We start from the raw sequence: 55627 nt of genomic DNA, 5'->3' as shown, positions 1-55627 counted from the left end.
ACCTTCGACGACGGACCCGACCCGCGCAGCACCCCGTACGTCCTCGACGCGCTGGACGAACTCGGCGCCCGCGCCACCTTCTTCCTGCTCGGCGCGATGCTGGACCGCGCCCCCGCGCTCGGCCGCGAACTGGTGCTGCGCGGCCACGAGGTCGCCGTGCACGGCTGGCACCACCGGCCGCAGTGGTACCCGAACCCGGCCCGCGACCTGCGCGAACTGCGCCGCGCCACCGAAGCGGTCACCGACCTGTGCGGTGCCCGCCCGATCTGGTACCGCCCGCCGTACGGCGTGCTGACCGCCGGCCCGGCCCTGGCCGCCCGCCGCCTCGGCCTGCGCAGCGTGCTGTGGACGGCCTGGGGTCGCGACTGGACGGCCGAGGCCACCGGCGCCTCCGTGTACGCCACCGCCCGCCCCGGTCTCAGCGGCGGAGCGACCCTCCTGCTGCACGACTCCGACTGCACCTCCGCCCGCGACTCCTGGCGCGCCACCCTCGCCGCCCTCCCGCTGATCGCCGCCCACTGCCGTGACCGCGCCCTCACCCTCGGCCCGCTGCGCGACCACGCCGTCCCGCCCCTTGCCTCCCGCCAGGGCTAGTCGGGACGATCGGCGAGCCGCGCCCACCACCGGTGCGACCGGCCTGACCCGGCGCGATCGTCCCCGATCTCCGGCTACCCCAGCCCCACCCGCTCCAGCGCCGCCCCGAACCCCTTGCGCCACCCGTCCGCCGAGGCCCCGGCCGACGGCTGCGGCTCCGGCCTGCCCAGCGCCGCGAGCGCGTTGCGGACCACCTCGGCCGGACGGGCGGTGGCGACATCGGCGTGGCCGAGCTCCAGTTCGTGCTGGAGGTTGTCCCGCCCGTGGCCCTGCACCACGTCGAGCAGCAGCAGCCGCCGCCCGAGCGCCCGGGCCTCGCTGCAGGTGTCGCCGGAGCTGGTGACCACCAGGTCCGAGGCCGCCATCAGCGCGGGGACCCGGTCGGTGTAGCCGAAGGGGTGCAGCCGGGGCCGGCTGCGGGCGGCCGCCCGCAGCCGGCGTTCCAGCTCCTGGTTGCGCCCGGCCACCGCGAGCACGTACGGCCCGGCGGCGGCGAGCGAGGCGGCGGTGCGGGCGATCGGCCCGAGCCCCCAGGAACCGGACATCAGCAGCACGCACCGGGCCTGCGGCGGCACTCCCAGTTCGGCCCGCGCCCCGGCCCGGTCGGGCGGCCGGTAGAACGACTGCCGCAGCGGCGCGGGCAGCACGGCGATGTCGGCGTCCGGCCGGTAGCGGCGCACCGCGCAGGCGGCGACCTCGGAGGTGACCAGGAAGAGGTCGGTGCCCTCCTGCACCCAGAGCCGGTGCGGCGTGACGTCCGTGCAGAACACGAAGTGCCGGAAGTCCCGGTGCGGCAGCCGGTTGACGGCCGAGGTGGCGGTGGCGAACACCGAGACCACCAGCTGCGGCCGTTGCGCCGCGATCAGCTCCCGCAGCGCCGGGACCAACCGGGCGCGGGCCGCCGCGTCGGCGAGCAGGGCGAGCCGCGCGCCCGGGCGCAGCGCCGAGAAGTGGAAGGCGTCGTAGACCCCGGGCAGGTCGAGCAGACGCCGGAAGACGGCCTCCCCGGTCGCGCCGGAGCGTTGCCCGAGCAGGGCCATCGCGTCCACCGTGCGGGTGGTCCAGCCGCGTTCCCGCAGGGTGTCCGCGCAGGCCTGGGCCATCACGTCGTGGCCCTGGCCGAGCGAGCCGGAGACCAGCAGGGCGTGCGGCATCGGGCGGCCCCGGTCAGCTGGCGGCGGACGCGGCGGCGGAGGTGCGGTACCAGTCGGCGTACCGGCGCACGCCGTCGGCGAAGTTGGTCCGCGGCGACCAGCCGAGCAGCCGCTTGGCCTGCGCGGAGGAGATCCGCCGCCCGGTGTAGTCGGCCTTGCGGCCGTCGATGTGCTCGATGGTGACCGGTCCCAGCAACCGGTCGACGGTGTCGGCGATGTCGCGCACCGAGACGGCGGTCGAGCCCTCCAGGGCGAAGGTCTGGTCCTCGGCGGCGGGGGAGAGGGCCCGGACGTGGGCGTCGGCGAGGTCCTCGACGTAGACGAAGTTGCGGCTCTGCCGGCCGTCCCCGGCGATGGTGATCGGCCGTCCGGTCAGCGCCGCCTGGACGAACCGGGCGACGACCAGTTCGTCACGCATCCTCGGGCCGTACGGGATGCCGAAGCGCAGGATGGTGAAGTGCTGCTCGTACAGCTCGCGGTAGCTGTGCACCAGCATCTCGGCGGCGAGCTTGGTGGCCACGTACAGGTGCCCGCTGTGCTCCAGCTCGATCGGCACGTGTTCGTCCAACTCCTCTTCCTCGCCGTCGAGTTGCCCGTCGGCGAGGGCGGCGCCGTAGACCCACACGGTGCTCGCCAGGACGGTGCGGCTCAGGCCGCTGCGCCGGGCGGCCTCCAGGACGGCCTCGGTGCCGTCGATGTTGACGCGCACGGCCCGGACCGGGTCGGCGTAGACCTGCTCGACGTCGGCCATCGCGGCGAGGTGGTAGACCACCTGGCTGCCGGCCAGCGCGGAGGTCAGGGCCGACAGGTCGAGGACGTCGATCCGGGCGTGCTCGGCCTCGGGGTTGAGGTACTTGTCGGTGGTGTCCACGGCGAGGACCTCGTGGCCGGCCGCGATGAGGTGGTCCACGACGTGTGAGCCGATGAACCCGCAGCCACCGGTGACGGCTATCCGCACGGTCTTGCTCCCTTCGCTCCGGCTACCCGGCCATCCGCCGGTGCACCGCCGAGACGGCCTCGATCACCAGCTCCGCCTCGTCCCCGCTCATGTCGGAGTGCACCGGCAGGCAGACCTGCCGCGCGCAGACGTCCTCGGCCACCGGCAGCGGCCCGCCCCGGTAGGGGGCGAGCACCGGCTGCAGGTGCAGCGGAAGGTCGTACACCTCGCCGGACAGCCGCACGCCGTACTCCTCGGCCACCGCGCGCTTGAACGCGGCGCGGTCGACGCCGGGCGCCAGCAGCGCCACGTACTTGTAGTAGTTGCCGCGGCAGTCGGGCGGTTCGAGCACCGGCTCCAGCCCGTCCACGCCGGCCAGCGCCGCGTCGTAGCGGCGGGCGACGGCGCGGCGGGTCTCGATGAACTCCTTGAGCCGGCGCAGGTGCACCGCGCCGACGGCGGCGTGCAACTCGCTCATCCGCCAGGAGTAGCCGAGCAGCACGTGGTGGTTGGTGGTGAAGGAGCCCTTGCCCTGGTCGCGGTAGATCCTGGCCTCGTCGCGCAGCTCCGGCGACTCGGTGAGGATCATGCCGCCCTCGCCGCTGGTGGTGACCTTGGTCGGGTAGAAGGAGAAGGCCCCGGCCAGGCCGAAGGTCCCGGCGGCGCGGCCGCCCAGGCTGCTGCCGTGGGCGTGTGCGGCGTCCTCGATCAGCGGGATCCCGTGCTGGTCGCAGAGCGCGCGCAGGGCGTCCACCTGCGGGGTGACCAGCCCGCCGATGTGGACGAGGACGACGGCCGCGGTGTCCGGGGTGAGGGCGGCGGCCAGGGTCTCGGGGGAGAGCGCGAGGGTGGCCGGGTCGACGTCCGCGAAGACCGGGCGACCGCCCGCGTGGACCACCGCGCCGGCCGTCGCGTAGAAGGTGACGGCGGGGACGACCACGTCGCGGCCCCGGACGTCGACCGTGCGCAGGATCACCTCCAGCGCCGCGGTTCCGCTGCTCATCGCGACGGCGTGCGAGGCGCCGTGCTCGGCGGCGAAGGCCTGCTCGAAGCGCTCGGTCCACGGGCCGAGGGTGAGCGCACCGGTGGTGAGCATCTCGGTCACGGCGTCGGCGACGGCCGCGCGGTCGTTCTCGTCGAACACGATGCGGGCGGCTGGAACGCCCATGGGGCACCTCCGGCGGCGGGCTGGGGTCAGCACCGATCGGGATGGATCGGCCCGAACCGTACGGAAACGGTCGGGCCAGGCACATCACGCTACTTCGCCCGGGCGGCCCCGGCCCGTCGTCGCCGCCCGCCCGGGTGACCCCCGCCTGCTCCCACCTGCTCCCGCCGCGGGCCACCGCCCTGCTCCCCGGCTGCCTCCGGGCGGGCCTGCGGATACTCCCGGCGCGAGGCGCGCGCTCCTCCGTACGGGGGAGGGCCGTACTGCGTCCGCAGTACGGAAACGGCCTGCGCAGGGACGACGACGGAGCGAGGGGTCGCGATCAAGGATTGGTCATGCTGCGGGCGGACCAGGTCCGCCCTCGTGAACCCGTCCCCCGGAACCCGAACTCGAACCCGAATCCGAAGGAGTCCGCTCTCCCGTGGCCACGTTCCTCTACCGCCTGGGCCGATGGGCCTTCGTCCGCCGCCGGCTGGTGACCCTCCTGTGGGTCGCCGTGCTGGCGGTCTGCGGAGTCCTCGCGGCCAAGGCGCCCGCCGCACCCGACGACGGCTTCGCGATGCCCGGCACGGAAGCGCAGAAGGCCTTCGACCTGATGAACGAGCGCTTCCCCGGCGGCCACGCCGACGGAGCCTCGGCCCGCCTGGTGTTCGTCGCGCCCTCGGGCCAGAAGATCACCGCGCAGCCCAACCAGCAGGCCGTGGAGAAGACGGTCGCCGAGCTCACCCACGCCGAGCAGGTCACCGGCGCGGTCGACCCGTTCAAGATGCAGGGCGCCGTCTCCAGGGACGGCACCACGGCGTACGCGACGGTCAGCTACTCCGCCAAGGCGGGCGAGCTGTCCAAGGGCGCCACCGACGCCCTCCAGCAGGCCGCCCAGCACGGCCGGGACGCCGGGCTCAAGGTCGAGGTCGGCGGCAACGCGCTGATGGCCAAGCCCGACGCGGGCGGCAGCAGTGAGGCGATCGGCATGGCGCTGTCCGCCGTCGTCCTGATGATCACCTTCGGCTCGCTGGTCGCCGCCGGCCTGCCGCTGCTCACCGCCGTGGTCGGCGTCGGCCTCGGGATGTCCCTGATCACCGCGCTCGGCAGCACGCTGGGCCTCTCCTCGACCACCGGCACGCTGGCGATGATGCTCGGCCTCGCGGTCGGCATCGACTACGCGGTCTTCATCGTCTCCCGCTACCGGGCCGAACTCTCCGAGGGCCGTACGCCGCAGGAGGCGGCCGGCCGGGCCGTCGGCACCGCCGGCTCCGCGGTGGTCTTCGCCGGTCTCACCGTGGTGATCGCCCTCGCCGGGCTCTCCGTGGTCGGCATCCCGCTCCTCGCCAAGATGGGCATGGCGGCCGCCGGCACCGTCGTCGTCGCCGTGCTGGTCGCGCTCACCCTGGTGCCCGCGCTGCTCGGCTTCCTCGGCCGCAAGGTGCTGCCCCGCAAGGTCCGCAAGGCCGAGAAGGCCGGGGGCGGTGCCCAGCCGGCCGGGGCGAAGGAGAACGGCGGCGCCCGCTGGGCCCGCTTCGTGCTGCGCCGCCCACTCGCGGTGCTGGTGCTCGGCGTGATCGGCCTCGGCGTGCTCGCGGCCCCCGCGCTCGACCTGCGGCTCGGTCTGCCCGGCGACGAGGCCAAGCCCACCTCCACCACCCAGCGCCGCGCCTACGACCTGCTGTCCGAGGGCTTCGGTCCCGGCTTCAACGGCCCGCTGACGGTCCTGGTGGACGTCAAGGGCACCGCGGACCCGAAGGCCGCCGCGGGTGAGGTCGCCAAGACCGTCTCCGGCCTGCCCGGCGTGGTCACGGTGACGCCGCCGATGTTCAACAAGACGGGGGACACCGCCCTGCTGAACGCCATCCCGGCCACCGGCCCGGCCGAGGCCGCCACCAAGGACCTGGTCCACACCATCCGGGGCCACGCGGCCGGCCTGAAGGCCTCCACCGGGGCGACGGTCCTGGTCAGCGGTACGACGGCGATGAACATCGACGTCTCGCAGAAGCTCACCGACGCGCTGCTGCCCTACCTCGCCGTGGTCGTCGGCCTGGCCGTCCTGCTGCTGCTGGTGGTCTTCCGCTCCGTCCTTGTCCCGCTCAAGGCCGCGCTCGGCTTCCTGCTCTCGGTGGCCGCCGCGCTCGGCGCCGTGGTCGCGGTCTTCCAGTGGGGCTGGCTGGCCGACCTGATCGGCGTGGAGCAGACCGGCCCGGTGATGAGCATGATGCCGATCTTCATGATCGGTGTGGTCTTCGGCCTGGCCATGGACTACGAGGTGTTCCTGGTCACCCGGATCCGCGAGGCCTTCGTGCACGGGGAGCAGCCCGGTGAGGCCATCGTCACCGGCTTCCGGCACAACGCCCGGGTGGTCACCGCCGCCGCCTTCATCATGATCTCCGTCTTCGCGGGCTTCATCGGGATGAGCGAGCCGATGATCAAGATGATGGGCCTGGGGCTCGCCGCGGCCGTCGCCTTCGACGCCTTCGTGGTCCGGATGACCATCGTCCCGGCCGTCCTCGCCCTGCTCGGCCGCCGCGCCTGGTGGCTGCCGCGCTGGCTCGACCGCCTGGTGCCGGACGTCGACGTCGAGGGCAGCAAGCTGCACACCGTCGCCCCCGAACCGGCCCCGGTCCGCGAGTCGGTCACCGTCTAGGTCCGGCGGAACCGGGCATCGCCCGGCGCCGTCCGGCACGGTCCGGACCAGGCCCCGCCCCGCGACGGGGCCTGGTCCGGCGGCGGTCGGCCCGGACACCGGTTCGAGCCCCAACCGTTACCGTTGCTGTCTGAGGCCGCCGCCGGCACGGCGGCCCCCACCGGCGCACCGCGCCCCACCCGGGGCACGGCGCGGCACGACCTGGTGGCACCCGGCGAGGGTGCGGCCAGGGCACCCCGACCCGGAGAGCACGACCATGAGCGACACCTGGCAGCGGCTGCGCCGCGACCACCCCCGGCTGCTCGACGCCGTCGGCGGCACGGCCATGATCGCGATCACCGCCCTCGGCGCCACGGTCGACCAGACCAGCGGGCGCTTCATCCCGGTCGGCCCGGCCACCAGCGCCCTGGCACTGATCGCCGCCGCCGCCGTGTTCTTCCACCGCCGCCACCCGCGCGCGGTGGTCGTCGTCACGCTGCTCTGCACCATGCTGCTGACTCCGACCAGCCCCCGGCTCACCCCGATGCTGGCCACCCCGCTGCTGCTCGCGCTCTACTTCCTCGCCGTCCACACCGACCGCTCCACGGCCCTGCGCGTCTCGATCGTCACCGCCGTCCTGCTCCTCGGGATATCGCTGACAATCGGCCCCGGCGGCCCGATCGGCGAGAGGATCAACGTCCTCGCCTGGGCCCTGCTGCCCGGCGCCCTCGGTGACTCCATCCGCAACCGCCGGGCCCAGCTCGCCGAGATCGAGCAGCGCGCCGAACGGGCCGAGCGCACCCGCGAGGAGGAGGCCCGCCGCCGGGTCGCCGACGAGCGGATCCGGATCGCCCGCGACCTGCACGACGTCGTCGCCCACCACATCGCCCTCGCCAACGCCCAGGCCGGCATCGCCGTCCACCTCATGGACACCCACCCCGTCCAGGCCCGCGAGGTGCTCAGCCACATCACCGACGCCACCGGCTCCGCCCTCCAGGAGCTGCGTGCCACCGTCGGCCTGCTGCGCCGCGCCGAGGAGCCGGCCCCGCTGGAACCCACCCCCGGCCTCGACCGGCTGCCCGACCTGATCAACACCTTCGAGCGGGCCGGCCTGGCGGTGCGGCTCACCGTCGAGGGCGAGTCCCGACCGCTGTCGCCCGGCGTCGACCTCACCGCGTTCCGGATCCTCCAGGAATCGCTGACCAACGTCGCCAAGCACGCGCACGGCGCCGGCGCCGAGATCACCCTCTGCTACGGCGGCAGCCGGGTTGCCGTCAGCGTCGCCAACGGCCGCCCGCCCGCCAACGGCCGCCCGCGCGCCGCCCTGCTGCCCCAGCCCGCCCCGGGCGAGAGCGGCTTCGGCCTGATCGGCATGCGCGAGCGGGCGGGCGCGGTCGGCGGCCGGCTCACCGCCGACCGGCAGCCCGACGGCGGTTTCCTGGTCCTCGCCGAGCTGCCGCTGCGCACCGGCGCCCGCGACGACGGCGCCGCACGGGCGGAGGACGCCGTCCGGCCCGTCGACGCCGCGCGGCCCGAGGAGCCGGACCGCCCCGGCAAGCCGGCCCGACCCGCCCCCGCCGTCCGACGGGACTGCTCGGTGCTGCCCGACCGCTTCACCCGCCCCGACCGCGCCGTCCGACAAGATCGCGCCATCCGAGAGGACAACGACCGCACTTGACTTCCTCCCCCTCCTGAAGGGAGGGGTTCCCCTCAGCCTCGCGGCTGAGCCGCTGCGCGTGTGCGCTGCGGTGGGACGACTTCCTGCTTCATCGACGACCGCCCGCCGGGAGTGCTCCGTTGAGGTCTTACACCGTCTCCACAGGCCGACACCGCCAGTCCGGCGGCCAGGATGTTGCGTGCCGCGTTCACGTCCCGGTCGTGGACCGCTCCGCAGTCACACGCCCACTCGCGGACGTTCAGGGGCATCTTCGCGGCGATAGTGCCGCACGCGCTGCACAGCTTGGAGCTGGGGAACCACCGGTCAACGGTGATCAGCTCGCGGCCGTACCACGCGCATTTGTATTCCAGCATGGTCCGCAGCTCGGTCCAGCTCGCGTCCGAGATGGCTCGGGCGAGCTTCTTGTTCTTGAGCAGGTTGCGGACGGTCAGGTCCTCGATCACGACCGTTTGGTTTTCGCGGACGAGTCGGGTGGTGAGCTTGTGCAGGAAGTCCCTGCGCCGGTCGGCGATCCTCGCGTGGACACGGGCGACCTTGCGCCGGGCCTTCTCCCGGTTGTTCGAGCCCTTGGCCTTGCGGGCGAGTTCCCGCTGCGCTCTGGCCAGGCGTTTCCGGTCGCGGCGTTCGTGCTTAGGGTTGGTGATCTTCTCTCCGGTGGAGAGCGTCACCAGGCTGGTGATTCCGGCGTCGATGCCCACGGCCGTGTCCAGTACGGGAAGCGGCTTCACCATTGGGTCGTTGCACAGCATCGAGACGAACCAGCGCCCCGCCGCGTCCCGGCTCACCGTCACTGTGGACGGCGAGTGCCCTTCCGGGAGCGGACGCGACCACACGATGTCCAGCGGCTCAGCCATCTTGGCCAGCGTCAGCTTGCCGTCGCGGTAGCGGAATGCACTGGTGGTGTATTCGGCGCTGTCGCAGGACTTCTTCTTCGACTTGAAGCGGGGATACCCGGCCCGCTTCTGCCAGAAGTTGGAGAACGCCCCCTGCAGATGTCGGAGTGCCTGCTGCAATGGAACACAGGACACCTCGCAGAGGAACGCCAGCTCCTCGGTCTTCTTCCACGCCGTCAGCATCGCCGACGTGGCGTTGTAGGTCACCCGCTCCCGGCGCACAGTCCACGCCTCGGACCGGGCGGCCAGCGCCTTGTTGTAGACGAGCCGCACACACCCGAACGTGCGCGACAGTTCGGCCGCCTGCGCATCAGTCGGATAGAAGCGGAACTTGAAAGCCCGCCTCACCTGAGTGACAGTCACGACACACACGGTAACACCCGTCCGGGTGACCACCCGCTGGTGATCGCCTTGCGAGACGCCCTACCGACCTGGCGGCGGTCCGGCTCTACCTGCCCCGCTATGCGGGAGCTTCGTTTCTCCCCTGCGAGCGGGAGGTACCCCCACCCCCGCCTGAAGCCGGGGGTATCCATGAAGGAGTCCAGATGACCATCCGCGTGCTGCTCGCCGACGACCAGGCCCTGCTGCGCGGCGCCTTCCGGGTGCTGATCGACGCGGAGGAGGACATGGAGGTGGTCGGCGAGGCCGCCGACGGCCGGGAGGCGGTGGAACTCGCCCGGGCCACCAAGCCCGACATCGTCCTGATGGACATCCGGATGCCCGGCGCCGACGGCCTCGGCGCCACCGCCGAGATCTGCGGCGACGAGGAGCTGTCCGGCACCAGGGTGCTCATCCTCACCACCTTCGAGATCGACGAGTACGTGGCCCAGGCGCTGCGCGCGGGCGCCGGGGGCTTCCTCGGCAAGGGCGCCGACCCGAAGGAACTGCTCGCCGCCGTCCGGACCGTCGCGGCCGGTGACGCCCTGCTCTCGCCCGCCGCCACCCGGGCCGTGATCGACCAGCTCCTCGCCCAGCCCGGCCCGGCCGCCGTCGCCCCCGCCGAACGGCTCGCCGTGCTGACCGCCCGCGAGCGCGAGGTGATGTCCATGGCCGCCACCGGGCTCACCAACGAGGAGATCGCCGAGCGGATGTTCGTCAGCCCGTTCACCGTCCGTACTCATGTGCACCGGGCGATGTCCAAGCTCGACGCCCGAGACCGTGCTCAACTCGTTGCGATCGCCTACCAGTCCGGGTTGGTACCGCCCGGCCGTGCGTCCTGACGGTCGATCACTACGGGTTCCGACTCCGGCCATTCGCCGCCGTCAGGCCCTGAATGTTCGTCAAAACATGCACGCCCGGGAAGTAGTTCAGGGTTCCACCTGTCCTGAAAAGACCTCCGAACGGGTGTATCAACGAGTAGTCTGCCGATGACTCAGAATGAGGAGGATGTTGGTGGAAACCAAGGACACGGCCGGTGAGGTGCGGATTCTCCAGCCGTTGCCCGGGCGCGCGGAAGACGGATCGCAGGCGTTCGAGCTGCGGCTCGCTCGACTGCTCCTCCTGCTCGGGGTCGAGGTCGCGCCGGGTGCGGACTATCCGGGCGCGGCCCGTTGGGAGGTCCACAAGGCGCTCGCCGGGCGGTCCGAGCTGCCCGAGGAGTACTTCGAGGTACTGATGGAGGCCGCGGTTTACGACCCCAACCCGAGCTTCAACCGCCGTTTCGTCGAGCCCGCCCTGATCGCCTTCGGCCAGCGCCGGGTCCGCCTGGCCCTGCTCGGCTACCTGCAGACCGGCACCGACCCGGAGCGCGCCGGTGCCGCCCGGGCCTGGTACTGGACGGCCCTGTCGGTCGGCGGAGGCCGCAACGCGACCGCCGACGAGGGCGCGACCGTCCGGGACAGCTGGAACGAGGCCGCGCTGCGGGAGTTCGTCGCCAACGAGGACATCGACGTCCGCCGCTGCATCCTCCCCGGCCTCCCACTGGTGCCGCGCGCCTACCCGGTGGAACTGCACGCCCTGGTGGAGGCGGCCGTGGCGATCGCCCGGTCGCACCCGGACGAGTACATCCGCCACCGCGTCGAGGTCCAGACCGGCCTCTGAGCTTCGGGTGCGCCCGCTCCGGGCGCGCCCGTACGTCCGACTCGTCGTGCCACCGGGCCCGCCGCGGCGCAGGATGGAAGCTCCGGGCTGTGCAGCCGGTGGCAGCCGCGACACGGGAGGTCCGAGGCCGTGGGGATCGCTATGGCAGACATCCGGGAGTGGCGCGGCCACGCCGTGGTCGACGAGAAGGGCCACCGGATCGGCGCGCTGGAGTCGGTCTACGTCGAGACGTCCACCGACGAGCCGTTCTTCGCCACCGTCACGGTCGGCATGATGGGCCGGCGCCGCCTGGCCTTCGTCCCGCTGGAGGGCGCGGTCGCGGGGCCGGGCTACCTGCGGGTGCCGTTCCCGAGGAACAGGGTCAGGCAGGCCCCCGCGATCGGCACCGACGACATCCTGCCGGCCACCGACGAACCCGAGGTGTTCGCCTACTACCAGCTGCCGTACGCTACCGGCGCAGGAGGCGAACGCCGCCTGGCCCGTCGCTGAGCGCGTCGCGGAGCCCGTCGCCGGGCCTGCCACGGGAGCCCGCCGCGGAGCCCTTCGCCGCACCCGTCGCCGAGCTCGGCGGCGGCCTGCTCGGCCATCCGGGAATGAATACCCCACCGGGTACACTTGTCCATCGACAGTCGATGGGAAAGGCGGCCCGGACATGCAGGTGGACGAGGAGGCGGTCGGCGCGGTCCTGAACCGGCTGCGTCGCGCCCAGGGCCAGTTGGCCGGGGTGATCGCGATGATCGAGGCGGGTCGGGACTGCAAGGACGTGGTCACTCAGCTCGCCGCAGTCTCGCGCGCCCTCGACCGGGCGGGGTTCAAGATCGTCGCGAGCGGGATGCGCCAGTGCATGGCCGCCGCAGACGAGGGCACCGCGCCGATGAGCGAGGCCGAGCTGGAGAAGCTGTTCCTCGCCCTGGCCTGAGCCGGTTCGAGTTCCGGTCGGCGGTACTGCCGACAGCCCGGAGGGGCCGCGACGGATCGTCGGTCGCGGCCCCTCCGCATGCCCTGGCGATGCCCTGACGATGGTTCTGCCACGGAGTTCCCGAACCGCCCGACGCTGCGTCACGCGGCGTTCATGCCCGGGTCGCCGGCCTTCGGGTGAATGAGCCCGCCCGCAGTTGTACAGCCAACTGTGGGCGTTCTCCCTCCCAACCTCCGTGACCAGCCGCGCGCGGCCCCGGCACCGTCCCCCGGCGGACCGGGCCCGCTGGCGGCGGACAGGACAACCGTGGCCGCAGGCAGCGCCCTGACCCTGACCTCATCCAGCACCCCCGCCGAAGGCGACCGGCTCGGGTTCCACTGGACCACCGACGCCCCCGACGCCAAGAACTGGGTCGGCATCTACGACGGCAGCCGCCAGCCCGGCACCGGCTCCTCGCTGCTGTGGAAGTACACCCCCGGCACCTCGGGCGACGTCGAGCTCGACACCTCCGCGCTGACCGGCGGCCCGTACACCGCCTACCTGCTCGCCAAGGACGGCTACGGCATCCTCGCCCAGACCGCCCCGTTCAGCTTCCGCCCCAAGCCCGCCGTGGTCCGACCGCACGCCGCCGTCGACTCCTTCACCGCCACCCCCGTCGCCCCGGGCGCGGCCGTGCGGATCAAGCTCGGCGGCCTCTGGTCCCGCCCGGCCGGCAACGCCCCCGGCTCCGCCGCCTACCGCAAGCTCGGCGGCGCGGCCTGGGCCTCGGTCGGCGCCGACGGCACGCTCACCGGCACCGCGCCCGCCACCCCCGGCCGGAACCCCGAGCTGGTCGTGGTCGGCGTCAAGGACAGCACCGGCGCCACCGACACCCTCACCGTCCTGGTCCCGGTCGCGGACCCGGCCGCCCCGCCCCGGCTCAAGACCGCCAGCTGGAACCTGCACGACGCCGGTGCCGGCTACGCCGACGCGCTGGAGAAGCAGCTGCGCGTCGTCCTCGTCCAGGGCCTGGACGTGCTCGCCCTGCAGGAGACGGCCGGCGAGCGGGCCAAGACCCTGGCCGACGCGCTCGGCTGGTACGCCCACCAGAGCCCGGGCAGCGTCGGCATCCTCAGCCGCCACCCGCTCACCGACCTCACCCCGGCCACCGCCGAGCTGCCCGCCGTCGCCGCCACCGTCCAGCTGCCCGGCGGCCGCGGCGTCCGCTTCTGGGCCGCGCACCTCGACGAGGCCGGCTACGGCCCGTACGCCGTGCAGGACGGCGGCACCGCCGCCCAGGTGACGGCCGCCGAGAACGCCTCGCCGCGCCTCAAGCAGGCCAAGGCGCTGGCCGAGGCCGTGCGCGCGGACCTCGCCCGGCACCTCCCGGTGGTGCTGGCCGGCGCGCTCTCCTCGCCCTCCCACCTGGACTGGACGGCCGCCACCGCCGCCGCCCACAACGGCGTCGGCGCGCTCAACTGGCCGGTCACCGCCGCCCTGCAGGCCGTGGGACTGACCGACAGCTTCCGCGAGGAGAACCGCGACCCGGTCAAGAACCCGGGCACCACCTGGTCGCCCACCCGCAAGCGGCGCGGCGACCGGCCCGAGCCGCAGGACCGCATCGACTACGTCCAGTACGCCGGCCCGCTGAAGCTGGTCGAGGCGCACACCCTGGTCGCCGACTGGCCGCAGCCCGAGCCGAACGCCGCCGCCAACGAGTGGCCCTCCGACACCGCCGCCGCCGTCGCCACCTTCCAGCTCTGAGAGGCCAGTTCGTGATGCCCGAGCTCTCCCGCCGCACCTTCGTCGGCGCCACCGCGGCCGTCGGCGCCACCGCCCTGACCGGCCTGTCCGCCACCCAGGCCGCGGCCGCCCCCGCCGCCGACGAGCGGACCAGCGCCGCCCTCACCGGCACCATCAAGGACGTCAAGCACGTCGTCGTCCTGATGCAGGAGAACCGCAGCTTTGACCACTACTTCGGCACGCTGGGCGGCGTGCGCGGCTTCGGTGACAAGCAGGCGCTCCAGTTCCCGGACGGCACCGACGTGTTCCGCCAGCCCGACAGCCGCCGCAGCGACGGCGGGGCGATGCTGCCGTACCGGATGGACACCGCCAAGTACAACGCGCAGAACGCCGGCGGCCTCGCCCACGACTGGGCGACCGGCCACCAGGCCATCAACAACGGCGCGATGAACAAGTGGATCGCCGCCAAGGGCGAGCGCACCATGGGCTACTTCACCCGGGACGACATCCCCTACCAGTACGCCCTGGCCGACGCGTTCACCATCTGCGACGCCTACTTCACCTCGCTGGCCGGCCCCACCGACCCCAACCGGCTCTACCTGTGGACCGGCACCGCCGGCCCCGGCCGCGACGGCACCACCGGCCCGTGGATCGACAACACCCCGGTCACCGACAACCCCGTCGCCGACTGGACCACCTACGCCGAGCGCCTGGAGGCGGCCGGCGTCAGCTGGCGGGTCTACCACAACCCCAGCAAGGACGACCGCACCGGCGACTACGACGACAACGCCCTCTCCTACTTCAAGCAGTTCCACAACTTCCCGCACGACGACCCGCGTTACATCAACGCGATGACCAAGTTCGACCCCACCGACTTCGACCGCCACTGCAAGGACGGCACCCTGCCGACCGTCTCCTGGCTGGTCGCGCCCTACCTGTTCTCCGAGCACCCGGAGGCCGGACCGGCCTACGGCGCGCACTGGGTCAACCAGGCGCTGCAGTCGCTGATGTCCAACCCGGAGGTCTGGCGGCACACCGTCTTCCTGGTCATGTACGACGAGAACGACGGCTACTTCGACCACATGGTCCCGCCCACCCCCGAGCCCGGCACCCCCGAGGAGTTCACCCAAGGGCGCGCCATCGGCCTCGGCAACCGCGTCCCGCTCTGGGTGGTCTCGCCCTGGTCGCGCGGCGGCTGGGTCAACTCCCAGGTCTTCGACCACACCTCGGTGCTGCGCTTCATGGAGCAGGTCACCGGCGTGGCCGAGCCCAACATCTCGGCCTGGCGCCGGTCCGTCTGCGGCGACCTCACCAGCTGCTTCGACTTCGCGGCCCCGGACCACTCGCTGCCGAAGCTGCCCGACACCAACGCCCTGATGGCCAGGGCCGACGCGGGCACCAAGCTGCCCGGCGTCGCCCTCCCGGCGATCGGCGCCCAGTCGATGCCCGTCCAGGAGCGCGGCGAGCGCCCGCACCGTCCGCTGCCGTACCAGCCGTGGGCCGACGTGTCGGTGGACCGCACGACCGGCAAGGTCAGCTGCGTGATGAGCAACGACGGCTCGGTGGCCTTCCCGTACACCGTCTACCCGAACATCCTGCTCCCCTTCGCGGGCACGCCGTACACCGTCGCCCCCGGCGCCGGCGCGACGTACGTCTGGGACGCGGCCGCCACCGACGGCCGTTACGACTTCACCGTGCACGGCCCGGACGGCTTCGTGCGCCGCTTCGCCGGCACGGTGGTCCGGGACGGGCAGGACGGGCAGAACGACATCGGTGTGCCGATCGTCACCGCCGACCTGCACGGCAACCTGAAGCTCACCCTCCAGGTCGCCAACGACGGGATGACCGACGTGGCCTTCACCGCCGCGCCCAACGACTTCGCGGGCACCGCGCAGACCGTCTGGGTCAAGCCCGGCAAGCAGGCCAACCTGTCCTGGCCGCTGGACAAGCAGGGCCGCTACGACGTCGTCGTCACCGCCCACACCGGCCAGCGCTTCGTGCAGCGCTACGCGGGCTGGGTGCACTGACCGAGGGCCGGCCCGGCCGGGGGCGCCGATCCGGTGACCCCCGGCCGTGGCTCGGCCGCCGCGACAGGGCCCGCCGCTACCGTCGGGCGCATGCAGAAAATCACCACCTTCCTCTGGTTCGACGACCGGGCCGAAGAGGCCGCCCTCTTCTACACCTCGCTGTTCCCCAACTCCGGCATCACCAGGGTCACCCGCTACGGCGAGGCCGGCCCCGGCCCGGCCGGCTCGGTGATGACCGTCGAGTTCGAACTCGTCGGCCGGGAGTACACGGCGCTCAACGGCGGCCCCGAGTTCACCTTCACCGAGGCGATCTCGCTCCAGGTGGAGTGCGAGGACCAGCAGGAGATCGACGAACTCTGGGCCAAGCTCACCGCCGACGGCGGCCAGGAGGGCCCGTGCGGCTGGCTCAAGGACCGCTACGGCCTCTCCTGGCAGATCACGCCGCGCGTCCTGATCGACCTGATCGCCGCCCCGGACCGGGCCAGGGCCGACCGCGTGATGGCGAGCATGCTGCGGATGCGGAAGATCGAGATCCAGCCGCTGCTCGACGCGGCCAGGGGCTGAGGCCGTGACCGCCTTCAGCCACCGCGGCATCGTCTACCTGCGCGCCACGCCCGAACGGGTCTGGCACGCGCTCACCAACGCCGACGAGTCGGGCCTCTACTGGGGCCACCGCAACGTCTCCACCTGGCTGCCCGGCGCGCCCTGGGAGCACCAGCGCCCCGACGACTCCGGGATCGCCGACGTGATCGGCATCGTCGAGGCCGCCGAGCGCCCGTACCGGCTGGTCACCAGCTGGGCCGGGCCCGAGGATCAGCGCCCGGCCGGGCCCTCCAGGGTCAGCTTCGACATCCGGGCCTGGCGGGACCTCACCCGGCTCACCGTCACCCACGAGAACCTCGCCGACGAGGCCGAACGGGCGGACGCCGAACAGGGCTGGTCGGCGGTGCTGTCCAACCTCAAGACCTACCTGGAGACCGGGCACCCGCTGCCGCAGCAGCCCTGGCTGATGCCCTGACGTCCTGATCTCCCGGGCCCGCGGCAGGATCAGTGCCCGGCCTTCGCCGCCGGGCGCTCCGCCTGGGCGGACGTCCGACGGCCGGGCCCCCGCTCGCCCCGGACGTAGCGGCGCAGCCCGGCGAACCGGGAGAACCGCTCGCGGTTCGCCACCGAGGCCCGGTCGAGCTCCTCCATCAGCCGCCGACTGCGGTGCTCCAGGTCCAGTTCGTCCAGGATCCGGTCCATCTCGGCCAGCATCGAGCCGTGCAGCTGCCAGGCCTCCGGATGCTCCTGGACCCTGCGCAGCAGCACCTGGGCGACGTTCTCCCGGCAGGCCCAGGCCGCCGCCAGTTCGGCGGTCAGCCGCTCCTCGGCCTCCTCGGCGTTGCGGGTCACCTGGGTGGTGACCAGTACCGCGAAGCTGACCATCGCCCCGCCGACGTGCGCCAGCAGTTCCTCCAGCCCGACCGCGACCTCCGGCGGGAAGAGCCGCTCGCCGGGCCCGCGCCGCTTGGCCAGGTCGGTGAGCGAGCGGGCCAGCACCCGGATCACCACCACGCAGATCTCCAGCGTGTCCAGCCCGGTGCGCAGCACCAGCCGGGAGAGCAGCCCCTCGCTGATCCGGGGGTTGAACCGCAGACTGTCCTCGGCCTGGCGCAGCGCCGCGTCCACCTCGGCGATCGCCTGGTCGAGCCGGCGGGCCTCGTGCAGCCGCTCGGCGGCCCGGGCCACCGGGATGGGGCGGCCCAGCTCCTCGGCGATGTCCAGAAGCAGCTTCCGGGCCCGCCGGGCGAGGTCCTCGATCGACTCCCCGGCGGTGTCCACCCAGACCGGCGGGGCGAAGAGCAGGTTGAACAGCAGGCCGACGGCCGCGCCGATCAGCGTCTCCAGCACCCGGTCCCAGGCCTGCGAGGCCAGCTTGGTGACGCCCAGGATCAGCATCGCGCTGATCGCGACCTCCTGGACGAACTCCTCGACCCGGACGAACCGGCCGATGATCAGGGAGGCCAGGATGATCAGCCCGAGGCTCCACCAGGAGAGCCCGACCACGGCGCTGAAGCCGATCGCGATCAGCACCCCGACCACCACCGAGTTGACCCGGCGGATGCTGGTCTTGAGTGTCGAGTAGACGGTGACCTGGACCACCAGCAGCGCGGTCAGCGGCGCCGTCAGCGGTGCGGGCTCACTGCTGAGCCGGGTGGCCACCGCGTAGGCGAGGGTGGCGGCCACGGTGGCCCGCACGGTCTGGACGACGAAGGGCTCTCGGGCGCCACGGCGGACCAGGGTCGTGAAGGACTCCGGGAGAAGGGCCATGACGGCCTTCTTTCCCCGCGGCCGCCGCTGGCACCGCCACCCGGCCGTCCTACTACCCGGATGACCGCGCCGCAGGCGCCGGTCGTTCCGTTCGGTCCGTCGGCGTCAGCCGAGCTCGCCGGGGTCGTTCTCGCGGTTGAAACGCAGCTTCCAGGGCGCGAGCGCGGACTCGACCTGCACCCCGATGCTCATCTTCGAGGCGCCTTCGATCCGCTCCTCGAAGCGGATCGGCACCTCGCGGATGGTCAGCCCGCGCTGGATGACCCGGTAGTTCATCTCGACCTGGAACGAGTAGCCGTTGCTCCGCACGGTCGGCAGGTCGATGGCCCGCAGAGTGGTGGCCCGCCAGGCCTTGAAGCCGGCGGTGGCGTCCCGCACGCCCAGGCCGAGGATCGCGTTGACGTAGAGGTTGGCCCAGGCGGAGAGCGCCTTGCGGTGCCAGGGCCACTCGGCGGCGGTCGAGCCGCCGGGCACGTAGCGGGAGCCGAGCACCACGGCGGTGTCGTCGGTGAGCAGGGCCCGGACCATCGCGGGTATCGCGGAGGCGGGGTGGGAGAGGTCGGCGTCCATCTGGACCACGACGTCGGCGCCCTCGTCCAGGGCGCGGGCCATGCCGGCCAGGTAGGCGCGGCCGAGGCCGTTCTTCTCGGTGCGGTGCAGCACGCCGACGGTGCCGTCGGAGTCGGCGGCGAGCTTCTCGGCGATCTCGCCGGTGCCGTCGGGGGAGTTGTCGTCGACCACGAGCAGGTGCAGGTTCTCCAGCGGGAGTTCCGCGAGGAGCCCGGCGAGGACCGGAAGGTTCTCCCGCTCGTTGTACGTGGGGACGACGACAACGACCTTGGGGGAGGCCTCGAACATGTTCTGTTTCCCTCGTGCCCTCGCCGGCCGGCACCTGTGCCATACCGGTCGGTTGTCCTGGACGACCTGCGCTGCTGTTAGACCGTGTGAGTGTAGCCGGGCCGGCGGCCTCCTCCCGTCCGGGGCGCCCGCCCGGGGCCACCCCAACGGGGTCGGAAACCAGTTCGACTGTGATCGGCCGCTGTGGCAGGCTTCCGGCTCGTCCCGAACGGCCGACCCGGAGCATTCCTTTGACGATTCGTCGTACCGCCCTGCCCGTCACCGCGCTGCCCGTCACCGTCCTGGCCCTCGCGCTCACGGCCGTCGCGGGCTGCGGTCCGGAGGGTTCGGCGCACCCCGCCGCGCACCCCACCGCGAGCCCAGCCGTCGGGGCGCCCGCGGACGCCGCGGGGGCGTTCGACCCGGAGGTGGCGGTGGCGCACGCCGATCCGGCGCCGTACGCCGCGAGCCTGAAGATGACGACCACGGCGGGCGAGGGGGACGATCGGGTGCTCATGGACATGAGCGGCCGGGTCAACGTCAACACCCCGACCCTCGGCAGTCATGTGGAGGGGACGACCACCGTCGGCGGGTTCCTGACCCTGAACTCGACGGAGTCGCTGACCGTGGACGGCACCACGTACATGCGCGACAAGGCGAAGGGCACGCCCTGGAAGAAGGCCCCGTCCACCGGGGACGACGGCGCCGACAGCAACCACTACGGCGGGTACGCCAAGGTGCTGCTGGCCGCGGGCCCCTCCGCCCGCAAGGGCATGGAGTCCGAGGGCGGCGTCCCGGTGTTCCACCTGGCCGCGCACCTGTCGGTGGAGCAGGTGCGCCGCGCGGACCCGTCGAACGCCGAGCGGATGGCCTCCAGCGGCGTGGACGGGCTCGACTACCAGCTGTGGATCGACCGGCTCGGCCGCCCGGTGCGGGGCGAGCAGTCGATGACGGTGAACGGCAAGCTGACCGTGATCAAGGGGGTCTACTCGGACTTCGGCCCGCCGGAGACCTTCGTCCCGCCGATCACGGCGGGCTGAACCGGGGCCCGCCGGCCGTCCCGCCGGGCCCGCTACGCCGTGCCGTAGACGGCGGCGAGGTTGTCCTGGGCGGGGTGGGTGCGACCGGCCGGTCCGGCGGCGAAGGCGCGCAGGACGTTCTCGGTGGCCTTGCGGACCACGTCCCCGGCGTGCGAGTCGATGCCGTGGTCGGCCTTGCCGCCGCCGGGGCCGCGCGCGTCCAGCGTCTCCACCCAGCGCATCGTCCCGGTGGCGAAGACCCCGGCGCCGCTCGGCACGGTGTAGTAGGCGGTGTCGGAGTGGGAGCGGCGGCCCTCGCAGACCACGGGGGAGTGGGCGATCACCTCGATCGGGCGCGGGGTGGGGAAGCCGGTGTTCACCCGGTCGTACTCGACGCCGACCAGGTGCGGGAAGGAGGCCCCGGCCGCGACGCCCGTCCCCTCGAAGACCCAGTGCCCGGGCGAGGTGATTACGTACGGGGCGTCCACCGGGTAGCCGTCGTAGATCACGCCGAGCATCGAGCTCTCCGGGTCGGCGCCCGGACCGACCCGGAAGTCGGTGGTCGCCGGGGCGCCGGCCTGGTGGCCCGGGTCCTGCGCCCAGGCGTCCTTGTAGCAGACCACCGTGCGGTCCGGGCCGAGCCCGGTGGGCTCGAAGCGGACCCGGCGGTAGCAGCAGTTGGCGCCCAGGATCGCCAGGTTGGTCCCGGCGTCGCGGGCCGCGACCACGTTGGCGCGCTGCTCGGGGGACCAGTACTCGTCGTGGCCGAGCGAGAGGACGGCGCCGGCGCCGCGCAGCAGCCCCGGGTCGCGGGCCACGTCGATCCCGGTGGTGTACGCGAGCGGCAGCCCGAGCCGCTCGGCGAGGGCGATCAGCGGCGCCTCGTAGACCAGGAACAGCCCGGCGCCGTGGTCGTAGTCGTACGGCCGGTCGAAGACGACCCGCAGCGAGCGGGTGGCGAGGGTTCCGGTCGGGCCGTTGTAGAGGCTGTAGCCGCCCCACTCGTTGTAGGCCTGCCAGGTCGCCGGGGCGCTCATGACCACGGTCTTTCCGGCGGTGCTCGCCGAGCGGACGGTGAGCGGGACGTAGCGCCGGCCGGGGCCGCCCTCGACGTCCAGCCGCAGCAGGTAGGCGCCCTCGGGCCAGTCGGTGGTGTCCACGGCGAGGGTGCGCTGCCAGTCGGTCAGCACCGTGCGGGTGCTCTGGTCGACGTGCGGCGCGGCCTGCTTGGTGCCGGGGACGTGCTCGCGGCGCCAGACCAGGCGGGCGCGGGCGCCGTCGTACCAGCCCATCCGGTACGCGGAGACGGTGAAGGCGGAGGCGGCGGTGGAGACGTGCAGGCCGAAGGACTCGCCGGGCAGCACGCTGACCCGGTCGGCGAAGCCCTCGATGGCGTCGGCCGGGCCGGGGTCGGTGATCTCCCAGTCGGGGTTGCCGGGCTGGGACTGCTCGCTCTTCAGGCCGACGTGCTGGGCGGTGGTGGGCTCGGCCGCGCGAGGGGTGCCCTGGGAGTCGGGCGTAGGGTTCGGGGTCGCGTCCGGGTGGCGGGTCCCGCAGGAGCTGACGGCGGCCGCCATCAGCCCAAGGCCCAGAATCCCCCGCCGGCTCGGTTCCGCCACCGCGGCCTCCTCGTCGTTCGTCGCTGCGCGCCCGCGGCGCGTCGACCTCGCGGGGTCGCACCGACCCCGTGCGTCAACCCCGTGCGTCAACGCGCGCGGACATCCTCACCCGTTTCGGGCAGTTCATGCCGACCGCCGCGCCGGGGCCGCGACCACGGCCGGACAGCGTCCGCGACCCCGGAGGGCCGTACGGGCGCACCGTGGTGTGTTGGCCCGCGCGGTTCCCGGGCCGTCGAGGCCAGGTCACCTAGCCTGACCAGGCCCGCCGTCCGGCGGCGACCAGGGGGTCCGGAGCCGCGAGTGGCCGGCTGAAGTCGTGGACAGGGGTGCACGTGGTCTCGTCGGGTTCGGCCGAACCGGGAATGGCTCCTCCGACGCGGGGCGCGAGGTTCCGGGAGTGGATGCTGCAAGGCCTGTCGGACATGGCCAAGCAGCACCCCGGCCCGCACGCCCAGGCGCCGCACGAGAAGGGCCAGCGCTGGTGGCGGGTGATGTGCCTGACCGGCCTCGACTACTTCTCCACGCTCGGCTACCAGCCCGGCATCGCCGCCCTCGCGGCCGGCCTGGTCTCACCGCTCGCGACCATCGTGCTGGTGCTCGTCACCCTGCTGGGCGCGCTGCCGGTCTACCGGCGGGTGGCCCAGGAGAGCCCGCACGGCGAGGGCTCCATCGCGATGCTGGAGCGACTGCTGTCGTTCTGGCAGGGCAAGCTCTTCGTGCTGACCCTGCTCGGGTTCGCGGCCACCGACTTCATGATCACCATCACCCTGTCGGCCGCCGACGCCACCGCGCACCTGGTGGAGAACCCGCACCTGACCAGCATGCTGAGCGGCAAGCAGGTGACCGTCACGCTGATCCTGGTCGCCCTGCTCGGCGGGGTCTTCCTCAAGGGCTTCAGCGAGGCGATCGGCCTGGCCGTCTTCCTGGTCGGGATCTACCTCACGCTCAACGTCGTGGTGGTGGCGAACGGGCTCTGGCACGTGCTCAAGGCCCCGCACGTGTTCAGCGACTGGACGGACGCGCTCACCGTCCAGCACGGCAACGCCTTCGCGATGATCGGCGTGGCGCTGATCGTCTTCCCGAAGCTGGCCCTGGGCCTGTCCGGCTTCGAGACCGGCGTCGCGGTGATGCCGCACATCGAGGGCGACCCGGACGACACCGAGGAGAAGCCCACCGGCCGGATCCGGGGCGCGCGCAAGCTGCTCACCACCGCCGCCGCGATCATGAGCGTCTTCCTGATCACCACCAGCTTCATCACCACGCTGCTCATCCCGGCCGACGCCTTCAAGAAGGGTGGCGAGGCCAACGGGCGGGCGCTCGCCTACCTCGCCCACCAGAACCTCGGCACCAGCTTCGGCAGCGTCTACGACCTGTCCACCATCGCCATCCTCTGGTTCGCCGGCGCCTCCGCGATGGCCGGGCTGCTCAACCTGATGCCGCGCTACCTGCCCCGCTACGGCATGGCGCCGCACTGGGCGCGCGCCGTGCGGCCCACCGTCATCGTGCTCACCCTGATCGCCTTCCTGGTCACCTGGATCTTCGACGCCAACGTGGACGCCCAGGGCGGCGCGTACGCGACCGGTGTGCTGGTGCTGATCAGCTCGGCCGCCATCGCCGTCACCATCGCCGCCCACAAGGCCGGGCAGCGCGGCGGGACGATCGGCTTCGCCGTGATCGCGGCGGTGTTCCTCTACACCACGGGCGCGAACATCGCCGAGCGCCCGGACGGCGTCAAGATCGGCGGCTGCTTCATCGCGGGCATCATGCTGGTCTCCTTCGCCTCCCGGCTCAAGCGGGCCTTCGAGCTGCGCGTCACCGACGTGGTGCTGGACGACGTGGCGGAGCGGTTCGTCCGGGACTACATGCACCGCCCGCTGCGGCTGATCGCCAACGAGCCGAACAGCCGGGACCTCGCCGAGTACCGGGACAAGCTCCGTCAGATCCGCAAGGACAACGACATCCCGGCCGAGGACGACCTGGTATTCGTCGAGGTCACCGTGCTCGACCCGTCCGAGTTCGAGTCCGTGCTGGACGTGCGCGGTGAGGTGCTGCACGACCGCTACCGGGTGCTGTCACTGCAGAGCTCCAGCGTGCCCAACGCACTGGCCGCGCTGCTGCTGCAGGTGCGCGACCTCACCGGGCAGCAGCCGCACATCTACTTCGAGTGGACCGAGGGCAACCCCTTCGCCCAGTTCCTGCGGTTCTTCCTGTTCGGGCAGGGCGAGATCGCGCCGGTCACCCGCGAGGTGCTCCGCGAGGCCGAGTCGGACCGCGCCCGGCGGCCCGCGGTACACGTGGGCTGAGCCGGTTCACCTGATTCTGCCGAGGAAGCCCGGGGCTTCAGCCCCGGGAGGAATCGGCTCCTTGGATCGGAGCCGCGAAGCGGCGGAGTTCTCTTCCATGTGCTCTGACCTCCCGGTTTGATTTTTCGATTTTGCGCGAACTACGTTCATTCGTGTGAAGATCGTTGTCCGGGTGAAGCTGGAGCCGTCATCGTATCAGGCGGACGCGCTCGCTGCGACGCTGCGTGTGTGCAACCGGGCCGCGAACCACATCTCTGAGGTGGCGTTCGCCAAGGGCGAGTGGCGTCGCAACGGGTTGCAGCCACTGGTGTACCGGCACGTCAAGGAAGAGTTCGACCTGGGGGCGCAGGCCGCCGTGCGGTCGGTGAAGAAGGTCTGTGACGCCTACGCGACGTTGAAGGCGAACCTTCGGGCCGGGAACCTCGGCCCGAAGGGGAGCAAGCGCCGCAATAAGGCGGAGTCGAAGCCGATCGTATTCCGCCCGGATGCGGCGCAGCCGTTCGATGACCGGATACTGTCGTGGAACACCGACGGCAGGACGGTGTCCGTCTGGACCACGGCCGGGCGGTTGAAGGGCATCCGGTTCGTGTGCTCCCCGGACGCGGCGCGCATGCTGGCCGACCGTCGGCAGGGCGAATCCGACCTCGTTGTCCGCGACGGCCAGTGGTACCTGTTCGCCACCTGTGACATTCCCACCCCCGAGATCGAAACCCCCGCAGACTGGCTCGGCGTCGACCTGGGTATCGTCAACATCGCCACCACCTCGGACGGCACCGTGCTGTCCGGTCGTCGCCTGGAGCGGTACCGCAAGCGCCTCCGCGCCCTGACCGCGAAGCTCCAGGCCAAGAAGACCAAGAACGCCAAACGGCGTCTTAAGGCGATCCGTCGCCGTGAGCAGCGGTTCGCCACCGACACCAACCATCGCATCTCCAAGACCATCGTCACCACCGCTGAACGCACCTCGCGCGGGATCGCCCTGGAAGACCTGTCGGGCATCCGCGAGAGGGTCAAGGCCAGGCACGACCAGCGGTACCGCCTCCACTCCTGGGCGTTCGCCCAGCTCGGAGCCTTCGTGGAGTACAAGGCCCAGCGCGCCGGGGTTCCCGTCGTGCACGTCAATGCGGCCTACACCTCCCGTCAGTGCTCCGCCTGCTGGCACACCCACAAAACCAATCGAGTGGATCAAGCGACGTTCGCGTGCCGCGCCTGCGGCATAACCATGCACGCGGACATCAACGGCTCCCGCAACATCCGGCACAGAGCGGCTGATGCGTGGCAGCGGGGCGCAGTCAACCGCCCCAGCAGCGTCCAGCGCTGCTGAGACGAGGTGACCACCGGTGGGGCGACTCATCGGGCACGTGGTCAACCTCAAGCCCGGGACTTCAGTCCCGGGTCGTTGACTCCCTCTCCGTCCGGTGGCCGCCGGGTCAGCGCGGCGGGCGGGACTTGGTCCAGGCGGGCGCGACGAACGCCACCAGGGCGACGGCGAAGCCGAGTTGGAGGATGTGGCGGATCCAGTCGATGCCCGAGGTGTGGCGGACGCCGATCCAGCCGGAGACGGCGTTGCCGAGCCAGGCCCCGGCGGCGCCGAGCAGCATGGTCAGCCACCACGGGATCGACTGCGGCCCGCGCAGGATCAGCTTGGCGAGCATGCCCAGCACGAAGCCGATGAGCAGAATCCACAGGAGCTGGAACATCGCGGTCCACCTTCCCGGCGCGTCCGGCGGGCACCGGTGCGCCGAATCGCCGAAGACGCGGTTCGTCCCATGATCACCCGGTTCGGCCGAACGGGCACGTCGGCGCCTGCCCGGGAGGGCCGGGAGGGGGCGAGAACGCGCCGCCGGTGGGGCCGGAAACGCACTGTTCGAAGGGTCATTCGTGCCGGTAGGAATGGGTCCGACGCGGACAGGCCGCGTCACCCGAGAGGAGCCGCTCCCGTGACCCGACTTCGTGCCGCCGTCCTCACCCTCGGCTGTACCGCCGCCGCCCTCACCCTGACCATGGGCACCGCCCAGGCGGCGCCCGGCGACACCAGCACCGTCTGCTCCTCCTCGCTGACCCCGGGCGGCTCCGTGGACGTCCAGTGGTGGAACAGCGCCGGCTGCGGATCCGGGTTCAACCCGAACACCAAGAAGATCATGCAGCTCACCGGCTACCCGGTCGGCACCGTGGTCAACGCCTGCGCGTCCACCTGGCCGCCGGCCGGCTGGACGATCGTCAGCAGCTTCTTCAGCTCCGGCTGCCAGTACTCCTCCGTGCCGAGCCTCAACAACAACTCCTGGCAGCTGAAGCGCGTTTCCTGACGGCCTCCGGCAGCGCCGGGTCGCGGGGGGGCGCGGGGGCGGCCGGCGCCCCGGCCCCCCCGCCCGGCCCGCGGGCCCCCCGGGGGGGGGGCGCGGGGGGGGCGGGCCCCACCGCGGCGCCCCCCCGGGGGGGCCCCCCCCACACGCCCCCCGGCCTGCGTGGGCGGTTGCCGGCCGGCCCGCCGGGGGCGGGGGGGGGGGGGGGGCCGGGGGCCCCCCCCCCCCCCCCCCCCCCGCGACGGCCTCGCGGACCTCCGGGTGCGGGTCCTCGGCGAGGCCGTCCAACAGCTCGGCGACACCCGGGGTGGACCAGCCGAAGACGGCCCAGACCAGCTCCCTGCGCACGCCCGGGTCCGGGTGGTCGGCCAGCCGGGCGAGGAGGTCCACCGGGCCCCGGCGGCGCAGGCCGAACCAGTGCAGGGCGGCCCGCAGCTCTGCCGGGTCGCCCGGCTCGCCCGCCGCCTCGATCCGGGCGAGCAGGACGGGCACGGGCGGCGGCGGGCCGTCCAGCGGGTGCGGGTGACGTTCGCGCATCCGCCGGTCGCCGTACCCGCCGCGCAGGCGGCAGCCCGCACAGATGCAGGGGCGGGTGCCGTGGGCGCCCGGGAGGTAGCGCCAGCCGGCGACCTGCGGTACGGCGCGGATCCGGTGCACCTCGCGGGCGCCCAGCGCGCGCGGTACGACCACCTCCCAGCCGCGCGGGTCGGCGAGCGCGCCGATCCGCGCGACCGCCTCGGCGGCCGAGAGCCACTTCTGGGCCTCCTTCGCGCGGTCCCGGTAGTGCCCGACCAGCACCTGCTGCTCGTCCTCCAGCCGGACGTGCACGGCGACCAGTGACCCCTTCGGGCCGAACCGGGCCAGCTCGCGCAGCCACTGGTGGGTGAGGGTGTACGAGGGCAGCACCGGGAAGCAGTACACCCCGCGCACACCGCCCTGGCCCCGGCTGTCGGCCCGGATGCCGGCGCGGCGGATGCGCGGCGCGTTCGCCGCGGCGGTCAGGTGCACGAACATGGCCATGGGCCGGGATGCTAGCCGCTCCCGGGAGCGTTGATCGAGAGGTTATCGGGGCTGCGACGGGGGGCGGCGGCTGATCAGGGCGGCCAGGCCGTCCAGGATGCGCTCCAAACCGAAGTCCAGGGCCTGGTCGTGCCCGTCCGGCTCGGCCATGGCGGCGGCCAGGGCGGGGTAGCGGTCCGCGTGCCGGTGCACCACGGTGCCGAGGGCGGCGAGGAGTTCGGCCTCGGGGGAGCCGTTCGGGCCGACCGCGCGGGCCTGTTCGGCGATGCCGCGCACATGCCCGGCGAGCAGTACGGCGGCGTCCATCCGTTCGGCGCCGGTAAGCCCGTGGCCGTCGAGGGCGGCCACCACCCGCTCCAGCCAGGCGAGTTCCTTCGGCCCCGGCACCCGGGGGCCGACAGTGGCGTCCAGCAGCCACGGGTGCCGGGTGAAGGATTCGGCCAAGTGGTGTGCCCAGGCGGTGAGTTGCTCCCGCCAGTGGGTGCCCTCGACGGCCGTCGGCGGCTCGTCGACGGCCGACTCGACCATCAGGGCGATGAGCTCGGCCTTGCCGGGCACGTAGCGGTAGAGCGACATCTTGGTGAAGTCGAGCAGCGCGGCCACCTTCTGCATGGACACCGCGCCGAGCCCCTCCGCGTCCGCCACCTCGACGCCGGCCGCCGCGATCCGAGTCAGGCTGAGGGCCGGTTTCGGGCCCCGGGTCGGCTTGGCCGGCGGGCCCCAGAGTAGCCGCACCGTGTCGTTCGCCGCCTCGCCCATCGTCCGCTCCCGTTCTGGGGGTTGCCTGCCCGCGCCAACTGTGTCTACCGTACACAGCAGTGAACAGTGTCCGCGAGACACAGTTTCTTGATCCTTGGACGGGGTGGTTTCCATGAGTGGTTCCCGGCGCACCGAAGTGCTGATCTCGGGCGCGAGCATCGCCGGTCCGGCGCTCGCCCACTGGTTGAGCCGGTACGGCTTCGAGGTGACGGTGGTCGAACTGGCCCCGGCGCCGCGCGGCGGCGGCCAGAACGTCGACTTCCGGGGCCGCACCCACCTGACCGTGCTGGAACGGATGGGCGTCCTGGAGGAACTGCGCGCGCTCGACACCGGCGGCAGCCCGATCACCTTCGTGGACCAGAGCGGACGGCAACTGCTGCACCTGCCGGCCGAGTTCGCCGGCGGCGAGCTGGAGGTCCCGCGCGGCGAGCTGGCTCAGCTGTTCCACCGGCACACCAGCGCCCGCGCCGAGTACGTCTTCGGTGACTCCATCACGGCCCTGGAGGAGACGGCGAACGGCGTCCGGGTCGCCTTCCGGCACGGCCCGCCCCGCGAGTTCGACCTGGTGATCGGCGCCGACGGGCTGCACTCCAACGTGCGGCGGCTCGCCTTCGGCCCCGAGCAGCGGTTCGTCCGCCACCTCGGCTACTACGCGGCCACCTGGCAGCTGCCGAACGACGACGGCCTGCCGGCCGGCGGGCTCGGCCTCAACGTGCCCGGTCGGCTGATGTCCGTCGGCGCCGACCACCGCGACCCCGCCCGGGCCGGGGCGTTCTGCCTGTTCGCCTCCTCCGAGCTGCACTACGACCGCCACGAACCGGACCAGCAGAAGGCGTTGGTCCGGGACGCCTTCGCGGGCCTGCGCTGGCGGGTGCCGCAGCTGCTGGCGAGCCTGGACGCCGCGCCCGAGCTGTACTTCGACTCGATCAGCCGCGCCGACGTTCCGGCCTGGTCCGCCGGACGGATCGCCCTGCTCGGCGACGCCGCCTGCGGTGCCAGCATCGGCGGCATGGGCACCGGGACGGCGGTGGTGGCCGCGTACGTCCTGGCGGGCGAGCTGGCACTGGCCCGCGGCGACCACCGTGCCGCCTTCGCCCGGTACGAGCGGCTGCTGCGCGACTACGCCCAGGGCTGCCAGAAGGGTGGGGACCGCACCGGCCCGTTCCTGGCGCCGCGCACCGCGACCGGACTACGGCTGCGCAACGCCGTGCTGAACCGGCGGTGGGCGCTGGACAAGATGCTGGAGCTGGGCAAGCAGGTGTCGAGCGTCGAACTTCCGGACTACGGCCGGGCGCTGGCCGGTCGGGTCGGTGCGGCGGGCTGACCCGGCCGCCGTTGTCGAGGAGCGCTTCGGCTCGGACGGCCGCCCGGGCGGGGCGCTCCGCGGCCAGGGTGCGGTCCGGGGTCGGGGTGCGGTCCGGGGTCGGGGCGCGGTCCGGGGCGGGCCGCTCGGCCTCCGGCCCCACCGGGGTGGTTGCGCCGTCCGTGGCCCCGGCGCGCCCCGGGACCGCGCCCTCCCGCCCGCCGGGCCCGTGTTCGCAGCCCAGGGTCCTTGGTCCCACCCGTTCAGCCTCTTGGCCCCTGGCGATCTAGGCCGTTCGGGGTCATGCTGCGGGTACCGGCCGGGACGATCCGTGCCCGGTCCGACCAGCACCGTTTGGACGAGGTGAACCGGCGTGCGGCATGCCACCGTCGAATCCGTGATGACCAGCCCCGTGGTCCGGGTCGCGCCCGAGACCGGCTTCCGGGAGATCGTCGCACTGCTGACCGACTACGACATCACCGGGGTGCCGGTGGTGGACCCGCAGGGGCGGCCGCTCGGCGTGGTCTCGGAGGCCGACCTGTTGCGCACTCTGGCCGCGCAGGAGGACCCGGGCAGTCTGCTGCCCGCGCCCGAGTCGGCGCAGGCGGGGCCGGGCGGCGAGATCACGGCGGCGGACCTGATGACGGCGCAGCCGGTCTGCACCACGCCCGACACCAGCGTGGTCGCGGCGGCCCGGCTGATGAGCCGGCACGGGCTGAAGCGGCTGCCGGTGCTGGACGAGGAGGGACGGGTCCTCGGGATGGTGAGCCGAGGCGACCTGCTGAGGGTGTTCCTGCGCGAGGACCGGGTGATCCGGCGGGAGATCGTCGAGGAGGTGCTCGGCCGGATCGACGGGGTGAGCCCGGCGGAGATCGGGGTGGAGGTTGACCAGGGTCGGGTGGTGCTCAGCGGCACCGTGCCGGAGGCCCACCTGGTGCCGGTGGTGCTGAACCTGTGCCGCTCGGTGGACGGGGTGGTCTCGGTGACCGACCGGCTCCGGGCCGGGGGTGCCACCGCGTCGGTCGGCTGATCCGGGCGCCCGGCCGTCGCCTCGGACCCCGGAGGCTGTTGCCCCGAGCTCCCGACGGCTGCCGCCCCGGACCTCGCCGGTCCGGTTCGGTTCGCATACTGCGGAGCGTATCGGGTAACTCACCCTGTGTGCCCGGCGGTTCGGACTGCCGGGGCGCCGGAGCATTGGGGAGGCGGCCGTGGCAGTCGTGTTCGACGCGGACTTCACTTCGACCAGGCAGTGGATCGCCGGGCGCAGCAGCGCGTACCCGCGGATGGGGCCGACCAACCGGAGCGACCACAAACTCGACTACCTGAGCCGCCAGTACTGCCCCGGCGGGGTGTTCGCCGCCGTCCGGCGGCCCGCCGGCGGGCTGTGGACCTGCAATCTGCTGACCACCGAGGGCAGTCCGGAGGGCTTCCAGGTCCGCACCGGGGACGTGCTGTCCGCGCAGGTCACCCTGCCCGTCGAGCTGGGCGCCTGGCCGGCGATCTGGACCTGGCGGGACGGTGGCAACGAGGTCGACATGTTCGAGTACCACCCGGACAACCCGGACCTGTTGGAGATCTCCAACCACGTCCGCGGCGGGTTCCGGTACTGGCACGGCGGCAGCGTCGGGATCGAGCCGGGGGCGGCCTTCGGCCTGCGGGTGGTACTCGGTGCGCACTCGGTGGACTGGTACGTCGAGGAGGAGTTGGTCTACGCGGACCTGCACGGGGTGGGGGCCGGCTGGCATGCCTACCTGATCGTCAACCTGTCGGTGGCGGACGGGACTTATCACGACCGGCCGTCGGCCGACGGGCCGGACCGGCTCAGCTGGGTCTGCCACAGCCTGAGGGTCGAGCGCTGAACCGGCGGCGTGGGATTCCACGGCTTCGGACGTCGCGGTCCGTGACCTTGTGGTCCGTGACCTCGCGGTTTTTGAACGTCGCGGATTGTGAACGTCGGGGTTCAGGGTCTCGCGGCGCGGTTCGGGGGCTCATGGTGCGAAGGTCGCGGTGATCGGGCCGCCCGGGCCGGAGCGCTGGAACCAGACCGCCCGGCGGTGCGCTCCGATGTGCGCGGGGTCGGTCACGTACAGGTCGTCGCGCGGGGCCCGCTCGTTGCCCGGGGCGAGTGCCGCGTCCTCGGCCTGGTCGGCGATGGCGCGCAGCAGGGCGGTGGCGGTGGCCTCGGCGGCGGAGGGGGCGATGGCGAGGGCGGTGAGTTCGGTCCAGAGCGCGGTGGACACGTAGACGATCGGGGAGCGGCCGAGCGCCGGGTGGGAGGAGCCGTCGGTGTGGCGGCGGAGCATCCCGGCGGCGACGAGCTGCTCGGGGGAGCGGTGGTCGCCGGGCAGGTGGTGGCTCATGGGTGGCAACGCTACCCCGGTGGTCGGGGGCGTGAGCGCAGGCACGTTTTCTCAGGCTTTCTTGACAGCGCTTTGACCGGTCGCGGGCGCACGATGGTGGTAAGGCGCTGATCACCTCGGACACTCCGCTCCTTCCGTGGAGCCGCTCCCGGGCGCGACGGCACCTCCGGTGGTCCGGCACCTCGGACGGTAGGGCGTCGGTCGCCTCGGCGGGCCCGGTGGGGCCGGAGGAGGAGGTCCAGATGGGGCACTGGCATGGTCACGGGTACGGGCCCGGCCACGGAATCGGCGGTTGGGGCATCGCCGTGATGGCGATCGGCTCGCTGCTGGTCCTGGCGCTGCTGGTGCTCCTGGCCGTCGCGCTGATCCGGTACCTCTCCCGCTCGCGGCAGCGGGTTCCGACCGGCCCCGGGGCCGCGGGCGCCGCCGGCCCGGGGCCGGGTGGGCCGCCCGGTTGGGCACCCGGCCCGTCCCCGGAGCAGGTGCTCGCGGAGCGGTTCGCACGGGGTGAGATCGACGCGGAGGAGTACCGGCACCGATTGGAGACGCTGCGTTCGGCGGACGGGCCGGGCGGCGGCTGACCGGGGGGTGCGCACCGAGGCCCGCCGCACCAGGTGTGCGGCGGGCCTCGGCGGTGTCTGCCGGGTGCGCGTCGGGCTTGCTCGGCAGGCCTGGCTCGCACGGCCTGCGCGTCGTGCGCGGCGCGTTCGTTCGACGAGGCCTGATCGCCCTGCCGAACTTACTCGACGACGAGCTCGACCGGGATGTTGCCCCGGGTGGCGCGGGAGTAGGGGCAGACCTCGTGCGCCTGCTTGACCAGCTGCAGGCCGGTCTCGCCCGCGAGCGCGTCGGGCAGCTCGACGCGCAGCACCACGGAGAGGCCGAAGCCCTCGTCGTCCTTGCCGATCGACACCTCGGCGGTCACCGAGGCCTCGCTGGTGTCCACTCGGGCCTGGCGGCCGACCAGGCCCAGGGCGCTGGCGAAGCAGGCGGCGTAGCCGGCCGCGAACAGCTGCTCGGGGTTGGTGCCCTGGCCGCTGCCGCCGAGTGCGGGCGGCATCGCGAGAGCGAGGTCGAGCTGGCCGTCCGAGCTGACGGCGCGGCCCTCGCGACCGTTGGCAGTGGCGGCGGCGGTGTAGAGCGCGTCCATGGTGGTGTCCCTTCGTGTTGCTGCTCGTCTCGCGGGGTGCGGGTCGTGGATCGCCGTGCGCGGATCGTGCCGCTCGGGTGGCTGCCTGGCGGCCCGCTGTCTGCTCGACAAGTAGAGCACGCAATTCAATTGCGCACAACTCAATGGCGTGATTGCGATCGGTACCATGGCTCCATGACCACGCTCCCGGGCATGGCGGACGAGGAACTGCTCCGCCTCGACCAGCAGATCTGCTTCTCGCTCAATGCCGCCTCGCGCGCCTTCGGCGGTGTCTATCGGGTCCTGCTCCGGGATCTCGGGCTCACTTATCCGCAGTACCTGGTGATGCTGGTGCTCTGGGAGGACGGCCAACTGCCCGTCAAGCGGATCGGTGAGCGCCTGCGGCTCGACTCCGGCACGCTCTCCCCGCTGCTCAAGCGGCTGGAGGCGGCCGGACTGGTACGCCGCGAGCGCAGCCCGGAGGACGAGCGCTCGGTGACCGTCAGTCTCACGCCCGAGGGATCCGTGCTGCGCGAGCGGGCCGGGCAGGTGCCGCGCCGGCTGCTCGCGGCGACCGGGCTGCCGGTCGAGGACCTGGCCGCGCTGCATGAGCTGCTGGAGCGGGTGACCGGCGCGCTGGACTCGGCGGTGGTGGAGCCCGCGCCGTAGGGCTGTCGTGTGGGCGTCGGTCCCGGCGCCGGCCCCAGTGTCGGTGTCGGTGTCGGTGTCGGCGCCGGTGTCGGCGCCGGTGTCGGCGTCGCGGAGCTGTGGTGCGGGCTTGGTGCGGGGCCGCCGATGGGCTTGTCAAGCCGGGCCTCGACGGGGTGTGATCTGGATCACGTTGCGACCGTCGGGTGGCCGCCCGGGCACTCGAAAGGGCAGGTCAGCGGCGCTGTTCGGAAGTGAACGGAAACGGTCGCCAATTGTCCGCCCGATCCGGTCAACAACCCGGGCCTCCCGGACGGTTACACCACGAGCCCCCGAGGGGCCGTCGGCGTGCCACCCGGTGGGCCGGCCAGCTGACCCAGGAAGAGGGGGCGCGTGTGAACAATCCCGGGCCGGGCGAGGAACGGAGCCTGCGGGCGGACCCGCGCGACGACCTGCCGACCGACTTCGAGGCCTTCTTCACCCGCGAGAACTCCGGGTACCTCCGCTACGCCCAGCAGCGACTGCGCCACCGCGAAGACGCCCAGGACGCCGTTCAGAACGCCGGCACCACGCTCTACCGGAACTGGCGCAGGGCGCTGGCCAGTGAGGACCCGCAGGCCTTCGCCTTCAAGATCGTCAAGGACGCGGTGGTCGACGTCATGCGCGAGCGTCGCCGCACCGAGCGCAAACGGCTGCGGGTGATCGCCCAGCGCCGCCCCGACACCAGCCAGGACGAGCTGGAGGAGCTCGCCGAACTGGATGCCCTGGACTGGGCCATGGAGGAGCTCGCGCGGGCCGCGCCGGTCCAGTCCGACGTGGTCCGGCTGCGCCAGGCGGGCCTGTCCTACCACGACATCGGCCGGGCGCTCGGCATCGCGCACACCACCGCCCGCACCTACTACAGCCTCGGGCGGCGTCACCTGGAGTACCTGCTGGAGCACCCGGACGACGGGCAGCCGACATGAGGATCGCCGAGCTGCTGCGCGCGCACGCCGCCGAGCTGGACCGGGAGTTCCGCGACCACGATCCGGCGGCCTTCACCCGTCGGCTGGCTGAACGGCTCGCCGACGCCCGACGCTCCGCCCCGACCGTGCGCGAGCGTCCGGCCCGCCCGCCCGCAGCCGCCCGGCCACCGCACGTCCCGGCTTCGGGGGAGCACCTCTGGGCCGGGGGGCGGTCCGAACTGCGTCGCGACCTCCGGCGCGATCTGCGGCACCTGTGCGCGGGTGTGGCGGGAGCGGTGGAGCCGGCGGAGCTGGCCCTGGACCTCGAACTCGCCGAGAAGACGGCCCTGCGCACGCTCGGCTGCCTGCTCTACGGCATGGGCCGTACGGCGGACGGGGTCTTCTGGTGGCGGATCGCCGTCCAGTACGGCGACCAGCTGGCCGTCCACTGCCTGGCCGTGCACTACGCCGCCGAGGGCGAGCGGGGCGCCGCGGCGCGCTGGGCCGCCGAGGCCGAGGACCTCAGCGGCCCTGGGCGGCTGCCGGAGCTGGCCCCGGAGGTCCGGCCGAGCGGCGCGGCCGAGCTGGCGCGACGGCTGGCGGAGCGGTACGACGGGGAGATCCTGCTGACCGTGCGGGACGCGGTGGCGGCGGGGGCGAGTGGTGGCGGCGACGCGGGCGCCGGCGGCGGGCGGCTGGGTGTGCGGACGGTGCGGGGGCGCGGAGTGGTGCGGATCCGGTGACGGCGCCGGGGCGCTGGCGGCGACCAGGGTCCGGGCGGTGAGGGTCCGGGCGGTGAGGGTTCGGGCGACCAGGGTCCGGGCGGTGAGGGCGCGGACGGCGAGGTGCCGGAGTCGGGGTCCGGCCGTTCGCGCGCGGGTCGTGTTCAGGTGAGGCCGGAAAGGGCGTCGCCCAGGTAGGCGGCGCCGAGCACCACCGGGACGGCGGTCATGATCGCCGCGTTGTGCGCGGCCGTCCAGGCTCGCCACTCGCCGAGGGCACGGATCGAGCGGTCGTTGCCGCGCCGGTGGACGGTGAGCGGCAGCAGGGTGCCCAGCGAGCCCAGCAGCACCATCAGGGCGGCGGCCACGGCCTTCGCCCCGGTGCCGCTCGGACTGGCGGCGATCGAGGCGGCGCCGCCGACGGCGGGGATCAGGGTCTTCGGGTGGGCCGTCACCAGGGCCACGGCGAGGCCGACGGACCGGGCGGCGGTGAGCCGGTCGATCCCCAGGAGCCAGGTCGGCGGCGCGATCACGTGCCCCGGTCTCGGGCGGTCGCGCCACTGCTGCGCGGCGAGGAGGAGGAGCAGGGCGCCGAGGGCGAGCTTCAGCCAGGACGACCAGGTCGGCCTGCCGTCGTCCGGGTTCAGCGCGCCGCCCACCGTCAGGACCACGGTCTCGACCGCTGCCAGACCGAGCACCCAGCCGGCGGTGAAGGCGAGCCCGTTGGTCCGGCCGCGCGGCGAGGCGAGGATCAGGAGCACGGCGATCAACGGCAGCGGGCTGAGCGCGACCGCCACCGCCGAGGCCAGCATCGGACCGATCGCCTCGCCCATTTCAGGACCTGCCTTCCCGTCGCCGGGCGCCGTCCGCCATTCAGCTACCGCCGGCGGCGGCGCGCACGGCCGGTGGGCCGTTCGGGTGAAGAGCGGCGGACGGAGCAGGGCCGCCGCACCGGTGTGGTGCGACGGCCCTGCGCAGGGTGCGTCCGTCGGCGGTGTCAGCCGGCTGGGTCAGTCGGCTGACACCGCCGGCAGGATCAGTCGGTGCCGGACTCGATCGCCGCGTGGTCGAGTGCGGTGGACTCCGCCTCGTCGCCGGTGCCGGCGGCGATCGGCGCCGCGCCGCCCGGGGCGAGCTCGCCGATCAGGCCGCTCCACGGGGCCAGCTGGCCGTGGCCCGCGTACTGCTCCAGCTTGCTGCGGGAGTCGGCGATGTCCAGGTTGCGCATGGTCAGCTGGCCGATCCGGTCGTCCGGGACGAAGGCGGCGTCGACGCTGCGCTCCATCGACAGCTTCTCGGGGTGGTAGCTGAAGTTCGGGCCCTGGGTGTCGATCACCGAGTAGTCCTGGCCACGCCGCAGCCGCAGGGTCACGCTGCCGGTGACGGCCTGGCCGACCCACTTCTGCAGGCTGTCGCGCAGCATCAGCGCCTGCGGGTCGAACCAGCGGCCCTCGTACAGCAGCCGGCCGAGCCGGCGGCCCTGGGTGTGGTAGGTGGCGAGGGTGTCCTCGTTGTGGATCGCGTTCAGGAGGCGCTCGTAGGCGGTGTGCAGCAGCGCCATGCCCGGGGCCTCGTAGATGCCGCGGCTCTTGGCCTCGATGATGCGGTTCTCGATCTGGTCCGACATGCCCAGGCCGTGCCGCCCACCGATGACGTTGGCCTCGTGCACCAGCTCGACGGCGGTGCCGAACTCACGGCCGTTGATCCGGACCGGACGGCCGAACTCGAAGTCGACGGTGACGTCCTCGGTCCGGATCTCCACGGCCGGGTCCCAGAAGGCGACGCCCATGATCGGGGCGACGATCTCCATCGAGGTGTCCAGGTACTCCAGGCGCTTGGCCTCGTGGGTGGCACCCCAGATGTTGGCGTCGGTGGAGTAGGCCTTCTCGGCGGAGTCCCGGTACGGGAGGTCGCGCTCGGCCAGCCACTCGGACATCTCCTTGCGGCCGCCGAGCTCGGTGACGAACGCCTGGTCCAGCCACGGCTTGTAGATCCGCAGGTTGGGGTTGGCGAGCAGACCGTAGCGGTAGAACCGCTCGATGTCGTTGCCCTTGTAGGTGGAGCCGTCGCCCCAGATGGACACCTCGTCCTCCTGCATGGCGCGCACCAGCAGGGTGCCGGTCACGGCGCGGCCGAGCGGGGTGGTGTTGAAGTAGGTCTGCCCGGCGGAGCGGATGTGGAAGGCGCCGCAGGCGAGGGCGGCCAGGCCCTCCTCGACCAGCGGGGCCCGGCAGTCGACCAGCCGGGCCTGCTCGGCGCCGTACGCGCGGCCACGGGCCGGGACGTCGGCGAGGTTCGGCTCGTCGTACTGGCCGATGTCGGCCGTGTAGGCGTACGGGACGGCGCCGTGCTCGCGCATCCACGCGACCGCGACGGAGGTGTCCAACCCACCGGAGAATGCGATGCCGATCCGTTCACCGACCGGCAGCTTGCTCAAGACCTTCGACATGCTTGCACCCTTGACCCACCCGCGCGGCGCGGGCTCCTGATTTAGCGACGTGTGAGGGAATTCGGCGTATTCGATCCGATGCCCGCACTCTGGCATAGGTTTGCAGAGTAGCGCAAGAGAATACGGAGGTGTGGGTCGGGGTGGCTGCTTGCCGTGCCGCTTCCCGTCCGTCGCTGATCTGGGCAACTGGGCTGGAGCGGGCGATGGTTGAGATGGGTTGGAGGCCGGGACGGGTGTCGAGGGGCGGCTCGGGAGGTGGGGTGGATTTTTTCGGGGGAGGCGGGTCTTGGGGTCGTCGGGGCCGGCCGGGTGCTTCCGAGGGTGGTGCGGGGAGGGGCGTCCGGAGACGGCGGCGGGCCGGACTCCCGAGGGGGGGAGCCCGGCCCGCCGTGGTCGGGGCGGTGTGGAGGTCAGGGTTTGCGGCCGCTGCTGTGGGCCGGTTCGCGGTCGGGGTCTTGGCCGGGTCCGCTGTCGGGCGTTCGGAGGGCGCGGGCGCGGACCCAGGCGGTGCGGGAGGCGAGCACGCCGAGCCCGAGGGCGACCAGGTGGCCGGCGTCGGCCAGTTGCTGGTTCACCGCCCAGGCGGTGGCCAGCGCCAAGGCGAGGGCCGACAGGCCGTAGCGGCGCAGCGGGCGCGGGCCGAGGGCGAGCAGACAGGCGACGGTGGCGACCAGTCCGTAGCTGATCCCGACGTCCCGGGCCCGGGAGAGCGCGCCGGGGATCCGGGCGGTCACCATGACCCACATGGCGCCCTCGGTGAGCAGGGTGGCACCCAGGTGCCCGAAGGCGAAGACGGCGCCCGCGCGGGCCGGGCCCCACCGCCACTCGGCGAGGCCCAGGGCGACGGCGACGGCGGCGATGCCCGCCCAGGCCGGGACCCCGTCGACCACCAGGCCGCTGGTGAACATCGTCCACCACTTGCCCACCTCCATGTGGTGGACGTTGCTGCTGTTGTGCCGGACGAACCGGGCCCGCGCGGCGTGGCTCTGGTTGGCCAGCCAGGAGGCGGTGACGGTCAGCAGGATGACGTAGACCGTGGTGAGCCACAGACGGAGGGCGGCTCCGAGTGCAGGGTGTCGGGCGGTGACGGCGTCGGTCGGTCTCGTCGTTCCGAGGCGGTCCCTCATCGTGCCTGGCGCCCTTGCTGTCTCGTTCCTCAGGTACCGGCAGCTCCGCGGGAGGCCGGAGGCCCAGCCTACGTCAGTCGGGGACGGTGGCCGCGCCGGTGGAAGGCCGTCCGGGGCGGGGAGGGCCGGTGGGGGCCGGTGCGGGCCCGGGCCGGATCACCCGAACGGGCCACCGCAGCGGCGGGCGGTGGTGCGGACGGGCGAGGGTGGGGAGGGACCGTCGAGGAGGCGCCGATGTCCGGCTGCACCACCGAGGTGCCCCAGACGCACCGGCGGCGCTGGTGGGCTCGCGCGGCCCGTGCGGCCCGTGCGACGTGGGCCTATGTGCGGTGCGCCCCCGGTACCTACGTCTGGCTGGCGATCCTGCTGATCACCACCCAGGTGATCCGCCACGTCGACACCGCGACCGCCGACCGCATCCTGGAGCGGCGCTCGACCAACCTGCACCACCTTCGGGTCTCGCCGGTCCGGGTGCTGGCGACCAGTGCGCTGTGGATCGCGGGTGGCGGATGGCTGAGCTACTTCGCGCTCTACAACATCTTCCACGTGCCCGCCGAGCGCTGGCTCGGCACGCTGCGCTGGATCTCGGTGGCGATGCTGGCGCACGTCGGGGCGACGTACCTCAGTGAGGGCGTCCTCGGGTGGGCGATCCACCGTGGCCTCGCCGCGCCGAAGGCCGTCTACACGCTCGACTACGGCGTCAGCTACGCGCTCGCCGGGGTGATCGGGGTGCTCGCCTACCTGATCGTGCGGCCCTGGCGGTACCTCTACCTGGCCGGGGTGCTCATCGTCTACGGCGTGCGTGCGCACCAGAGCCGGGACTACACCAGCATCGGGCACCTGAGCGCGGTGCTGATCGGGCTCGCCTGCTATCCGCTGACCCGGGACCGGCCGGGGGTCTTCGATCCGGTCGCCTCGGTGCGGGGGCTCCGGCAGCGGATCCGCAGGAAGTGATCGATCATCAGGAGTGGTCGGCCCCAGGGCATTCGGTGAATGCCAACTGTTCGAAACAGTAGGGCTCTTACCCGCTTCTTACCGTGTTGACCTTCCCCGGACCGGGCTGACCGGCCAGGCTTACCCCCTGTTTCGCCGGGGCCGCGCGACCGCGCGGCCGGCCACAGGGGAGGACCGCACTCGTGCCCACCAGGCAACGACGACGGCTGCTGTTGAGCGCCGTCACGCTCACCGCCGTCGGACTGACCACCACCCAGGCGCTCGCCGCGCCGTCCGCGCCGCCGACACCGCAGCCCTGGCAGGTGCGGCACCAGGCGGACATCGGAAAGCAGCACGCCCAGAAGGTCCAGGGCAAGAGCGCCCTCTCGACCTTCAGTCCCAAGGCCGAGACGGAGGCCGGGGACGGCGGCGACGAGGCGGAGAACTCCGCCGAGGGCGTCGCCCAGTACACCGAGGCCCGCACCGCGCCCGGCGTGGTCGCGCCGGGCGCCTACGGCGCGGCCTGGTCGCAGCTGCAGTCCATGCCGCACACGGACGGGCACTGGGACCACGTCACCGACAAGCCGTACAACTCCGACGACCCGCGCTACCGCGACGTCAACTCCAACTCCGCCGGTGGCGCCGGGCTGGTGTCCGGCCGGATCACCGGCATCGCGGCGGACAGCGACGGTTACGTCTACGCCGGTGGTGCCAACGGCGGTGTTTTCCGCTCCCGGACGGGCGGCGGGAACTGGGAGCCGATCGCGGACAAGCTGCCGACGCTGTCGACGGGCACGCTGAACCTGGACGAGGGCGGGCGGCTCTGGTACGCCACCGGCGAGTCGAACACCGGCGCCACCTCGTACGTCGGCACCGGCGTCTATCTGCTGTCCGACCCGAAGCACGGCAAGTTCCAGCCCGGGAACCGGGTCGGTGGGGCCGAGCTGGAGTCGACGATCATCCACGCGCTGCGTTTCGGCGGCGGCAGGGTGTGGGCGGCGACCAGCCGGGGTGTGTGGAGCCACTCGACCACGGACCTGTCGGGGCCGTGGACGCTGGAGTTCGCGCCCAACCCCGAGTACCTGCCGGGTGGTTCGAAGGCCGGCGACCCGAGCGCGCCGTACAAGAACATCGCCAACGACATCGCGATCGACCCCAAGGACCCGTCCAAGGTGGTCCTGGCGGTCGGCTGGCGCGGCGGCGACACCTACAACGGCTTCTACAGCAAGGCGGCGGACGGCAGTTGGCAGCGGGCCTCGTCGCTCGGTGACCTGCCGACGGACGCGGCGAACGTCGGCAACGTGACCTTCGCGCGGTCGGCGGACGGCTCGCGCTACTACGCGATCGACCAGTCGCCGGACGTGATGGCGCACAACCCGGACACCGGCCTCAAGGGCATCTACGTCTCCAAGTCCGGTTCGCCGTCCGGTCCGTGGACGCTGATCGCGGACAAGGACAAGCTCAAGGGATCGGGCTCCGCCCTCCAGGACCCGGGCTACCAGCCGGGCATCCAGTCCTGGTACAACCAGTCCCTCCAGGTGGACCCGGCCAACCCGGACCACGTCTACGCGGGCCTGGAGGAGGTCTTCGAGACCACCGACGGCGGCGCCAAGTGGGCCACCGTGGGGCCGTACTGGAACAACGGCTTCCCGTGCTGGAGCATCGACCCGGCCAAGCAGACCGGTGACTGCTCGCCCACCACCCACTCCGACCAGCACGCCGTCGCCTTCGGCAGCTACCAGGGCAAGGTCAACGTCTACGTCGGCAACGACGGCGGCATCTACAAGCGCCCGGGCAACGGGCAGTTGGACGCCTGGGGCCACGGCAAGGACTGGACGCCGCTCAACGACGGCACCATGGACACCCTGCAGTACTACTCGGTCGGCATCGGCAAGGACCCGGCTGACCGCTCCGGCAAGGGCGTCATCGTCAGCGGCGGCCTGCAGGACAACGGCGAGTCGATCCTGCGCGCCCACGACAAGGTGATGGGCTCCAACTTCGGCGGCGACGGCGGCGACACCCTGGTCGACCCGAACAACGGCTGCAACATCGCCGAGGAGTACGTCTACCTCGACATGTGGGTCACCCAGAACTGCGCGGTGAACGACGGCAGCTGGACGAAGGACCCGAGCAAGGCCACCTCCTTCGAGGTCGCCCCGCCGGACAAGGACACCAACTCCGCCCGCTTCATCGCGCCGATCACCAGCGACCCGAAGGACACCAACACCTGGATCGCCGGCGGTCAGCACGTCTGGGTCCAGCACAAGGGCTACGCGATCCGCAGCGGCAGCGAGTGGACCAGCGCGTACGACCTGGGCGCCGGCCACGTCGCCACGGCGGTCGCGACGGTCAACGGCACCGTGTACGCGGGCTGGTGCGGCCCGTGCAACAACCAGGGCTTCAGCCGTGGCATCGCGGTCGGCAAGACCGACGGCACCGGCTGGCACCAGCTGAACCTGCCGGTCGACGGCACCCTGCCGAACCGCTACATCAGCTCGTTCGCCGTGGACGAGAACGACGCCCGGCACGTGTTCGTCGCGATCAACGGCTTCTCGCGGACCTGGACCGAGGGCCCCGGCGCGGGCAACGGCCACCTCTTCGAGACCCACGACGGCGGCGCCACCTGGACCGACGTCTCGGCCAACCTGCCCGACGTCCCGGCGACTTCGGTCAAGATCCTGCCGAACGGCGGGCTGGCGCTGGGCACCGACCTCGCCGCCTTCTACCGCGCGCCGGGCGAGACCGACTTCTCGGTGCTCGGCCGCAACCTGCCCACCAACTCGGTGCAGCAGCTCAAGACCGGCCCGGACGGCCGCCTCTACGCCGCCACCTTCGGGCGCGGCATCTGGTCGATCAACCCGCGTGAGCTGGACGAGGACAACGACAACCAGCACTGACCAGCCAGTGATCTGACCGGTGCCCGGCCTGCGCTCAACGAGCAGGCCGGGCACCTGCGTTGTGGGGCTCCCGTGGGCGGGTCATGAGCGGAAACGTGGAAGGAATCCGGTGCGGCGCTTGACCCGATCGGAATCCTAGAAGGGAAAACGCTCCAGGACATGGCAGAGCAAGAACTCAATGAACTCGGTGAGGATCACGATGTCCACCTTTCCGGGGTGCTAGAGCGGCGACAGGGCAGGCAGGGCTCCGGAGTATCAAGGTCCGATGCTCGAACTTCCGCCGACCTACCGGGCGTCACCTCAGGACTTCCCAGTCTCCGGTAGGCATCCGAGAAGCGCTCACGGCGATCGGCTGAATGGCCGGTGGCCCCCACGATCAGGTAGGTCCCGGAGGGCTGACCCGCTCGGCAGGGGCTGGGGTGATGCGGCTGTCTGCCGGTACCGCCGCAACCTTTCGTGCCCAGCTCACTCCCCGTCCCACGAAGACCGCGTCGCCCGACCGCCCAGCGAGCCGAGTACGCGGCGAGGAACACCCGCACACCCTCGTCGGCCAGCCGTTCGAGTCCGGCCGGGGTCTGGTTGTCGTCGTGGCCGAAGAACATGGCGCGGTCCATGGGGGTGGCCAGGACGAGCCATGCGAAGTGACCGGCGGCGAGCACCGGATCGTCCAGTCGCAGCAGCCCGCGTGCCGCGAGGTGCTGGAAGCAGGCCGCCAGGGCGGCGATGGTCCGCTCGGGCGCGCGCCGGTAGTAGTCGGCCGCCACCTCGGGGAAGCGGCCGGCCTCCGCGATGAGCAGCCGGCGCAGTTGCAGTCCTTCGGGTGCAGTCCTTCGGGCTGGATGACGGTGGTGATGTAGCGCCGGGCGAGTCCGGTCAGGTCCCGATCGAGGTCATCGGTGTCGCGCAGTGCGTCGATGGCATCGACGAACAGGCCGACCTTGCTGCTGGCGTTGAGGATGACGGCTCGACCTGCACCGGCCGGTCCTGGTGGGGCAGTCGCTGGGCGGCCGCACCGCCATGCTCATCGCCGCCGCGCACCCCGAACTGCTGGGCGGGCTCGTCCTCGTCGAGGCGGGACCAGGTGGCCCCAACCCGACCGTGCAGGCCGAGATCGGCGCAGCGCTCGACGCGTGGCCGACGCCGTTCCCCTCGCGCCGGGCCGCCGTCGAGTTCTTCGGCGGCGGCGCTGTCGGCGAGGGCTGGGCGGCGGGCCTGGAAGAGCGAGGCGGCGGCGGGTGGCCGCGCTTCGACCGTGACGTGATGGTCGAAGCGCTGACGGAGAATGCCCGGCGTTCCTTCTGGGACGAGTGGACGAGTATCGCCTGCCCGACGCTGGTCGTCCTGGGTCAATCGGGCATCGTCCCCCCGCACGAGACGGAGGCCATGCTCCAACGGCGCCCCGGGGTGGTGGCCATGAGTGTCCCGGCGGCGGGGCACGACGTCCACCTGGAACACCCCGAGATCCTCTGCCAGGTGCTTCAGGACTTCCTCGAACGGGTCGCCGTGCGCTGAGGGACACTCCGGCCGTAGCAGGGCGGCCCGATCGGGGCCGCCCCACCGCAGGAGGGCGTCAATCCAGGGTGTGCTCCAGCCAGTCGAGCACGATGCCGTTGCGCACCTGCGGTGCCATCGGGGCGCAGTGGTCGCCGGCGCCCTGGGCCGTGGTGAGGACGGTGTGCTGTTTGGGACAGCGGAGGAGGTCGTAGAGCAGGGTGTCCTGGCCGGGGATGAGGGACTCGTCCTCGTAGCCGAGAACCAGGGTGGGGCAAGCCACCAGGTGGGCCACGTCGTCGCAACGGAACCGGCGGATGGTGTCGGCGAGTTGCCAGAGGTCCTGGGGTGCCCGGCCGGCGCGGGCGTCGCGGAGGAACCGGGGGCCGAAGATCTCGGCGCGCTTGGCGAGCAGTGGGGTGGCGGGGCCGAGGTCCGGGAGGACGGTCCGCTGCCAGTGGCGGTTGACGGTCTCGCGGTCGGGACCGTCGGCCAGGCGGCGCCAGATCTCGGGCCAGGCCGGCCAGTTGTCCACGGCACCGGGGTCGGCGACCACGGCGGCGAGGCGGGGTTCGAAGGCGGCGGCCCGGATGGCGAGGATGCCGCTCATGCTCCAGCCGGTCATGGCGATCCGGTCGGGGTCGACCAGCGGCGAGCGGAGGAGGTGGTCGATGACGGGGCGGACGACGTGTTCCCAGTCGGGACGGAACGGGATGCCGTGCTCGAACAGCAGGCTGCCCTGGCCGGGGCCTTCCAGGATCAGGGCGTTCCAGCCGCGTTCGACCGCCGCGCAGGCTCCGAAGGCGTAGAGGTCGACGCTCTGGGCGTCACTGCCGTTGACCAGGACGAGGGTGGGGCGACGCCGGGGCCGGCCCGGGGGAGTGAGGAGGTAGGCGGGCAGTCCGAGGTCCCCGTACGGGATGCGCAGCCGCCGCACGGGCGGGTCGAGGAGTTCGCCGGCGCGGTGCCAGCAGGCCTGCATCTCGGCGAAGACTGCCGGTTCGTCGGCGGGCCGGGCGCTGCCGAGGACGGAGAACAGCGCCAGGGAGAGGTACTTGGCGGCGCGCAGGTAGCCGTCGCGGGCGGTCGTTGAGCGGCCGGAACCCAGGGCGGATTCGGCGGCGGCAGCGGTGCGGCGGCCGAGGGCGAGGAACTCCTCGTGGTAGGTCCGGCCGGACAGGCCGGCCCGGTTGATGCGGTCGACGGCGGCCAGGACTGCGCCGGCCTCGGCGAGGCGGTAGGCGGTGGCGCCCAGGGCCGCGCGGGTCTGGAGGTCGAGGTTGGGTTCGGGGAAGAGCAGTAAGCGGTCGGTGGCGGTGGTGGTGGTCACGGGAGGGTCCGTTCCGGTCAGGCCCGCAGGCCGTGGCGTTTGGTGTACCCGAGGTGGAAGAGGAACAGCGGTACGGCGATGACCGGCCAGCAGGCGTGCATGGCCGCTGGGGCGGCGTCGACGGGCAGCAGGTAGGCGAAGGCGAGTTGGGCGAGTGCGTTGAGCAGGCTGGCCGCGCCCCACGCCGTGGTGAGGACCCGCAGGCCGTGGCGGAAGGCGGCGTCCTGGTCCCAGCGGCCCGCCCAGGCGCGCAGCCCGTCCTCACCGGCCTTGAGCTGGACGAACGAGCGGAAGACGACCATCAGGGCCGGGCGCCCGTAGCCGACCGAGGCGAGCAGCCAGACGCCGATCAGTCCGCCGAGCATGCCTGTCCAGGCTTCGCGGATCAGCAGGGTGCGGGGGTCTCCGGTGAGTACGGAGAGGACCAGCCCGAGCCCGATCATGCTGAGGATCAGCAGGGCGAGGAAGTCGACCCGGCGGGTGCGGACCAGCCGGACGACGACGGTGGCCGCCGGTATCGCGGCCGACCAGAGCAGGGCCCACCACTGGTCCACGCCGGCGAGACGCAGTCCGTAGTAGAGGCCGAGCGGCAGGAGGAGGTCGAGCAGCAGCGGTAAGAAGGCCGTGGTCCGGCGGGGAGCGGCATGGACGGTCATGACGCGGCCTCGTGCCTGGTCGCGAGGTCGAACAGCGTGACCAGCTCGCGTCCGTAGGCGCGCGGGTCGAAGTCGCCGCCGACGGCGAGCCGGTTGGCGGCCGCGTCGATCGAGGCGCGGATCGCGGTGGCCATCGCCTCGGCGTCGAACGAGCGGAAGGCGCCGCTGTGCTGGCCGTCCCGCAGGTGCTGCACCAGCAGGGCGGCGGGGGTGTCGAAGCCGGCCGTGCTGACCAGCGGGGTGCCGTCCTCGCGGCGGGCGTTGGCGAGGACGTCCACCAGCGCGCGCATCTCGACCGGGTGGTCGGCCATGAACTCCAGGTTGGCCTCGATGTAGGCGGCCAGCATCGCGCCCGGTTCGCGGTGGGCGCGGATGCGAGGCTGCATGAAGACCCGCACCTGCTCCTGGACGGTGTCGACGACGGCCTGGAAGAGGTCCTCCTTGTCGTCGAAGTGGTACGAGATCAGTCGCACGCTGGAGAGCTTGGCCCGCTTGGCGATCTGCGCGAACGAGGCGCGGGCGTAGCCGAGTTCGGCGACGGTTCCGATCGTGGCGGCGACGATCTGGACGCGTCGGGCGTCGGTGGTGAAGCTCCGGCCGCCTGTCGGAGGGGCGTCGGCGGCACTTGCGCCGTGGGGATTTACTCGCATGAGTAAAAAGTAACACGGGTCGGCAAATTGGCGGGCGAAAAATGGCCCCGCCGCGTCCGGGTACGGATCTACGGCGGGGCGGAGCGCCGGCGGTGCCGGTGGTGCCAGCTGTGCCAGCGGTGTCAGGGATGTCAGGGGCGCAAGGGCGCCCGGGCGATCAGGACGGGCTGGAAGAAGCCGGTCTCGGCCGGCTGCGCCCAATCGATCCCGGCGAGGCCCGCCTCGGTGGCAAAGCCGCTCAACTGCTCCTGGGTGAGCGCCCAGTAGGTGGACCGGCGGACCGCGACCTGCCACTGACCGGCCTCGTCCGGTAGCAGCCGGAACAGTTCCAGGTCGTACCGCTCGCCGTCCTCGTGCCACTGCCAGAGCTGGAAGATGACCGACCGCCGCCCGTCCCGCTCGGCGGTCTGCGGCGCGGTGGAGCTCGGCCGGGCGCGGCGCAGCTCGTCGTACGGACGGGTGGTGACCAGCAGCAGCCCGCCGGGGCGCAGGACCCGGCCCATCTCGCCCAGCGCGGCGCGGACGTCCTCGGCCGTGAGCAGGTGGGGCAGCGCGTTGTCGGCGCAGACCACGACGTCGAACCGCGCTGCTGGGAAAGGCAGTTCGCGCATGTCCGCGGCCGCGGTGGGCAGCTGGAGTCCGCGTGCGCCGGCCTCGGCGGTGGCCCGGGCTGCGGAGACCCGGCTGAGGTCGGTGCCGGTGACCTGGTGACCGAGCCCGGCCAGGCCGATCGCCTGGGTGCCGATGCCGCAGGCGCAGTCCAGGACCTCGACGGGGCGGTCGCCGAGCCGCTCGCGGATCAGGGCGTCCAGCGCGGTGCCCTGGCGGGCGAGCGAGGCGTTCCAGTCGGCGTAGAGCAGGTGGTAGTCGTCGGCGAAATCGTCGTAGAAGCGACTGAGGGGGGATCGGGTCATGGCGTCGGGTTCTCCACGGGCGAGTTCATGGGTGGTCCTCCGATAGGCCGGCGCGCGGTCGGGCGAGCCTTCGAACAGCGCAGGCACGGCTCGATGGCGGCTATCCTCGCCCAGGCGTACCGGCGCGGAGTACCGGTTTTCGGATCGCAGACGGGGGCTGAACCGTGGAACCAGTGCTGGACGGGGACCAGTTGGACGGGCTGCGCCCGCTGCTGGAGTCGGCGGACGCGATCCTGGGCTACGAGCCGAACGCGCCCGAGCACGGCTTCGCGGACCGGTGCTGGGTCCTGCACACCCTGCGGGTGGACGGCCGACGGGTGCGCTGGGCCGAGGCCCTGGCCGGGGCCGGGCGGCGGCTCGCGGACTGGCCGCACACCCTGTCGTACCTGACGGTCGACAGGGAGCGCGTCCCCCTGGCGGGCGAGGTGGAGTACCCGCAGCTCGGCGCGCCGGACCGGGACTGCCTGACGCGGCTGGTGGAGGTGCTCGCCCGGCAGAGCGCCGACGGGCCGGCGACGGCCTGCTGCTTCGCCTCGGCGGGCATCGAGGCGGTGGGGGATCCGGTGGCGGCCCACCGCGGTCGACTGGACGGGGCACCGGCCCACCACGACGCCCGCCCGCAGGGACGTCAGTTCCCCGCGCACTGGTGGCCCGCGGACCGCTCCTGGTTCGTCCTCACCAACTGGGACCTCAGCGCCACCGAGGTCTTCGGCCCGCCCGAACTGATCGCCGACCTGCTCGCCGACGCCGAACTGGAGGCCGTCCGCCACCCGGCCATCGCGGAGACGCCGGACGGCGCGGCCCGGTGGCCGGAGTGATCGAGCTTCCGGAGGGCTCCTGGTGGGACTGGGACGTGTACTCCTGGCGCCCGGGCGAGCTGCGCCTGGCCGCCGACCACGACCTCTCCTACCACCACAACCTGGAACTGGTCTTCGCCGACCCGCTGTACGTCCGCTGCCCGGGGTTCTTCCAGGACCCGGTGTTCCGTGCGCCCACGCCCGAGGAGCGGTGGTCGGTCGAGCGGCAGTGCGGCGAGGCGCCGGGCGTGCTGGTGGCCTTCGAGGCGGACGGCGGCGGCCCGGAGCCGGTGAGCGGGCTGATCGCGGCCGCAAGCGTGGAGGTGCGGGTCGGGACCGTGCTGCGGTACGCGCCCGGAGGCGGGGCGAAATGAGCTGGCCGGGCGGAGGAGGTACCGGAATGATGCGGGGATGCGCACCTTCGAAGAGCTGATCGCCGAGGCCGAGTCCGTGTCCGTGGACGGCTGGGACTTCTCCTGGCTGGAGGGCCGGGCCACCGAGGAGCGGCCCTCCTGGGGCTACCAGCGGCTGCTGGCCGGGCGGCTGGGGGCGACGGCGGCCGCCCTGGACATCCAGACCGGCGGCGGCGAGGTGCTCGCCGGCGCCGTACGGCTGGGCGGGTGCCCGCCCGTGCTGGCGGCCACCGAGTCCTGGCCGCCGAACCTGGCCCGCGCCACCGAGCTGCTGCACCCGCTGGGCGCGGTGGTGGTCGCCGACCCGGACGAGCCGCCACTGCCCTTCGCGGACGAGGCCTTCGACCTGGTCAGCAGCCGGCACCCGGTCCGGGCCTGGTGGTCGGAGATCGCCCGGGTGCTGCAGCCCGGCGGCGCGTACTTCGCCCAGCACGTCGGCCCGGCGTCCGCCTTCGAGCTGGTCGAGTACTTCCTCGGACCGCAGCCCGAGGCGCGCGAGGGCCGCCGCCCCGAGGTGGAGGGGGCGGAAGCGCGGGCGGCCGGGCTGGAGGTGGTGGACCTGCGCTCGGAGCGACTGCGGATGGAGTTCCACGACATCGGCGCGGTGGTGTACTTCCTGCGAAAGGTGATCGACCGATCCGGTGTCCGCATCCTACAGACCCGGAAGAGCCGAGAGAAGTCGGGAAGGTCCGGCGGCTATCTGCCGCTGTCAGTGCGAGCACCATTTATCCACGCGACGGTTCGAAAAGCGCTCTGACCTGCAGAGACGTCCCGTGCAGTCCCACACCGAGATCTCTTCAACAGGCGTTGGGCGGCCGGCTGGAGCCAGCGCGATGGGACCCATGGACCTCCGGCTGGGGGCTTTCACGGGAGAGGATGCCGAGAGCGATCGAGTCTCACGTCTGGGCTTGTTGGACAGGGTCTGCTCGTACCTACGCTGACCTATTGCTGACCGTAACTGATGGACCATCAGGTGCGCGCTGTGGCCACAATAAGCAACCAGTCCTGAAGGTTGACTGTCCGGCCATAGGACTGTGTCCGATGGCGATGGCCCCTGGCGGGAGCGACGGCACGGACGCCCCCCGTCGCAAGCCCCGTCGGCTCTACGCGGACCGGGGTTACGACTTCGGCAAGTACCGCCGCCTGCTGTGGAGGCGCGGCATCAAGCCGGTGATCGCGTGACGCGGCGCCGCCCACGGCTCGGGCCTGGGAAAGGCGTTGGGTGGCCGAGCGAGCCTTCCGCCTGGCTGCACCAGTTCGAACGGCTCCGTATCCGCTATGAACGACGCGCGGACCTTCATCGGGGCCTACTCGAACTGGCCTGCAGCCTCATCTGTCTCCGCCGCCTGCGCCGCCTTCCTGACCGATCCGTCAGCGTGCCGACCTGTCGCAGCAAATTTGATTGCGGCCCCGGTCCCGTCGTGGGTAAGGTCCGCGCGTGCTTACAACGCCCCGTGTTTCTTAGCTCGGACACCAGCTTCGACGCCATCCTTGTGTCCTAGAGTTGTTACGGAGCGTAACAAAAGTGAATGCCTTTCGTGGTTCCGGCTTGCTTCGGAACCGGGACTTCTCGCTGCTACTGAGCAGCCAACTGATATCTACCATCGGCGACCAGGCCCAGTTCATGGCCTTGCCGCTGGTCGTACTGGCCCTCACCGGGTCAGCCACCCAGGCCGGGTTCGTACTGGGCCTGGGTACCGTCTCCTTCCTTGCGTTCGGGCTGGTTGCAGGGGCGCTCGCCGACCGGTGGGACCGCAAGACCACCATGATCTGGTGCGAGCTCGGCCGGACCGTACTCACGTCCGGCGTCGTCGTCGTCGCGGCCTGGCTGGACCGACTCACAATGCCCCAGCTGTACGCGACGGCCGTGCTGGCCGGGATTCTGGGGACTCTCTTCCAGGTCGCCAGCACCGCGGCGCTGCCGAACGTTGTCGATGCGCAGCAGCTGCCCACAGCCCTCGGCTACCAGCAGGCCGCCGGCAGCGCGGTGAACATCGTCGGAGCCCCGCTCGCCGGTGCGCTCTACGCTATCGGGCGGTTCGTGCCGTTCGCTGTCAACGCGGTGTCATTCGCCATCTCTGCAGGGTCGCTGCGCCTGATGCGCGCCCGATTCCAGGTGGAACGACCGGAGGTCCGAACCAGGGCCCGGCTCACCTCGGAGATCGGGGAAGGGGCCGGCTGGCTGTGGCGTGAGCCGGTCGTCCGCTTCCTCACTCTGGTAACGGCCGCTGACAAGGTCCGCTACGGCGCCGGCTATCTGCTGATCATCACTCTCGCCCAGCAGCTCGACGCGTCGCCGCTGTGGATCGGTGTCATCTTCAGCGGAGCGGCAGTCGGCGCCATGGCAGGGGCGTTGGTGTCGGACCGTGCTACGAGTCGGTTCCCGCTCGGTCGGATCGCCGTGGTGATGTTGTGGCTGGAGGCGGTGATGTTCCCGCTGTACGCACTGGCTCCCAATCCACTGCTGCTGGCCGCAGTCGCGGCCGGCGAGTCCCTGGTGGCTCCCGTGTACGCGGTGGCGATGACCACCCACCAGCTCAGCATCACCCCCGATGAGTTGCGAGGCCGCGTGACAAGCGCGGTCTCGGCACTTACCACGGGAGCTCTGTCGATCGGCACACTGGCAGGCGGTGCGTTGATCGGCGCCCTGGGTGCCAAGCCGCTGGTCTGGCTCTGTGGAGCGTGGCTGTTCGCCCTCGCTCTGCTGACCACGGCGAACCGGGGCGTGCGACAGGCGCCGAGGGCGGGCACCATCTCGCAGACGGAGAGCGCCATCAAAGCCCAGAAGGCGGACCTAGCCAGCTAGCCTTCCGGGCTACGGGCGCCGCTGACCACCCATGATTGCGTGAGCACTGATGAGTCAGCGGTCGTGGCCCATCGTGGCCGGGCGCCATTTGTTGGGTGCCCGACCACCTTGGTGGGAGCCGTTTCGGTGATGCCTGCGGCGACGTGGCGGCACTCAAGACCGGCCTGACCTGTCCGCGTTCAGTACTTCTTCAGCCCTACGTGGTCGACGATGAACCGGTTGGCATCGGCGTCCAACGCAAAGTAGATCCGGCCGACTTCGCTGGCCGACGTCGCATCACGGACCTTGACGTGAGGGGTGCTGTTGTGCGTCTTGCCGTCGTACTTGAAGTCGCGAAGGTCCTTGTGGGTCTTGAGGAACTGGTCACTCATCGCGACAGTGAGCCCGTGCTCCTCCTCGCGTACGCGGCGGAGTGGAAGGCCGGCCAGCGCGACCTCGGTCCTGCGTCGCTGAAGCACCTCGACTCGCTCCTCGAACACCACCTCTTCCCCGCCTTTCACAGCCGCCGGATGGGCACGTTCGACCACAAGGTCGTCGACGCCTTCATCCAGATCATGGAGCGCAACGGTGTCGGCCTGGCTACCCAGTCCAACGCCTTCGACAAGCTCAAGGTGATCCTCCTCGACGGGCACCGCCTCGGTCTGTACGACGAGAGCCCGCTCAAGGGCGTCAAGCCGCCCCAGTACGACCCGAAGCGTGCCGTCATCCCCTCGCCCGCCCAGCTCCGGGAGATACGTGGCGCAGCCGATGACACCTTTCTGTTGATCGCAGACCTCATGAGCGGTTGCGGACTGCGCAACGGCGAGGCCTTCGCCGTCAACGTCAACAACATCGTCGCCGACGACGTCTACCGCGTGACCGAGCAGGTCAACCAGACCACGAAGGACTTCGCACCGCTCAAGCACCGAAAGGAAGGCGACTACCGCGACGTTCCGCTGCCGGCCCACTCTCGGACCAGCGCCCTGTCGTATGCGGACAAGTACGGCACGGTGGATGACTACCTCCTGTGCCACCCCTCGGACATCACCAAGCCGATCCCGTACTACCACCTGCAGAACCAGTGGCAGCGGATCAAGAGGGCCGGCGAGGTCGACATCCCCGACGGCATGACGATCTACGGCCTGCGCCACTTCTTCGCCTCGAACTGCCTGGGCCACAACATCCCCATCACCGACGTCGCGGAGTGGATGGGTCACAAGAGCATCGACATCACGTTCAAGATCTACCGCCACCTCTTGCCCGGCTCCATCGGCCATGCCGCTCAGGTCCTCGACCTCGGGCTTGCGGCCTGAAGCGCGTGGGGCCCTGTTCGTCGCCGAACAGGGCCCCACGCTTCACGTCTCCCGACGTCAGCCGCCGGACATCCGCTGCTGCTTCACCCAGGTGTGGACGCCGGTGACCTTGAACTGCAGCTTCGCGTTGCGCCCACGCCCGAACCGGTACGGGACGAGGCCGACCTTGGGCGCCTCGCGATAGACCCACTGAACGGACATGTTCAGGTGCTCTGCGGTCTGTTTGACGGTCATGAACTGCGAAGACACGGACTCTCTTCTGTGTCGGCCGGTTGCCGCTGGTGCTTCCAGGAAGTCCAAAGCTGCTCCATCAACGGCGGTTTGGGAGTGCTGTGATCCCGTGGTACGTCGCTATGCAGACCCGGGCTCAAGTGTCGGGCCTGACGGCCCTACCTGGTCGACCATTCGAGCGGACCCGTAGCCCGAGCGACACGTCACTGTGCGGACTCTCCCTTTCCCTGCGGTGGCGCTGGCGCACGACTGTGCACGGTGGCGCTGCTCATGAGACGTCTGACAGGACAGAACCGTGGTCAATTCGTTTATCGCACACACGGGTTTAGGGTGAAGCAGGCTCTTCGCCCCTCCACAAGGACCCCCGCGATCGCCTGGAAGCGGTCACCACGCTCGGAGGGGACGATTTCCGCCTGACTGACGAACTCGTCGGATCCCTCAACAACTACCTGGCGGACCCGCACTGCAGGCGGTGCTGGACGGCCTCCCTAAAGCCGTGCAGATGGCTACGAAGCAATACCTCAAGGAGAAGTGCCCACCGGAGGTGGGAGCCTTCACCGGCTTCGGGTCGATCGAGATCGTCCGCGAGGTCGTCGACCTGTGCCCTGCCGCGGCGATCGTCCTGTCCGCTGGCCGCCGACCCTAGGGTGAGCACTGCGCACCGCGACTGCTCGGCTTCGGCCCGTTGAAGAAGCCTGGCGGTGGTGGGGTGTCTTCTGGCGGATCCTTGGCGAGGTCGGGATGGGTCCCATCACAACTGCTGGCAGTGCAGGGGTGGTTGGTGCCTCCGGAAGTCCCGGGCGCGGCTGGGTCGTCAAGAAGGCGTCGGCGGTGTGTCAGGGGTTCGTCAGGGGTTCGCCCGGGAAGGTGAACCGGCTTGCCCCAGGCATCGGGGAAGGCTTTGATGGGGGGCATGCACCGCTCGACACGCCACCACGACCGCCCGCCGCATAGTCGGCCGCGGATCGTCGCTGTCGCGGTCGCCACTGCCGTCCGGTAGGACCGAGCTCCTTCCCGCTCGTCACCGGCCGTGTGCACGGGCCCGGCTTCGTTCGTCGTGCCCGTGCTGATCACCGCCGTCCGTCCCCTGCTCTGACCGGCTCCGTGGGCAGGGGACGGACGAGCGCTCTCATCGCATCACACCTTTCTCGCGCCGGCGGCCCCGGAAGTGAGCGGCTTCGTGCCGCGTCGCCTTCGCACCCCGCCGGTGCCCTTCCACCCTTGGATGGGTCATGTCCGACGCTGTTCTGTCCGCCCGTACCGCCCTCGTCACCGGCGCCTCCTCCGGGATCGGCTGGGAGACCGCCCGGCTGCTCGCCGGGCACGGCGCCACCGTGCTGGTGCACGCCCGCACCACCGGCGAGGCCGAGGCGGCCGTCGCCCGACTGGTCGACGCGGGTGCCCGGCGGGACCAACTCGTCGAGCTGGCCGCGGACTTCACCAAACTGTCGGAGGTCGCGGTGCTGGCCGGCACGGTGGTCAAGCACTACCCGTCGCTGGACCTGCTGGTGAACAACGCCGCCGCGACGGCGCCCGAGCGCTGCACCCTCACCGACGACGGCAACGAGGTCTCGCTCCAGGTCAACTTCCTGGCCGCGCACCTGCTGGCGAAGCTGCTGCGCGCCCCGCTCTCGGCGGCCGGCGACGCCCGGATCGTCAACGTGTCGTCGTCCCTGCACCGCACCGCCTCGATGAACTGGTCGGACCCGCACCGGGTGAAGAAGTACTCGCGGGTCGCCGCGTACGCCCAGTCGCAGCTCGCACTGACCATGGCGACCGCCGAGATGGCCCCGGCCGGATCCGGCATCACCGCCGTCAGCCTCAACCCGGGCCTGTGCGACACCGCGCTGCTGCCGCTGTACGGGCGGGTCGGCGCGCCGGCGGCGGAGGGCGCAGCAGCGGTCGTCCGGCTCTGCCTGCCCGAGACGGTCGTCGCCAACGGCGCCTACTTCGACGGCGGTGCGCTCGCGCCGACCGCGCAGGTAGTCCAGGAGGAGCGCTCGCTCAAGCGCCTGGCCAAGCTCGCCGACCAGCTGGTCGGCCGGGCCGCCTGAACCGCACCAACCGACGCATCAACCCGACGATCACGAGAAAGAACACGATGTCCAAGCGCGCCCGTAAGAAGAAGGCCCGGCGGAAGAAGAAGGCGAACCACGGCCGCAAGGCCGGGCAGTAACCCGACAGACCCACCCGGTGCCGCGTGCCACCGGCACCGGGTGCACCACTTCGGGCCCTGAGGCCCGCCGTCCGGCTGTGCGGACGGGCGGCGCCTCAGGGGCCGAGCCGTTGCGCGGGTCGTCAAGATCGCATCAAGGGCGGTGCCGTCGACATCAAGGGCGTGTAGGAAGCGGCAGGCGGTGTTCCGGGGCGCTTCACGATCGTGACCATCACGATCGAGGAGCCACGAATGCCAGAGAGCACGATTCCGCCTGTCACGGCCGAGCCCGAGCCGCCGGATACCGGCGCGGGTGACGAGCGCCACCGGCTCAGCGCGATGGGCGGGCTGGCGGCGCTCTCGCTGGACGCGATGGCCTCGGTCGCGTACGGCCCCGAAGCGATCGTGCTGGTGCTGGCCGCCGCCGGTTCGTACGGGCTGGGCTTCACCCTGCCGGTCACGGTGGC

General features: G+C 72.1%; 54 protein-coding genes and 2 pseudogenes (1 of these 56 cut by a window edge). 35 read left to right on the top strand and 21 right to left on the bottom strand.

What is annotated here, in order from left to right; all coding sequences use genetic code 11:
• Positions 1 to 594 carry the 3' portion of a polysaccharide deacetylase family protein gene (locus ACGF12_RS12105; protein ID WP_393028194.1) on the top strand. It extends 138 nt beyond the left edge of the window, so 594 of the gene's 732 nt are visible here — the last part of the coding sequence; its start codon lies beyond the left edge, outside the window; its stop codon occupies positions 592 to 594.
• A gap of 74 nt (positions 595 to 668) precedes the next feature.
• On the opposite strand, the gene ACGF12_RS12100 is transcribed toward ACGF12_RS12105, so the two are convergent.
• Genes ACGF12_RS12100 through ACGF12_RS12090 form a run of 3 tightly spaced genes read right to left on the bottom strand, consistent with a single transcriptional unit; the run spans position 669 to position 3853 of the window.
• Positions 669 to 1748, bottom strand: coding sequence for a hypothetical protein (locus ACGF12_RS12100; RefSeq protein ID WP_393028193.1), 1080 nt, complete (start codon positions 1746 to 1748; stop codon positions 669 to 671).
• A gap of 13 nt (positions 1749 to 1761) precedes the next feature.
• The gene (locus ACGF12_RS12095; protein ID WP_393028192.1) at positions 1762 to 2706 is read right to left on the bottom strand and encodes an NAD-dependent epimerase/dehydratase family protein; all 945 of its coding nucleotides are present in this window, start codon (positions 2704 to 2706) and stop codon (positions 1762 to 1764) included.
• 22 nt (positions 2707 to 2728) lie between these two features.
• Entirely contained in the window at positions 2729 to 3853 is a 1125-nt protein-coding gene (locus ACGF12_RS12090) for a DegT/DnrJ/EryC1/StrS family aminotransferase (protein ID WP_393028191.1), read from the bottom strand.
• 418 nt (positions 3854 to 4271) lie between these two features.
• Here ACGF12_RS12090 and ACGF12_RS12085 point away from each other — a divergent pair, with 418 nt between their 5' ends.
• Together ACGF12_RS12085 and ACGF12_RS12080 are read left to right on the top strand one after the other, a co-directional pair.
• Entirely contained in the window at positions 4272 to 6485 is a 2214-nt protein-coding gene (locus ACGF12_RS12085; protein ID WP_393028190.1) for an MMPL family transporter, read from the top strand.
• Between the two features lie 256 nt (positions 6486 to 6741).
• Positions 6742 to 8142: a sensor histidine kinase gene (locus ACGF12_RS12080; protein WP_393028189.1), complete on the top strand. Its 1401-nt coding sequence runs from the start codon at positions 6742 to 6744 to the stop codon at positions 8140 to 8142.
• 32 nt (positions 8143 to 8174) lie between these two features.
• On the opposite strand, the gene ACGF12_RS12075 is transcribed toward ACGF12_RS12080, so the two are convergent.
• On the bottom strand, positions 8175 to 9398 hold the full coding sequence (locus tag ACGF12_RS12075) for an RNA-guided endonuclease InsQ/TnpB family protein (protein ID WP_393028188.1): 1224 nt from the start codon (positions 9396 to 9398) through the stop codon (positions 8175 to 8177).
• 182 nt (positions 9399 to 9580) lie between these two features.
• Between ACGF12_RS12075 and ACGF12_RS12070 the strand changes: the two genes are divergently transcribed.
• From ACGF12_RS12070 to ACGF12_RS12035, 8 genes are all read left to right on the top strand, one after another.
• Positions 9581 to 10255: a response regulator gene (locus ACGF12_RS12070; protein ID WP_393028187.1), complete on the top strand. Its 675-nt coding sequence runs from the start codon at positions 9581 to 9583 to the stop codon at positions 10253 to 10255.
• A 172-nt stretch (positions 10256 to 10427) separates the two neighbouring features.
• The gene (locus ACGF12_RS12065) at positions 10428 to 11075 is read left to right on the top strand and encodes a hypothetical protein (protein ID WP_393028186.1); all 648 of its coding nucleotides are present in this window, start codon (positions 10428 to 10430) and stop codon (positions 11073 to 11075) included.
• 141 nt (positions 11076 to 11216) lie between these two features.
• Positions 11217 to 11564, top strand: a complete 348-nt coding sequence (locus ACGF12_RS12060; protein WP_393028185.1) for a PRC-barrel domain-containing protein — start codon at positions 11217 to 11219, stop codon at positions 11562 to 11564.
• Between the two features lie 163 nt (positions 11565 to 11727).
• On the top strand, positions 11728 to 11994 hold the full coding sequence (locus ACGF12_RS12055; RefSeq protein ID WP_393028184.1) for a metal-sensitive transcriptional regulator: 267 nt from the start codon (positions 11728 to 11730) through the stop codon (positions 11992 to 11994).
• A 306-nt stretch (positions 11995 to 12300) separates the two neighbouring features.
• Positions 12301 to 13737 (top strand): endonuclease/exonuclease/phosphatase family protein, encoded by a 1437-nt coding sequence (locus ACGF12_RS12050; protein WP_393028183.1) that lies wholly within the window; start codon positions 12301 to 12303, stop codon positions 13735 to 13737.
• A gap of 14 nt (positions 13738 to 13751) precedes the next feature.
• Positions 13752 to 15743, top strand: coding sequence for a phosphocholine-specific phospholipase C (locus ACGF12_RS12045; RefSeq protein WP_393028182.1), 1992 nt, complete (start codon positions 13752 to 13754; stop codon positions 15741 to 15743).
• A gap of 90 nt (positions 15744 to 15833) precedes the next feature.
• A complete protein-coding gene (locus ACGF12_RS12040; protein WP_393028181.1) occupies positions 15834 to 16307 on the top strand; it encodes a VOC family protein in 474 nt (157 codons plus the stop codon).
• Between the two features lie 4 nt (positions 16308 to 16311).
• Positions 16312 to 16761, top strand: a complete 450-nt coding sequence (locus tag ACGF12_RS12035) for an SRPBCC family protein (protein WP_393028180.1) — start codon at positions 16312 to 16314, stop codon at positions 16759 to 16761.
• A gap of 29 nt (positions 16762 to 16790) precedes the next feature.
• Here ACGF12_RS12035 and ACGF12_RS12030 read toward each other — a convergent pair whose 3' ends face one another.
• Together ACGF12_RS12030 and ACGF12_RS12025 are read right to left on the bottom strand one after the other, a co-directional pair.
• Entirely contained in the window at positions 16791 to 18056 is a 1266-nt protein-coding gene (locus ACGF12_RS12030) for an aromatic acid exporter family protein (RefSeq protein WP_393028179.1), read from the bottom strand.
• A gap of 105 nt (positions 18057 to 18161) precedes the next feature.
• The gene (locus tag ACGF12_RS12025) at positions 18162 to 18914 is read right to left on the bottom strand and encodes a polyprenol monophosphomannose synthase (protein ID WP_393028178.1); all 753 of its coding nucleotides are present in this window, start codon (positions 18912 to 18914) and stop codon (positions 18162 to 18164) included.
• Between the two features lie 230 nt (positions 18915 to 19144).
• Here ACGF12_RS12025 and ACGF12_RS12020 point away from each other — a divergent pair, with 230 nt between their 5' ends.
• Entirely contained in the window at positions 19145 to 19933 is a 789-nt protein-coding gene (locus ACGF12_RS12020; RefSeq protein ID WP_393028177.1) for a hypothetical protein, read from the top strand.
• A 32-nt stretch (positions 19934 to 19965) separates the two neighbouring features.
• Here the strand turns inward: ACGF12_RS12020 and ACGF12_RS12015 are convergent, their stop codons facing one another.
• Complete coding sequence (locus ACGF12_RS12015; RefSeq protein WP_393028176.1) at positions 19966 to 21531, bottom strand: N,N-dimethylformamidase beta subunit family domain-containing protein; 1566 nt, start codon at positions 21529 to 21531, stop codon at positions 19966 to 19968.
• A gap of 362 nt (positions 21532 to 21893) precedes the next feature.
• On the opposite strand from ACGF12_RS12015, the gene ACGF12_RS12010 reads away from it, so the two are divergent.
• Both ACGF12_RS12010 and ACGF12_RS12005 read left to right on the top strand, forming a co-directional pair.
• Positions 21894 to 23834 (top strand): amino acid transporter, encoded by a 1941-nt coding sequence (locus tag ACGF12_RS12010; RefSeq protein WP_393028175.1) that lies wholly within the window; start codon positions 21894 to 21896, stop codon positions 23832 to 23834.
• Positions 23835 to 23988: 154 nt separating this feature from the next.
• A complete protein-coding gene (locus tag ACGF12_RS12005; RefSeq protein WP_393028174.1) occupies positions 23989 to 25155 on the top strand; it encodes an RNA-guided endonuclease InsQ/TnpB family protein in 1167 nt (388 codons plus the stop codon).
• 106 nt (positions 25156 to 25261) lie between these two features.
• On the opposite strand, the gene ACGF12_RS12000 is transcribed toward ACGF12_RS12005, so the two are convergent.
• Entirely contained in the window at positions 25262 to 25531 is a 270-nt protein-coding gene (locus ACGF12_RS12000) for a GlsB/YeaQ/YmgE family stress response membrane protein (RefSeq protein ID WP_387628060.1), read from the bottom strand.
• 240 nt (positions 25532 to 25771) lie between these two features.
• On the opposite strand from ACGF12_RS12000, the gene ACGF12_RS11995 reads away from it, so the two are divergent.
• Positions 25772 to 26137 (top strand): hypothetical protein, encoded by a 366-nt coding sequence (locus ACGF12_RS11995; RefSeq protein WP_393028173.1) that lies wholly within the window; start codon positions 25772 to 25774, stop codon positions 26135 to 26137.
• Positions 26138 to 26395: 258 nt separating this feature from the next.
• On the top strand, positions 26396 to 26974 hold the full coding sequence (locus tag ACGF12_RS11990) for a hypothetical protein (protein ID WP_393028172.1): 579 nt from the start codon (positions 26396 to 26398) through the stop codon (positions 26972 to 26974).
• A 222-nt stretch (positions 26975 to 27196) separates the two neighbouring features.
• Here ACGF12_RS11990 and ACGF12_RS11985 read toward each other — a convergent pair whose 3' ends face one another.
• Positions 27197 to 27913, bottom strand: coding sequence for a TetR/AcrR family transcriptional regulator (locus tag ACGF12_RS11985; protein WP_393028171.1), 717 nt, complete (start codon positions 27911 to 27913; stop codon positions 27197 to 27199).
• Between the two features lie 112 nt (positions 27914 to 28025).
• Between ACGF12_RS11985 and ACGF12_RS11980 the strand changes: the two genes are divergently transcribed.
• From ACGF12_RS11980 to ACGF12_RS11970, 3 genes are all read left to right on the top strand, one after another.
• Positions 28026 to 29237, top strand: coding sequence for an FAD-dependent monooxygenase (locus tag ACGF12_RS11980; RefSeq protein WP_393028170.1), 1212 nt, complete (start codon positions 28026 to 28028; stop codon positions 29235 to 29237).
• A 352-nt stretch (positions 29238 to 29589) separates the two neighbouring features.
• Positions 29590 to 30246: a CBS domain-containing protein gene (locus ACGF12_RS11975; RefSeq protein ID WP_393028169.1), complete on the top strand. Its 657-nt coding sequence runs from the start codon at positions 29590 to 29592 to the stop codon at positions 30244 to 30246.
• A gap of 178 nt (positions 30247 to 30424) precedes the next feature.
• Positions 30425 to 31075, top strand: coding sequence for a beta-glucanase (locus ACGF12_RS11970; protein WP_393028168.1), 651 nt, complete (start codon positions 30425 to 30427; stop codon positions 31073 to 31075).
• Positions 31076 to 31204: 129 nt separating this feature from the next.
• Here the strand turns inward: ACGF12_RS11970 and ACGF12_RS11965 are convergent, their stop codons facing one another.
• Complete coding sequence (locus ACGF12_RS11965; RefSeq protein WP_393028167.1) at positions 31205 to 31576, bottom strand: hypothetical protein; 372 nt, start codon at positions 31574 to 31576, stop codon at positions 31205 to 31207.
• 242 nt (positions 31577 to 31818) lie between these two features.
• Between ACGF12_RS11965 and ACGF12_RS11960 the strand changes: the two genes are divergently transcribed.
• Positions 31819 to 32157, top strand: a complete 339-nt coding sequence (locus ACGF12_RS11960) for an SHOCT domain-containing protein (RefSeq protein ID WP_393028166.1) — start codon at positions 31819 to 31821, stop codon at positions 32155 to 32157.
• Positions 32158 to 32315: 158 nt separating this feature from the next.
• Here ACGF12_RS11960 and ACGF12_RS11955 read toward each other — a convergent pair whose 3' ends face one another.
• Positions 32316 to 32726, bottom strand: coding sequence for an organic hydroperoxide resistance protein (locus ACGF12_RS11955; RefSeq protein ID WP_393028165.1), 411 nt, complete (start codon positions 32724 to 32726; stop codon positions 32316 to 32318).
• Positions 32727 to 32900: 174 nt separating this feature from the next.
• Between ACGF12_RS11955 and ACGF12_RS11950 the strand changes: the two genes are divergently transcribed.
• From ACGF12_RS11950 to ACGF12_RS11940, 3 genes are all read left to right on the top strand, one after another.
• Positions 32901 to 33374, top strand: a complete 474-nt coding sequence (locus ACGF12_RS11950) for a MarR family winged helix-turn-helix transcriptional regulator (RefSeq protein ID WP_387628040.1) — start codon at positions 32901 to 32903, stop codon at positions 33372 to 33374.
• A gap of 374 nt (positions 33375 to 33748) precedes the next feature.
• On the top strand, positions 33749 to 34318 hold the full coding sequence (locus ACGF12_RS11945) for an RNA polymerase sigma factor (protein ID WP_393028164.1): 570 nt from the start codon (positions 33749 to 33751) through the stop codon (positions 34316 to 34318).
• On the top strand, positions 34315 to 35040 hold the full coding sequence (locus ACGF12_RS11940) for a hypothetical protein (protein ID WP_393028163.1): 726 nt from the start codon (positions 34315 to 34317) through the stop codon (positions 35038 to 35040). Before ACGF12_RS11945 ends, ACGF12_RS11940 begins: the two co-directional genes overlap by 4 nt.
• A 143-nt stretch (positions 35041 to 35183) precedes the next feature.
• On the opposite strand, the gene ACGF12_RS11935 is transcribed toward ACGF12_RS11940, so the two are convergent.
• The 3 genes from ACGF12_RS11935 to ACGF12_RS11925 form a co-directional block, all read right to left on the bottom strand.
• Complete coding sequence (locus ACGF12_RS11935) at positions 35184 to 35852, bottom strand: GAP family protein (protein ID WP_393028162.1); 669 nt, start codon at positions 35850 to 35852, stop codon at positions 35184 to 35186.
• Positions 35853 to 36055: 203 nt separating this feature from the next.
• Entirely contained in the window at positions 36056 to 37468 is a 1413-nt protein-coding gene (gene argG / locus ACGF12_RS11930) for an argininosuccinate synthase (protein ID WP_393028161.1), read from the bottom strand.
• 410 nt (positions 37469 to 37878) lie between these two features.
• Complete coding sequence (locus tag ACGF12_RS11925; protein WP_393028160.1) at positions 37879 to 38595, bottom strand: rhomboid-like protein; 717 nt, start codon at positions 38593 to 38595, stop codon at positions 37879 to 37881.
• 234 nt (positions 38596 to 38829) lie between these two features.
• On the opposite strand from ACGF12_RS11925, the gene ACGF12_RS11920 reads away from it, so the two are divergent.
• Positions 38830 to 39549 (top strand): rhomboid-like protein, encoded by a 720-nt coding sequence (locus ACGF12_RS11920; RefSeq protein ID WP_393028159.1) that lies wholly within the window; start codon positions 38830 to 38832, stop codon positions 39547 to 39549.
• A gap of 182 nt (positions 39550 to 39731) precedes the next feature.
• Positions 39732 to 42425: a glycosyl hydrolase gene (locus tag ACGF12_RS11915; RefSeq protein WP_393028158.1), complete on the top strand. Its 2694-nt coding sequence runs from the start codon at positions 39732 to 39734 to the stop codon at positions 42423 to 42425.
• A 194-nt stretch (positions 42426 to 42619) separates the two neighbouring features.
• Here ACGF12_RS11915 and ACGF12_RS11910 read toward each other — a convergent pair whose 3' ends face one another.
• A complete protein-coding gene (locus ACGF12_RS11910; RefSeq protein ID WP_393028266.1) occupies positions 42620 to 43216 on the bottom strand; it encodes a TetR/AcrR family transcriptional regulator C-terminal domain-containing protein in 597 nt (198 codons plus the stop codon).
• Between the two features lie 226 nt (positions 43217 to 43442).
• Between ACGF12_RS11910 and ACGF12_RS11905 the strand changes: the two genes are divergently transcribed.
• The gene (locus tag ACGF12_RS11905; protein WP_393028157.1) at positions 43443 to 43937 is read left to right on the top strand and encodes an alpha/beta fold hydrolase; all 495 of its coding nucleotides are present in this window, start codon (positions 43443 to 43445) and stop codon (positions 43935 to 43937) included.
• 58 nt (positions 43938 to 43995) lie between these two features.
• On the opposite strand, the gene ACGF12_RS11900 is transcribed toward ACGF12_RS11905, so the two are convergent.
• From ACGF12_RS11900 to ACGF12_RS11885, 4 genes are all read right to left on the bottom strand, one after another.
• On the bottom strand, positions 43996 to 45246 hold the full coding sequence (locus ACGF12_RS11900) for an alpha/beta hydrolase family protein (protein WP_393028156.1): 1251 nt from the start codon (positions 45244 to 45246) through the stop codon (positions 43996 to 43998).
• 17 nt (positions 45247 to 45263) lie between these two features.
• On the bottom strand, positions 45264 to 45902 hold the full coding sequence (locus ACGF12_RS11895) for a VC0807 family protein (RefSeq protein ID WP_393028155.1): 639 nt from the start codon (positions 45900 to 45902) through the stop codon (positions 45264 to 45266).
• Positions 45899 to 46552, bottom strand: a complete 654-nt coding sequence (locus tag ACGF12_RS11890; protein WP_393028154.1) for a TetR/AcrR family transcriptional regulator — start codon at positions 46550 to 46552, stop codon at positions 45899 to 45901. Before ACGF12_RS11890 ends, ACGF12_RS11895 begins: the two co-directional genes overlap by 4 nt.
• 131 nt (positions 46553 to 46683) lie before the next feature.
• A complete protein-coding gene (locus tag ACGF12_RS11885; protein ID WP_393028153.1) occupies positions 46684 to 47466 on the bottom strand; it encodes a class I SAM-dependent methyltransferase in 783 nt (260 codons plus the stop codon).
• A 164-nt stretch (positions 47467 to 47630) separates the two neighbouring features.
• On the opposite strand from ACGF12_RS11885, the gene ACGF12_RS11880 reads away from it, so the two are divergent.
• The 5 genes and pseudogenes from ACGF12_RS11880 (at position 47631) to ACGF12_RS11860 (ending at position 51482) form a co-directional block, all read left to right on the top strand.
• Positions 47631 to 48284 carry a hypothetical protein gene (locus ACGF12_RS11880; RefSeq protein ID WP_393028152.1) on the top strand — a complete coding sequence of 218 codons (654 nt, stop codon included), beginning with the start codon at positions 47631 to 47633 and terminating at the stop codon, positions 48282 to 48284.
• Positions 48281 to 48637, top strand: a complete 357-nt coding sequence (locus ACGF12_RS11875) for a hypothetical protein (RefSeq protein WP_393028151.1) — start codon at positions 48281 to 48283, stop codon at positions 48635 to 48637. Before ACGF12_RS11880 ends, ACGF12_RS11875 begins: the two co-directional genes overlap by 4 nt.
• Positions 48638 to 48674: 37 nt before the next feature.
• Positions 48675 to 49433 carry a class I SAM-dependent methyltransferase gene (locus tag ACGF12_RS11870; RefSeq protein ID WP_393028150.1) on the top strand — a complete coding sequence of 253 codons (759 nt, stop codon included), beginning with the start codon at positions 48675 to 48677 and terminating at the stop codon, positions 49431 to 49433.
• A gap of 323 nt (positions 49434 to 49756) precedes the next feature.
• Positions 49757 to 50028: pseudogene (locus tag ACGF12_RS11865) on the top strand (transposase); the annotation flags it as partial.
• Positions 50029 to 50201: 173 nt separating this feature from the next.
• Positions 50202 to 51482, top strand: a complete 1281-nt coding sequence (locus ACGF12_RS11860; protein WP_393028149.1) for an MFS transporter — start codon at positions 50202 to 50204, stop codon at positions 51480 to 51482.
• Between the two features lie 179 nt (positions 51483 to 51661).
• On the opposite strand, the gene ACGF12_RS11855 is transcribed toward ACGF12_RS11860, so the two are convergent.
• Positions 51662 to 51853: a hypothetical protein gene (locus ACGF12_RS11855; protein WP_393028148.1), complete on the bottom strand. Its 192-nt coding sequence runs from the start codon at positions 51851 to 51853 to the stop codon at positions 51662 to 51664.
• A gap of 15 nt (positions 51854 to 51868) precedes the next feature.
• On the opposite strand from ACGF12_RS11855, the gene ACGF12_RS11850 reads away from it, so the two are divergent.
• Positions 51869 to 52774, top strand: a complete 906-nt coding sequence (locus ACGF12_RS11850) for a tyrosine-type recombinase/integrase (RefSeq protein ID WP_393028147.1) — start codon at positions 51869 to 51871, stop codon at positions 52772 to 52774.
• A gap of 57 nt (positions 52775 to 52831) precedes the next feature.
• On the opposite strand, the gene ACGF12_RS11845 is transcribed toward ACGF12_RS11850, so the two are convergent.
• Complete coding sequence (locus ACGF12_RS11845; RefSeq protein ID WP_393028146.1) at positions 52832 to 53023, bottom strand: helix-turn-helix domain-containing protein; 192 nt, start codon at positions 53021 to 53023, stop codon at positions 52832 to 52834.
• A gap of 484 nt (positions 53024 to 53507) precedes the next feature.
• On the opposite strand from ACGF12_RS11845, the gene ACGF12_RS11840 reads away from it, so the two are divergent.
• From ACGF12_RS11840 to ACGF12_RS11830, 3 genes and pseudogenes are all read left to right on the top strand, one after another.
• A complete protein-coding gene (locus tag ACGF12_RS11840; RefSeq protein ID WP_393028145.1) occupies positions 53508 to 53651 on the top strand; it encodes a hypothetical protein in 144 nt (47 codons plus the stop codon).
• 586 nt (positions 53652 to 54237) lie between these two features.
• Positions 54238 to 55059 (top strand): SDR family NAD(P)-dependent oxidoreductase, encoded by an 822-nt coding sequence (locus tag ACGF12_RS11835; protein WP_393028144.1) that lies wholly within the window; start codon positions 54238 to 54240, stop codon positions 55057 to 55059.
• A 353-nt stretch (positions 55060 to 55412) separates the two neighbouring features.
• Positions 55413 to 55627: pseudogene (locus ACGF12_RS11830) on the top strand (amino acid permease); the annotation flags it as partial.

The organism is Kitasatospora sp. NPDC048296 (genome assembly GCF_043201815.1).
Classification (GTDB): domain Bacteria; phylum Actinomycetota; class Actinomycetes; order Streptomycetales; family Streptomycetaceae; genus Kitasatospora.
The sequence above is the reverse complement of the archived record's forward strand: the minus strand, read 5'-3'. Positions and strand labels throughout refer to the sequence as shown.

Bases quoted from the DNA above. Each gene is read 5' to 3' on its own strand.
- ACGF12_RS12100 (WP_393028193.1), bottom strand. From the start codon at position 1,748: ATGCCGCACGCCCTGCTGGTCTCCGGCTCGCTCGGCCAGGGCCACGAC.
- ACGF12_RS12090 (WP_393028191.1), bottom strand. From the start codon at position 3,853: ATGGGCGTTCCAGCCGCCCGCATCGTGTTCGACGAGAACGACCGCGCG.
- ACGF12_RS12080 (WP_393028189.1), top strand. From the start codon at position 6,742: ATGAGCGACACCTGGCAGCGGCTGCGCCGCGACCACCCCCGGCTGCTC.
- ACGF12_RS12070 (WP_393028187.1), top strand. From the start codon at position 9,581: ATGACCATCCGCGTGCTGCTCGCCGACGACCAGGCCCTGCTGCGCGGC.
- ACGF12_RS12060 (WP_393028185.1), top strand. From the start codon at position 11,217: ATGGCAGACATCCGGGAGTGGCGCGGCCACGCCGTGGTCGACGAGAAG.
- ACGF12_RS12055 (WP_393028184.1), top strand. From the start codon at position 11,728: ATGCAGGTGGACGAGGAGGCGGTCGGCGCGGTCCTGAACCGGCTGCGT.
- ACGF12_RS12045 (WP_393028182.1), top strand. From the start codon at position 13,752: ATGCCCGAGCTCTCCCGCCGCACCTTCGTCGGCGCCACCGCGGCCGTC.
- ACGF12_RS12040 (WP_393028181.1), top strand. From the start codon at position 15,834: ATGCAGAAAATCACCACCTTCCTCTGGTTCGACGACCGGGCCGAAGAG.
- ACGF12_RS12030 (WP_393028179.1), bottom strand. From the start codon at position 18,056: ATGGCCCTTCTCCCGGAGTCCTTCACGACCCTGGTCCGCCGTGGCGCC.
- ACGF12_RS12025 (WP_393028178.1), bottom strand. From the start codon at position 18,914: ATGTTCGAGGCCTCCCCCAAGGTCGTTGTCGTCGTCCCCACGTACAAC.
- ACGF12_RS12010 (WP_393028175.1), top strand. From the start codon at position 21,894: ATGGCTCCTCCGACGCGGGGCGCGAGGTTCCGGGAGTGGATGCTGCAA.
- ACGF12_RS12000 (WP_387628060.1), bottom strand. From the start codon at position 25,531: ATGTTCCAGCTCCTGTGGATTCTGCTCATCGGCTTCGTGCTGGGCATG.
- ACGF12_RS11985 (WP_393028171.1), bottom strand. From the start codon at position 27,913: ATGGGCGAGGCGGCGAACGACACGGTGCGGCTACTCTGGGGCCCGCCG.
- ACGF12_RS11980 (WP_393028170.1), top strand. From the start codon at position 28,026: ATGAGTGGTTCCCGGCGCACCGAAGTGCTGATCTCGGGCGCGAGCATC.
- ACGF12_RS11965 (WP_393028167.1), bottom strand. From the start codon at position 31,576: ATGAGCCACCACCTGCCCGGCGACCACCGCTCCCCCGAGCAGCTCGTC.
- ACGF12_RS11960 (WP_393028166.1), top strand. From the start codon at position 31,819: ATGGGGCACTGGCATGGTCACGGGTACGGGCCCGGCCACGGAATCGGC.
- ACGF12_RS11955 (WP_393028165.1), bottom strand. From the start codon at position 32,726: ATGGACGCGCTCTACACCGCCGCCGCCACTGCCAACGGTCGCGAGGGC.
- ACGF12_RS11950 (WP_387628040.1), top strand. From the start codon at position 32,901: ATGACCACGCTCCCGGGCATGGCGGACGAGGAACTGCTCCGCCTCGAC.
- ACGF12_RS11940 (WP_393028163.1), top strand. From the start codon at position 34,315: ATGAGGATCGCCGAGCTGCTGCGCGCGCACGCCGCCGAGCTGGACCGG.
- ACGF12_RS11935 (WP_393028162.1), bottom strand. From the start codon at position 35,852: ATGGGCGAGGCGATCGGTCCGATGCTGGCCTCGGCGGTGGCGGTCGCG.
- argG (WP_393028161.1), bottom strand. From the start codon at position 37,468: ATGTCGAAGGTCTTGAGCAAGCTGCCGGTCGGTGAACGGATCGGCATC.
- ACGF12_RS11925 (WP_393028160.1), bottom strand. From the start codon at position 38,595: ATGAGGGACCGCCTCGGAACGACGAGACCGACCGACGCCGTCACCGCC.
- ACGF12_RS11920 (WP_393028159.1), top strand. From the start codon at position 38,830: ATGTCCGGCTGCACCACCGAGGTGCCCCAGACGCACCGGCGGCGCTGG.
- ACGF12_RS11905 (WP_393028157.1), top strand. From the start codon at position 43,443: ATGCTCATCGCCGCCGCGCACCCCGAACTGCTGGGCGGGCTCGTCCTC.
- ACGF12_RS11895 (WP_393028155.1), bottom strand. From the start codon at position 45,902: ATGACCGTCCATGCCGCTCCCCGCCGGACCACGGCCTTCTTACCGCTG.
- ACGF12_RS11890 (WP_393028154.1), bottom strand. From the start codon at position 46,552: ATGCGAGTAAATCCCCACGGCGCAAGTGCCGCCGACGCCCCTCCGACA.
- ACGF12_RS11885 (WP_393028153.1), bottom strand. From the start codon at position 47,466: ATGACCCGATCCCCCCTCAGTCGCTTCTACGACGATTTCGCCGACGAC.
- ACGF12_RS11870 (WP_393028150.1), top strand. From the start codon at position 48,675: ATGCGCACCTTCGAAGAGCTGATCGCCGAGGCCGAGTCCGTGTCCGTG.
- ACGF12_RS11855 (WP_393028148.1), bottom strand. From the start codon at position 51,853: ATGAGTGACCAGTTCCTCAAGACCCACAAGGACCTTCGCGACTTCAAG.
- ACGF12_RS11840 (WP_393028145.1), top strand. From the start codon at position 53,508: ATGGCTACGAAGCAATACCTCAAGGAGAAGTGCCCACCGGAGGTGGGA.
- ACGF12_RS11835 (WP_393028144.1), top strand. From the start codon at position 54,238: ATGTCCGACGCTGTTCTGTCCGCCCGTACCGCCCTCGTCACCGGCGCC.